This window comes from Intestinimonas butyriciproducens, assembly GCF_004154955.1.
GTDB classification, from domain to species: Bacteria; Bacillota; Clostridia; order Oscillospirales; family Oscillospiraceae; genus Intestinimonas; species Intestinimonas butyriciproducens.
Genome location: NZ_CP011524.1, coordinates 1,581,417 through 1,638,392, shown reverse-complemented (window position 1 = coordinate 1,638,392; position 56,976 = coordinate 1,581,417). Strand labels below are relative to the sequence as shown.

The 56,976-nt window shown below is 56.2% G+C and carries 59 protein-coding genes and 1 other annotated feature (2 of these 60 running past the window's edge); of the genes, 7 read left to right on the top strand and 52 right to left on the bottom strand.

Translation table 11 applies throughout. From position 1 onward, the window contains the following. The 13 genes from glmM to SRB521_RS08150 form a co-directional block, all read right to left on the bottom strand. Positions 1–90, bottom strand: partial view of a phosphoglucosamine mutase gene (gene glmM / locus SRB521_RS08210; RefSeq protein WP_075703872.1) — the 5' portion only. It extends 1,263 nt beyond the left edge of the window; only the first 90 of its 1,353 coding nucleotides appear in the window; the start codon lies at positions 88–90; its stop codon lies beyond the left edge, outside the window. A 20-nt stretch (positions 91–110) separates the two neighbouring features. Then, complete coding sequence (ruvB, locus tag SRB521_RS08205) at positions 111–1,160, bottom strand: Holliday junction branch migration DNA helicase RuvB (protein ID WP_052082488.1); 1,050 nt, start codon at positions 1,158–1,160, stop codon at positions 111–113. A 39-nt stretch (positions 1,161–1,199) separates the two neighbouring features. Beyond that, a complete protein-coding gene (gene ruvA / locus SRB521_RS08200; protein WP_075703873.1) occupies positions 1,200–1,808 on the bottom strand; it encodes a Holliday junction branch migration protein RuvA in 609 nt (202 codons plus the stop codon). Positions 1,809–1,819: 11 nt separating this feature from the next. Next, positions 1,820–2,353: a crossover junction endodeoxyribonuclease RuvC gene (gene ruvC / locus SRB521_RS08195; RefSeq protein WP_058117725.1), complete on the bottom strand. Its 534-nt coding sequence runs from the start codon at positions 2,351–2,353 to the stop codon at positions 1,820–1,822. 138 nt (positions 2,354–2,491) lie between these two features. Next, positions 2,492–3,370: a site-specific tyrosine recombinase XerD gene (gene xerD / locus SRB521_RS08190; protein WP_075703874.1), complete on the bottom strand. Its 879-nt coding sequence runs from the start codon at positions 3,368–3,370 to the stop codon at positions 2,492–2,494. A 29-nt stretch (positions 3,371–3,399) separates the two neighbouring features. After that, complete coding sequence (locus tag SRB521_RS08185; RefSeq protein ID WP_033116675.1) at positions 3,400–4,026, bottom strand: hypothetical protein; 627 nt, start codon at positions 4,024–4,026, stop codon at positions 3,400–3,402. Between the two features lie 52 nt (positions 4,027–4,078). Then, the gene (gene proC, locus SRB521_RS08180; protein WP_083630881.1) at positions 4,079–4,879 is read right to left on the bottom strand and encodes a pyrroline-5-carboxylate reductase; all 801 of its coding nucleotides are present in this window, start codon (positions 4,877–4,879) and stop codon (positions 4,079–4,081) included. Positions 4,880–5,204: 325 nt separating this feature from the next. Then, positions 5,205–5,621: a TIGR04086 family membrane protein gene (locus SRB521_RS08175; protein WP_033116674.1), complete on the bottom strand. Its 417-nt coding sequence runs from the start codon at positions 5,619–5,621 to the stop codon at positions 5,205–5,207. 65 nt (positions 5,622–5,686) lie between these two features. Then, the gene (yajC, locus tag SRB521_RS08170; protein ID WP_272050646.1) at positions 5,687–5,962 is read right to left on the bottom strand and encodes a preprotein translocase subunit YajC; all 276 of its coding nucleotides are present in this window, start codon (positions 5,960–5,962) and stop codon (positions 5,687–5,689) included. Between the two features lie 113 nt (positions 5,963–6,075). After that, positions 6,076–7,209 (bottom strand): tRNA guanosine(34) transglycosylase Tgt, encoded by a 1,134-nt coding sequence (gene tgt, locus SRB521_RS08165; protein WP_075703875.1) that lies wholly within the window; start codon positions 7,207–7,209, stop codon positions 6,076–6,078. A gap of 687 nt (positions 7,210–7,896) precedes the next feature. Further along, positions 7,897–8,109, bottom strand: a complete 213-nt coding sequence (locus SRB521_RS16895; RefSeq protein WP_075703876.1) for an enolase C-terminal domain-like protein — start codon at positions 8,107–8,109, stop codon at positions 7,897–7,899. A 322-nt stretch (positions 8,110–8,431) separates the two neighbouring features. After that, positions 8,432–9,457 carry a tRNA preQ1(34) S-adenosylmethionine ribosyltransferase-isomerase QueA gene (queA, locus tag SRB521_RS08155; RefSeq protein WP_116721660.1) on the bottom strand — a complete coding sequence of 342 codons (1,026 nt, stop codon included), beginning with the start codon at positions 9,455–9,457 and terminating at the stop codon, positions 8,432–8,434. Between the two features lie 27 nt (positions 9,458–9,484). Further along, complete coding sequence (locus SRB521_RS08150) at positions 9,485–11,086, bottom strand: SpoIID/LytB domain-containing protein (protein WP_242976514.1); 1,602 nt, start codon at positions 11,084–11,086, stop codon at positions 9,485–9,487. A 277-nt stretch (positions 11,087–11,363) separates the two neighbouring features. On the opposite strand from SRB521_RS08150, the gene asd reads away from it, so the two are divergent. The 5 genes from asd (at position 11,364) to SRB521_RS16890 (ending at position 15,153) form a co-directional block, all read left to right on the top strand. Then, positions 11,364–12,449, top strand: coding sequence for an aspartate-semialdehyde dehydrogenase (gene asd, locus SRB521_RS08145; RefSeq protein WP_116721659.1), 1,086 nt, complete (start codon positions 11,364–11,366; stop codon positions 12,447–12,449). A gap of 70 nt (positions 12,450–12,519) precedes the next feature. Further along, complete coding sequence (dapA, locus tag SRB521_RS08140; protein ID WP_075703880.1) at positions 12,520–13,434, top strand: 4-hydroxy-tetrahydrodipicolinate synthase; 915 nt, start codon at positions 12,520–12,522, stop codon at positions 13,432–13,434. A 74-nt stretch (positions 13,435–13,508) separates the two neighbouring features. After that, a complete protein-coding gene (locus tag SRB521_RS08135; RefSeq protein WP_075703881.1) occupies positions 13,509–14,126 on the top strand; it encodes a GNAT family N-acetyltransferase in 618 nt (205 codons plus the stop codon). Position 14,127: 1 nt separating this feature from the next. Then, positions 14,128–14,904 carry a 4-hydroxy-tetrahydrodipicolinate reductase gene (gene dapB, locus SRB521_RS08130; RefSeq protein ID WP_033116666.1) on the top strand — a complete coding sequence of 259 codons (777 nt, stop codon included), beginning with the start codon at positions 14,128–14,130 and terminating at the stop codon, positions 14,902–14,904. 36 nt (positions 14,905–14,940) lie between these two features. Then, entirely contained in the window at positions 14,941–15,153 is a 213-nt protein-coding gene (locus tag SRB521_RS16890) for a DUF1848 family protein (RefSeq protein ID WP_116721658.1), read from the top strand. Between the two features lie 52 nt (positions 15,154–15,205). On the opposite strand, the gene SRB521_RS08120 is transcribed toward SRB521_RS16890, so the two are convergent. The 31 genes from SRB521_RS08120 to hprK form a co-directional block, all read right to left on the bottom strand. Next, positions 15,206–16,354 (bottom strand): AI-2E family transporter, encoded by a 1,149-nt coding sequence (locus tag SRB521_RS08120; protein WP_207735794.1) that lies wholly within the window; start codon positions 16,352–16,354, stop codon positions 15,206–15,208. Positions 16,355–16,527: 173 nt separating this feature from the next. Then, on the bottom strand, positions 16,528–17,754 hold the full coding sequence (tyrS, locus tag SRB521_RS08115; RefSeq protein ID WP_075703883.1) for a tyrosine--tRNA ligase: 1,227 nt from the start codon (positions 17,752–17,754) through the stop codon (positions 16,528–16,530). Between the two features lie 248 nt (positions 17,755–18,002). Then, positions 18,003–18,243: a binding site (T-box leader), on the bottom strand. 34 nt (positions 18,244–18,277) lie between these two features. Next, positions 18,278–18,811, bottom strand: coding sequence for a YcxB family protein (locus SRB521_RS08110; RefSeq protein ID WP_075703884.1), 534 nt, complete (start codon positions 18,809–18,811; stop codon positions 18,278–18,280). Continuing rightward, a complete protein-coding gene (recN, locus tag SRB521_RS08105; protein ID WP_075703885.1) occupies positions 18,798–20,501 on the bottom strand; it encodes a DNA repair protein RecN in 1,704 nt (567 codons plus the stop codon). Before recN ends, SRB521_RS08110 begins: the two co-directional genes overlap by 14 nt. A gap of 19 nt (positions 20,502–20,520) precedes the next feature. Further along, the gene (locus SRB521_RS08100) at positions 20,521–20,973 is read right to left on the bottom strand and encodes an arginine repressor (RefSeq protein ID WP_075705443.1); all 453 of its coding nucleotides are present in this window, start codon (positions 20,971–20,973) and stop codon (positions 20,521–20,523) included. A 5-nt stretch (positions 20,974–20,978) separates the two neighbouring features. Next, a complete protein-coding gene (locus tag SRB521_RS08095) occupies positions 20,979–21,704 on the bottom strand; it encodes an NAD(+)/NADH kinase (RefSeq protein WP_242976513.1) in 726 nt (241 codons plus the stop codon). 140 nt (positions 21,705–21,844) lie between these two features. After that, entirely contained in the window at positions 21,845–22,657 is an 813-nt protein-coding gene (locus tag SRB521_RS08090; protein ID WP_033116660.1) for a TlyA family RNA methyltransferase, read from the bottom strand. Next, positions 22,650–24,497: a 1-deoxy-D-xylulose-5-phosphate synthase gene (dxs, locus tag SRB521_RS08085; RefSeq protein WP_075703887.1), complete on the bottom strand. Its 1,848-nt coding sequence runs from the start codon at positions 24,495–24,497 to the stop codon at positions 22,650–22,652. Before dxs ends, SRB521_RS08090 begins: the two co-directional genes overlap by 8 nt. A 70-nt stretch (positions 24,498–24,567) precedes the next feature. Beyond that, on the bottom strand, positions 24,568–25,032 hold the full coding sequence (locus tag SRB521_RS08080; RefSeq protein WP_075703888.1) for a divergent PAP2 family protein: 465 nt from the start codon (positions 25,030–25,032) through the stop codon (positions 24,568–24,570). A gap of 6 nt (positions 25,033–25,038) precedes the next feature. Beyond that, the gene (locus SRB521_RS08075) at positions 25,039–25,920 is read right to left on the bottom strand and encodes a polyprenyl synthetase family protein (protein WP_242976512.1); all 882 of its coding nucleotides are present in this window, start codon (positions 25,918–25,920) and stop codon (positions 25,039–25,041) included. A 5-nt stretch (positions 25,921–25,925) separates the two neighbouring features. Continuing rightward, positions 25,926–26,159 (bottom strand): exodeoxyribonuclease VII small subunit, encoded by a 234-nt coding sequence (xseB, locus tag SRB521_RS08070; protein ID WP_033116656.1) that lies wholly within the window; start codon positions 26,157–26,159, stop codon positions 25,926–25,928. A 2-nt stretch (positions 26,160–26,161) separates the two neighbouring features. Next, positions 26,162–27,376, bottom strand: coding sequence for an exodeoxyribonuclease VII large subunit (gene xseA, locus SRB521_RS08065; RefSeq protein WP_075703889.1), 1,215 nt, complete (start codon positions 27,374–27,376; stop codon positions 26,162–26,164). Then, on the bottom strand, positions 27,373–28,308 hold the full coding sequence (locus tag SRB521_RS08060; protein ID WP_075705447.1) for a Kae1-like domain-containing protein: 936 nt from the start codon (positions 28,306–28,308) through the stop codon (positions 27,373–27,375). The genes xseA and SRB521_RS08060 overlap by 4 nt, the downstream gene beginning before the upstream one ends. Positions 28,309–28,310: 2 nt before the next feature. Continuing rightward, a complete protein-coding gene (gene nusB, locus SRB521_RS08055) occupies positions 28,311–28,811 on the bottom strand; it encodes a transcription antitermination factor NusB (protein WP_075703890.1) in 501 nt (166 codons plus the stop codon). A gap of 152 nt (positions 28,812–28,963) precedes the next feature. Continuing rightward, complete coding sequence (locus SRB521_RS08050; protein ID WP_033116653.1) at positions 28,964–29,350, bottom strand: Asp23/Gls24 family envelope stress response protein; 387 nt, start codon at positions 29,348–29,350, stop codon at positions 28,964–28,966. A 283-nt stretch (positions 29,351–29,633) separates the two neighbouring features. Continuing rightward, on the bottom strand, positions 29,634–30,230 hold the full coding sequence (locus SRB521_RS08045) for a SpoIIIAH-like family protein (protein ID WP_075703891.1): 597 nt from the start codon (positions 30,228–30,230) through the stop codon (positions 29,634–29,636). A gap of 14 nt (positions 30,231–30,244) precedes the next feature. Beyond that, positions 30,245–30,778 (bottom strand): stage III sporulation protein AG, encoded by a 534-nt coding sequence (locus SRB521_RS08040; RefSeq protein ID WP_242943923.1) that lies wholly within the window; start codon positions 30,776–30,778, stop codon positions 30,245–30,247. Further along, positions 30,775–31,269, bottom strand: coding sequence for a stage III sporulation protein AF (locus SRB521_RS08035; protein WP_075703893.1), 495 nt, complete (start codon positions 31,267–31,269; stop codon positions 30,775–30,777). Before SRB521_RS08035 ends, SRB521_RS08040 begins: the two co-directional genes overlap by 4 nt. Further along, positions 31,266–32,351, bottom strand: coding sequence for a stage III sporulation protein AE (locus tag SRB521_RS08030; protein WP_075705449.1), 1,086 nt, complete (start codon positions 32,349–32,351; stop codon positions 31,266–31,268). The genes SRB521_RS08035 and SRB521_RS08030 overlap by 4 nt, the downstream gene beginning before the upstream one ends. A 68-nt stretch (positions 32,352–32,419) precedes the next feature. Beyond that, the gene (locus SRB521_RS08025; RefSeq protein ID WP_075703894.1) at positions 32,420–32,806 is read right to left on the bottom strand and encodes a SpoIIIAC/SpoIIIAD family protein; all 387 of its coding nucleotides are present in this window, start codon (positions 32,804–32,806) and stop codon (positions 32,420–32,422) included. Positions 32,807–32,809: 3 nt separating this feature from the next. Continuing rightward, positions 32,810–33,004 carry a stage III sporulation protein AC gene (spoIIIAC, locus tag SRB521_RS08020; protein ID WP_033116648.1) on the bottom strand — a complete coding sequence of 65 codons (195 nt, stop codon included), beginning with the start codon at positions 33,002–33,004 and terminating at the stop codon, positions 32,810–32,812. 30 nt (positions 33,005–33,034) lie between these two features. Further along, positions 33,035–33,550, bottom strand: coding sequence for a stage III sporulation protein AB (locus SRB521_RS08015; RefSeq protein ID WP_075703895.1), 516 nt, complete (start codon positions 33,548–33,550; stop codon positions 33,035–33,037). After that, positions 33,547–34,488, bottom strand: coding sequence for a stage III sporulation protein AB (locus tag SRB521_RS08010; protein WP_075703896.1), 942 nt, complete (start codon positions 34,486–34,488; stop codon positions 33,547–33,549). Before SRB521_RS08010 ends, SRB521_RS08015 begins: the two co-directional genes overlap by 4 nt. A gap of 475 nt (positions 34,489–34,963) precedes the next feature. Beyond that, the gene (locus SRB521_RS08005; RefSeq protein ID WP_116721656.1) at positions 34,964–35,686 is read right to left on the bottom strand and encodes a hypothetical protein; all 723 of its coding nucleotides are present in this window, start codon (positions 35,684–35,686) and stop codon (positions 34,964–34,966) included. Between the two features lie 13 nt (positions 35,687–35,699). After that, complete coding sequence (locus SRB521_RS08000; RefSeq protein WP_116721655.1) at positions 35,700–39,764, bottom strand: RHS repeat-associated core domain-containing protein; 4,065 nt, start codon at positions 39,762–39,764, stop codon at positions 35,700–35,702. Positions 39,765–39,891: 127 nt separating this feature from the next. After that, complete coding sequence (locus SRB521_RS07995; RefSeq protein ID WP_116721654.1) at positions 39,892–42,129, bottom strand: hypothetical protein; 2,238 nt, start codon at positions 42,127–42,129, stop codon at positions 39,892–39,894. 206 nt (positions 42,130–42,335) lie between these two features. Then, positions 42,336–43,205: an ABC transporter permease gene (locus SRB521_RS07990; protein ID WP_075703900.1), complete on the bottom strand. Its 870-nt coding sequence runs from the start codon at positions 43,203–43,205 to the stop codon at positions 42,336–42,338. Continuing rightward, a complete protein-coding gene (locus SRB521_RS07985) occupies positions 43,192–44,148 on the bottom strand; it encodes an ABC transporter permease (RefSeq protein WP_033116641.1) in 957 nt (318 codons plus the stop codon). The genes SRB521_RS07990 and SRB521_RS07985 overlap by 14 nt, the downstream gene beginning before the upstream one ends. A 79-nt stretch (positions 44,149–44,227) precedes the next feature. Next, positions 44,228–45,826: an ABC transporter substrate-binding protein gene (locus SRB521_RS07980; RefSeq protein ID WP_116721653.1), complete on the bottom strand. Its 1,599-nt coding sequence runs from the start codon at positions 45,824–45,826 to the stop codon at positions 44,228–44,230. Beyond that, positions 45,823–47,658, bottom strand: a complete 1,836-nt coding sequence (glmS, locus tag SRB521_RS07975; protein WP_075703903.1) for a glutamine--fructose-6-phosphate transaminase (isomerizing) — start codon at positions 47,656–47,658, stop codon at positions 45,823–45,825. The genes SRB521_RS07980 and glmS overlap by 4 nt, the downstream gene beginning before the upstream one ends. 146 nt (positions 47,659–47,804) lie before the next feature. Then, positions 47,805–48,752 (bottom strand): HPr(Ser) kinase/phosphatase, encoded by a 948-nt coding sequence (hprK, locus tag SRB521_RS07970; protein ID WP_033116749.1) that lies wholly within the window; start codon positions 48,750–48,752, stop codon positions 47,805–47,807. 200 nt (positions 48,753–48,952) lie between these two features. Between hprK and rpmB the strand changes: the two genes are divergently transcribed. Further along, positions 48,953–49,141 (top strand): 50S ribosomal protein L28, encoded by a 189-nt coding sequence (rpmB, locus tag SRB521_RS07965; protein ID WP_033116638.1) that lies wholly within the window; start codon positions 48,953–48,955, stop codon positions 49,139–49,141. 71 nt (positions 49,142–49,212) lie between these two features. Here the strand turns inward: rpmB and SRB521_RS07960 are convergent, their stop codons facing one another. The 8 genes from SRB521_RS07960 to SRB521_RS07925 all read right to left on the bottom strand — a co-directional run bounded on the left by SRB521_RS07960 (position 49,213) and on the right by SRB521_RS07925 (position 56,310). Further along, entirely contained in the window at positions 49,213–50,256 is a 1,044-nt protein-coding gene (locus tag SRB521_RS07960) for a sulfate/molybdate ABC transporter ATP-binding protein (RefSeq protein ID WP_075703904.1), read from the bottom strand. Beyond that, positions 50,253–50,921: a molybdate ABC transporter permease subunit gene (gene modB, locus SRB521_RS07955; RefSeq protein ID WP_075703905.1), complete on the bottom strand. Its 669-nt coding sequence runs from the start codon at positions 50,919–50,921 to the stop codon at positions 50,253–50,255. Before modB ends, SRB521_RS07960 begins: the two co-directional genes overlap by 4 nt. Positions 50,922–50,925: 4 nt before the next feature. Further along, complete coding sequence (gene modA / locus SRB521_RS07950; protein ID WP_075703906.1) at positions 50,926–51,777, bottom strand: molybdate ABC transporter substrate-binding protein; 852 nt, start codon at positions 51,775–51,777, stop codon at positions 50,926–50,928. A 64-nt stretch (positions 51,778–51,841) separates the two neighbouring features. Further along, the gene (locus SRB521_RS07945; protein WP_116721652.1) at positions 51,842–52,789 is read right to left on the bottom strand and encodes an MOSC domain-containing protein; all 948 of its coding nucleotides are present in this window, start codon (positions 52,787–52,789) and stop codon (positions 51,842–51,844) included. Positions 52,790–52,792: 3 nt separating this feature from the next. Next, entirely contained in the window at positions 52,793–53,764 is a 972-nt protein-coding gene (gene moaA, locus SRB521_RS07940; protein ID WP_116721651.1) for a GTP 3',8-cyclase MoaA, read from the bottom strand. Next, positions 53,761–54,243, bottom strand: a complete 483-nt coding sequence (gene moaC / locus SRB521_RS07935) for a cyclic pyranopterin monophosphate synthase MoaC (RefSeq protein WP_075703909.1) — start codon at positions 54,241–54,243, stop codon at positions 53,761–53,763. Before moaC ends, moaA begins: the two co-directional genes overlap by 4 nt. Before the next feature lie 4 nt (positions 54,244–54,247). Next, positions 54,248–55,273: a molybdopterin-binding protein gene (locus SRB521_RS07930; protein ID WP_116721650.1), complete on the bottom strand. Its 1,026-nt coding sequence runs from the start codon at positions 55,271–55,273 to the stop codon at positions 54,248–54,250. Then, positions 55,270–56,310 carry an XdhC family protein gene (locus tag SRB521_RS07925; protein ID WP_058117756.1) on the bottom strand — a complete coding sequence of 347 codons (1,041 nt, stop codon included), beginning with the start codon at positions 56,308–56,310 and terminating at the stop codon, positions 55,270–55,272. Before SRB521_RS07925 ends, SRB521_RS07930 begins: the two co-directional genes overlap by 4 nt. 142 nt (positions 56,311–56,452) lie before the next feature. Between SRB521_RS07925 and yqeC the strand changes: the two genes are divergently transcribed. Beyond that, positions 56,453–56,976: the 5' portion of a selenium cofactor biosynthesis protein YqeC gene (gene yqeC / locus SRB521_RS07920; protein ID WP_075703912.1), read on the top strand. The gene runs 214 nt beyond the window's last position; the window shows 524 of its 738 coding nt (coding positions 1–524); its start codon is at positions 56,453–56,455; its stop codon lies beyond the right edge, outside the window.

The following is a 56,976-nucleotide window of genomic DNA, read 5'->3' as shown; positions in this document are numbered from 1 at the left end:
CGTGGCCAAGCCCACCTGAAAAGCCAGCGCGGCATCTAACCCGGCATTTACCACGCCCCGAATGCCGTCGGTTCCAAACAGTTTACCCATGGGTCAAAACTCCTTCTGGTTTAAAATTCGAGCTGTTCCTGTCCGAAATAGGACAAGCCCAAATGTTCATACGCCTTTCTGGTCACACAGCGCCCCCTGGGCGTGCGGGTGAGAAAGCCCATCTGCATGAGATAGGGCTCATAGACATCTTCCAAAGTGACGGACTCCTCATTGATGGTGGCCGCCAGAGTGTCCAGCCCTACCGGCCCCCCGCCGTAATTTTCAATGATGCTGTGAAGCATCCGGCGATCCACGGCATCCAATCCCAAATAGTCCACCTCCAGGGCGCTGAGCGCTTCGTCAGCCACCCTTCTGGTGATCACGCCCCCAGCCTTGACCTGAGCGAAATCACGGACACGGCGAAGCATCCGGTTGGCGATCCGAGGAGTACCGCGGGAGCGTTTGGCGATCTCCAGAGCGCCGTCCTCCTCGATAGGTACCCCCAGAATACCGGCAGAACGTGTGACGATCAGGCACAGTTCCTCCGGGGTGTAGAGCTCCAACCGGAGCGTAACGCCGAAACGATCCCGGAGAGGGGCGGAGAGCTGCCCGGCGCGGGTCGTGGCCCCAATCAGCGTAAACTTGGGCAGATCCAACCGGATCGAATTGGCCGAGGGGCCTTTGCCGACGATAATATCAATAGCGTAATCCTCCATCGCCGGATACAGGATCTCCTCCACAGAGCGGTTGAGGCGGTGGATCTCGTCTACAAATAAGATATCATTTTCATTGAGATTGGTGAGCAGAGCGGCCAGATCACCGGGTTTTTCGATCGCCGGTCCAGAGGTGATCCGGATATTGACACCCATCTCGTTGGCAATGATGCCGCTGAGTGTCGTCTTTCCCAGCCCCGGGGGGCCGTGAAGCAAGACATGATCCAGGGGTTCCTTACGCATTTTGGCGGCCTCGATGAAGATGGACAGGTTCCCTTTTGCCTTCTGCTGTCCAATATACTCACTGAGCGTTTGGGGACGCAGGGAATATTCCCCCTCATCTTCCCTCAGCAGCGAAGTCGCGACCAAGGGCTCCTCCGTCTCAAAACCACCGTCACTGGAAAAGTCGATGCTCATTCCGTTCGCCCCTTCCCCTATCTGTCTCCGGCCCCGGCATTATTTGACCATCCTTTTGAGGGCCTGACGAATGATTTCCTCCAACTTTTGGGACTCCATATCGACTCCCTTCAGGGCGACGGCAATTTCAGCCTGACTGTAGCCCAACACAGCCAAGGCGGCGGCGGCCTCAGTAGATTTATTTTCCGGAATGATCGTGACCCCGGTTTCCCCGTACTGTTCGCCGCCCGCTGATGTACCGAGCTGGCCTTTCGCCAGCTTATCCTTGAGCTCCAGAATGATACGCTGGGCAATTTTTTTGCCGATACCCTGAGCGACCGTAAGGGCCTTCTCGTCCCCTGTGATGATGCTCATGGCAAGCCCCTCTGGTGACGTGGCGGACAAAATGGAGAGCGCCGCCTTGGGTCCCACGCCGGATACCCCGATCAAGAGTTCAAAGCAACTGCGCTCCTCTTCTGTGGAAAAACCATAGAGATCAAACAATTCCTCGCGCACGTGGAGATAGGTATACAGCTTTGCCACCTCGCCCTTTTTCAAATAAGAAAGCGTGTTGGCGGTGGTATGGCAGGCATAACCGACCCCGCCGCAATCTATAACGGCCAGGTAGGGCGCAATATGGGCGACAGGGCCCTTCACATAATAAAACATTCGGTTTTCTCCTACTTCTTTCGCACTTCATAGCGTCCGCTGCCGGGTGTGGCTGGGTCTAGGGAGGCAAGCAGAGAGGCGTGCGAGCGGGCGTGACAGAGGGCGATCGCCACAGCGTCTGCGGCATCGTCCGGCTTTGGTACTGTCCTGAGATTCAATATCCGTTTGGTCATATCCATGACCTGACGTTTTTCCGCCTTGCCATAGCCGACCACAGCCTGCTTGACCTGGGAGGGCGTATATTCATAAATAGAGACTCCGGCTCGTTCGGCCGCCGTCAGAATAACACCACGCGCCTGCGCCACACCGATGCCGGTGGTCACATTATTGTTGAAAAAAAGCTCCTCTACAGCCATCGCCTCCGGATGAAATACAGCGATGAGTTCATCCATATCCTGCTCAATCTGGAGCAGTCGCGCCGGCAGCGGGAGCCCTGCCTGGGTAGTGATGGCACCGCATTGGATTAGTCGCTGTTTCCCGTGATTCGCCTCCAAAATGGCAAAACCGACAATGGCAAAGCCGGGATCGATGCCTAAAATGATCATAACGTCCTCCAAATATTCATACATCGTGTATTGTACCACGGCAAAACTGGAGGCGCAACCACAAAATAGGCATAATATACGGGGCGTGCCGTTTTCAAACAGCGCGCCCCGTATCAGCCGAAATGGTCTTCCCTACTCTCAAGCCCGCGGGTGCGCCTTGATGTAGACGTCCTTTAATTTCTGTTTGACCAGTTGTGCATAGATCTGTGTGGAAGAGATGTCCGCATGTCCCAGCATTTCTTGGATCGACCTCAGATCCGCCCCATTTTCCAGCAGATGGGCCGCAAAGGAGTGGCGGAGCGTATGAGGCGTAATCTCCTTTTTGATTCCGGCCTTCTCCTGATAGTGCTTGATGATTTTCCAAAAGCCCTGCCGGGACATACGCCTGCCGTTCATATTGACAAAAAGGGCCGTCTCCGTCTCGTCTTCCACCAATTGAGGGCGTACATCCCGCAGATAGTCGCCCAGCGCCTTAACTGCCGCGGGATAGAGGGGAATGATGCGCTCTTTTCCCTTCCCCACACAGCGCAAGAAACCGCCGGAGAGGCTGAGATGCTCCATATCCAAGTCGATGAGTTCACTCACCCGTATCCCGGTGGCATAGAGCAGCTCCAGCATGGCATGGTCCCGATATCCCTTGGCATCGGTACACTCCGGCTGCTCCAGAAACAACTCGACCTCTTTGCTGGTCAAAATCTGCGGGAGCTTTCGCTCGACCTTGGTGGGAGCCACTCCGCGGGCCGGATTGGCGTCGATATATCCCTCCCGATACAAATACCCAAAAAAGGACTTGAGAGAAGCCACCGCCCTAGTAACGGTGGATACCGACTTTCCGCGGCTCATTAAATATTTGGCGTATCGTTCCACGTCCCCCGTGGTCGTCTCCGTCAACTCCAATGTCTCCCGCTGACAGTATTCGGAAAACTGCCGGACATCTCTCAGATAAGAGCTGAGCGTATTCTCAGACGCCTTTTTTTCAGTTGTGAGATATGCCTCATAACCCTTTAAATAGTCCATCCGCTCAAACCCTTCTTACCGCTCCAAAATCAAAAGAGTCCGGCCACCGAGCACAACAGTGCCGGGACCGCCCAGTATTCCAGCACCGCGCTGAGCGCAACTGCGCCGGCACACAGAGCGCAGCGGACCCAATAAGCCCTCCCAAAGGGAAACACGCCCTTCTTCCCGGACAGGGCCCTGCCCGCAAGTTCCCGCGCACCTGCAAAGCTCTGGACACCCAGGACGAAGAGCGCCGGTACAGCCGCAAGCCCCGTGATCCCAAACGCAAAAAAGGCCAAAATCCCCCCTGTCCCTCCAAACATGCGCACAAAGGAAGAGACTGCAAAAGAGAGAAGAAAACCGCGCACTGCGAACAAAGTGGGGATCCCCAGCACGCCTAAGGCGGTAAACCCCATCAAAAAGGCAAACAGAGGCCATCGGACGCTCTCCCACAAGACGGACAGCAGCCCGGGAGACAGAACAACAGAGCCGGACTTTGCCGCCGCCAGATACCCCTCTATGTATGCCGCCAGGCTGTCATGCCCACCGCCGCCCACTTGGGCGGCCAGCAGCATACCGGCCAGTCCTCCAATACAGAAAGCGGAAGCCACTGTAATCAGCGCGGGCAGCAGCCCGCCCGCAGGCACATCCCAAATCCGTACGATTCGCTTTCTCATGGCTGTCCCCCCTCTGGGACAGCATATGAGACAAGCGTTCCAAATATCAATGTTACTTGCCGAGTTCCTTCGACCGCTTTGTACACCGGTCCATCGCGTCCAGCATGAGCCCGTCAAAGTCCCGCTCTTCGAAAGCAGAGAGGGACGCCAAGGTCGTACCGCCAGGAGAACAGACCTGACGACAAAGCTCTTCCGGCGTCTTTCCGGACTCCGCCAACATACGGGCCGCACCCTCCAACGTCGCCGCCGTCAGCCGCAGCGCCGTATCTGCATCGATTCCCACAGAGACGGCACGTTTTACCATGATGTCTGCAAGGCGAAAAAACCAAGCCGGGGAGGAGCCGTTGACATTGATGATATCGTCCATCTGACTCTCTTCAATCACCGCCACCACCCCGGCCGCCCGAAAGAGCTCAAGTACCGTCTGAAATAGCTCCGGTGCGACGTCCTCCGCGCGGGCCACCGCGGTAGCCCCCACTCCCAGCATCAGCGGAGTATTGGGCATGGCGCGGATGATATGAGCGCCGGGGAGCTCAGCCTTCAAATAAGAGGCTGAAATACCGGCGGCAATAGAGATTACACACTTTTCCGATACAAGATCCTTCAGCTCGGGGAGCACATCGCCGAACATCTGAGGCTTTACGCCCAGGATCAGAATATCCGCGTTCCGGGCAACCGCGCGGTTATCCGTCGTGGTGCAGATTCCCAGTTTGGAGAAAGCAGAGAGCTTTTCGGCATGCCGGTTGGAGAGCCAGATCCGTTCAGGTGGAAACATCTGCTTCCGCAATACGCCGCTCAGAATCGCAGTGTTCATGTTTCCAGCACCAATAAAGCCCAGCACCAAGTCTTTCATTTCCAACAGCTCCCATCCAAGCTGAAAAGTTAACGTAAAAATACTATAAGCCACCCTGCCGGATTATGCAATGTTTTGCCGCAAACTTTTTCATTTTTGTTTATTACGCCCACTGATTATGTAAATATAATTATGTAAACTTAACTCAACTTGGCTCAGTCCGCTCCCTGCACAGTTATGTATTTTGCGTTTTCGACATAAAATCATCTACATATTGTGTGTTTTCTCTTTTTGCAAACGGTATACATTTTGTATTATTACATTCCGTATTGTGTGCCCGCTTCTAACCCGTCCTCTTGGCGCATGCCAGCAGCGGAACCCCGATTTATTTTCTACGCTTCTTCTTTTTGGGCCTGGTCCCTAAAATCCCTGCCGCCGCGCCGCCGCAGAGCGCTCCGGACAAGAGGCCCAGTCCCCCGGCTTCTATCGACATGTCCTCAAACAGCAATACCCCCGCAGTAAGAATCAATAGGAAAAAGACTCCCCCCGAGGCAAGCCCTACAATCAGAGCCCGTGCGCCGCTGTGTCGCACGGCAAAAATTCCGCCGGAAAATCCCCCTATGACGCAACCTACGACTGAGAGCTGGTACATGAGGTCCTCCTCCACCCAGCCTCCAGAAATCCCCACAGAGCAAATCAGCAGGAATACCAGGCATACTACCAGCGCAAGGCCGCCGCCCAGCAGCACGCCGGTCATAGCCCGTACCAGCTTCGCCCCCTGGTCCTCCTCTGTCTTACGCATAAAAACACCCTCCTCACAACAGCTTTGTACAGCCTATGCGAAGAGGGTGTTGGTCATGCTTTTATTTACTTTGTAGTTTCAGTGGTCTGAGCACCCTTCGTGGAGATGGCCCACTTGGCAAATTCGATGCGCACACGGTCCGCGCTGGTCTCGATCACAATGCTCTCTTCCTTTACTGCGCAGATCGTACCGATGATTCCGCCGATAGTGGTGATCTCATCCCCTACCGCCAGTTCGCTGCGCATTTTTGCCAGCTCTTTCTTCTTCTTGTTTTCGGGCCGGATCAACATGAAGTAGAAGATAGCCAGCATGACAACCAGCATACCAACCGTGCCTAACATATTAGCGTCCAAATTTGTCCCCTCCAATGAAAATATCCGTTTTTCCACGGCATTAGAACATATTATACAGGGAAAGTGCTCGATTGACAAGACCTTTTCCAAAAAACATTATACTAAATCCGGGTCTCCAATTTTCGGGAATATGCTTCGCGGAATGCGGAAAAACACCCTTCATCCAGTGCGGCGCGGATGCGGGCGGCCAACTCATTATAAAACCAGAGATTATGCAGGACAGCCAGTCTCATCCCCAGCATCTCACCCGCGGCAAAAAGATGACGGATGTAAGAACGAGAAAAAGAACGGCAGGCTGGACACTGACAATTTGGATCGATGGGCCGCTCGTCGAGTTTGTATTTCTCATTTTTGATGTTGAGCGCGCCTTCCCATGTAAAGAGCTTCGCATGTCGGGCATTTCTGGCCGGCATAACGCAGTCGAAGAAGTCTACGCCCCGCGCCACGCCCTCAATGATATTGGAGGGCGTACCGACTCCCATCAGATAACGCGGCTTGTCCGCGGGCATGAAGGGTTCCACTGCCTCGATCATGTCGTACATGGTCTGGGTGGGCTCCCCCACCGCCAATCCCCCGACGGCATACCCGTCGCAGCCAAGCTTGGCGATTTCTTTCATATGCCAGATGCGCAGGTCGGCATAAGTTCCGCCCTGATTGATGCCGAAGAGCATCTGGTGGGGATTGACCGTGCCGGGCAGTGCATTCAGGCGATCGTGCTCCGCTTTGCACCGCTCCAGCCATCGCAGCGTGCGCTCACAGGAGGGCTTCACATACTCATAGGTGGCCGGATTTTCCACGCACTCATCAAAGGCCATGGCAATATCAGAACCCAGATTGGACTGGATCCGCATGGATTCCTCCGGCCCCATAAAAATGCGCCTGCCATCGATATGAGAGGCAAATGTAACGCCTTCTTCGGTAATTTTTCTGAGCCCTGCAAGAGAAAACACCTGAAATCCACCGGAATCCGTGAGGATCGGCCCGTCCCAGTCCATAAATTTATGGAGACCACCCATCTGCCGTACCACATCGTCTCCCGGCCGTAGATGCAGGTGGTACGTATTGGACAACTCGATCTGGCACCCGATCTCTTTCAGATCGTGGGCGGACACCGCACCCTTGATGGCGCCCTGTGTACCGACATTCATAAAAACCGGGGTCTGGACCACACCGCCGTGGGCACAGGAAAATTCGCCGCGCCGCGCACAGCCTTCCGTCTTGATGACCTTGAACACAGAAAAACTCCTTTATGCTAAGCTGGTGTAAATTTTTGAGGGTTCCCCAATAAAAAGGGGCTCCGAAAATTATGACCATCCTTATCAGAACAATAGTATTATACCTTTACCAGCCTCTTTTTTCAAGGCAATAAAAGCGGCGCACAGAATTGCAGCCCCCCAACTATGCATACCCAAAATTCAGCTTTGCGCAAAAACTTTTATAGATTGTTACAAGTGAGGACCAAACCTTCATTTCTGCTAAACAAACTGTGCCGCCGCCCATTTTCAATGCTGGCGGTGGTACAGTTCAAACCCAATGAAACTTAAATCAATTCCGGCGGCGAAGCGTACCGGAGCAACGCCTGCAGCGGCTTTGGGGTCCTGAATCTTTGCGTAGAGCGCAATCCCCTCTATTTACGGAGCACCGTATAGTGGTCCAAGAACTCATGGTTCACCTCGACTCCAAGTCCAGGCCCCGCCGGTGCACGGATGTAGCCGTCGCTCTCTACCTCCAGCGGTTCCGTTAACATGAGATCCCGTACCTTACCTTATAGTCCCAGTGCGGAGGATCGTAGTAGTACTCAATTAAATGGACAGTTGTTCACCGCGCCGGCCATGTGCAAAGCCGCAGCGAGTCCCATGCCATGAATCTATGTATGCGGCGTACAGATCTTGTTCTCAGCTTCGACCATCGCCGCGCCCTTCCTATTTTGCGCAAAGCCACCCGACAGAACCACATCCATCGAAACATTGATGCTTGAGCATATCCCTATATTCGTGTACCTGTGCATTCAGTTCTCCGCCGGCAATGTTGAGAGTTGTACTTCTTCGCAGCTCCGCTAGGCCCTCAAAATCATAACCGTACAGGGGCTCCTCCAGCCACTCTATACCGAATTTCCTTAAAGGCCCTGCATACATTGATCGCCTTTTTGACATCCCTTTTCGCCACCACTCGCTTTCCGATGAAAAACCACCCTTGATTGGTGTCTACGGCAATCTTAATCCTATCCCCTACCCGTTCCTTTCCCTATCCGCAGGGGTCCTCTGTCCTCTGTTTTCTGCAATTATGTCAAATCCTGCTGTTCGAAACAAACGCAACTCTCTGCCCGCCCCTGCTCACTGGGACCGGGACGGGAAAAGCCGCGGCCCTATAGACAGAGCCTGCGGCTTTTCCTTGTTTTTCCACATGGGAGGAACATGCTCCACCGTTCTGACGGAATCAGCACGGCTCCAGCTTTCCCTAGCCGATAAACATTGCATCCCCAAAGGAAAAAAAGCGATATTTCTCTCGCACCGCCTCCTCATAGGCAGCCAGGATATGCTCCCGCCCCGCCAGTGCAGAGACCAACATGACCAGTGTGGATTCCGGCAAATGGAAATTGGTGATCAGGCCGTCCAGCACCTTGAAGCGGTATCCGGGATAAATATAAATGCTCGTCCACCCCGCAGCTTCCCTCAGGGTACCGTCCTCTGCCGCCCAGGACTCTATGGTGCGGCAGGACGTGGTTCCCACACAGATGATCCTACCCCCATTTTTCTTTGTACGATTGATGAGGTCTGCCGTCTCACGGGAGATTGCACAGTACTCCGCATGCATCTCATGGTCGGTGATCTCCTCTTCCTTGACCGGACGGAAGGTCCCCAATCCCACGTGGAGCGTTACATAGGCCAGATTTACGCCCATGGTCTGTATCTGCTCCAGCAGTTCCCGCGTAAAGTGAAGTCCTGCGGTAGGGGCTGCAGCCGAACCCACCTCTTTGGAATAGACAGTCTGATACCGCTCGGGATCACTGAGTTCTTCCTTGATATAGGGCGGCAAGGGCATCTTGCCGAGCCGCTCCAAGATCTCCAGAAAGATCCCGTCATAATCAAAGCGGATCAGACGGTTCCCCCCCTCCAATGTCTCCACGACTTCAGCGGTGAGCAGTCCATCCCCAAATGACAGACGCGCCCCGGGCCGCACCTTTTTACCGGGCCGCACCAGGCACTCCCAAACCTTATCCCCCCTGTCAGTGAGCAGGAGGACCTCCACCGCTCCCCCTGTGGGCTCACGGTGGCCCAAAAGCCGCGCGGGCAGAACTCTGGAGTCGTTGAGCACCAAACAGTCTCCCGGCCTCAGCAACGTGGGGATGTCATAAAAGTGACGATGCGCTGTCGCGCCAGTCTTTTTGTCCAGTACCATCAGCCGGGAGCCATCCCGCCGTTCAAGCGGCGTCTGAGCAACGAGCTCCTGAGGCAGATCATAATAGAAATCCGATGTTTTCAAAATATTGTTCCAGCTTTCTTCGAGTTCTCACCGGACATCTACGCCGGTAAAATAGAATTTCAAAATCTCATCGTAGGTTTTCCCCTGTTCCGCCATAGCGTAGGCCCCCCACTGGCTCATACCCACGTTATGCCCCCAGCCTGACCCTGTAATGGTAAAGGAATTCCCAGCGGACGAGGAGACGAGCTGCTCCGTGCCGCTGCCAGTGATCACATAGGGCGTGCCTGTAATCGCAGTGATGTTCCCGGCGCCGTCAACGGCGTAAGCGCCGGATGCGGAGGCTATCGTGGTGCTGCTGTCATTGACAAAGAATTTACCGCCCCCGCTGGAAATGGTATATCGGATAGAATTCAGCCCCAAAAGTGTACGGGCATACTCTTTGGTCGTGTTGACGAAAGACCAGCTTTTTCCCGCTGCATCTAGAAATGTGATTTTATAGACATTGCCTGTGGGCGTATACTCCGCCACATAGAAGTCCACGATATCGTCGCAAAGGTACCCTTTCTTATGTAAGATATCTTTGAGTTCCTGCTTGGTAAAAGTGACCGTCCAATTATACTTTCCCGTCTTATCGGCTACAGAGGGCTCATAGATGTCCACGACTCCGGCCAGGTAGGGCAAGTTTTGTCCGCTGCTCCCCCACACGTTCTTTACATCCTCGGTGGCTCCGCCGTCGCAGGAAAAATAATACGTCTGTGCCAGCTCGCCGGCATACCAGACATATTTTCCATAGGTCTCAGCAGCCGCTTGGTCCGTACGTGTGTTGGAGAGTCCGGCCCCTTGATAAACCTGACAATCTGTCGTATTGCAGATATCAAATCCACTCTTCTGATGTTTGCCGAGATTCATGTAAGCATAGGTCCTGGCACACACCGCCTGTGCCTTCAGGGCCTCGAGCGGCCAATCGTTGCTCATCTCATAGGGCAGGACACCACGGACATAATCCTCCAGCGGAACCACATTGATGACGCTCAGATTTCCCCCACTCTCACGGACATACCGGAAGGAGCCATAATAGCGGTAGCCTTTGAACCAGGTGACCATTTCTGTCGCATCATCCAATCCAGGCTTGACCCCCAGCGTATAGGATGCGCCTCCGTCAAACTGGAACAGAGGTCGGCCCGTCTTAGTGGCCACCACAGTGACCCCATAGCTGCTGGTCCCCGTCACCGACGCGTCAGACAGCCCAAGGGTGTTCTGGGCGGCCGTCGCGGCCTCCTTTGTGGCGTATGCGCCGACACGCACGAAATAAGCGCCCTCTATCCAGGCCGGAAAAGCGCCTTGGAGGGCCGCCGCAGCCGCGGCTGCGCTCTCAAAATCAGGATAGCTCCCCGGCATCTGCAAATGATAGCAGCCTACGGTCACAGAGCCGGTCCCATCCACATAATTTCCGTTGGACAGAGATACGTTCTGGGTCTTTACCATAGAGATCTGAGTCTCTGGCGTATGCCCAAGCGTGACAAAGTGCAAGTCCTCGTCAAAATACCCCAGGCGGTACCCGCTGCCTGTATAGTTTTCCAGGTTTGCCCCCGGGAGGGCGTTCTGACCATAGAAGAGCCCCACCTGGATGGTCGGGTTGATCTCAGCGTCCACAGCCGATACCATACTGGTAAGACATATGGCCGCCACAAAAAATATTATCACAAATTTACCCATTTTCCCAGCCATAGTAACCTCCATTTCTACAAATTAGCGGTTTACACTGGAAAAGAAGTGTGCTACTATAACAAAAATACCTGCCTCTGCTTTCGTAGGCAAGGCAGATTCCTTGTGCGCCATACGCTCAGTTTAGATATTATAGTACAAAACCTGACTCTATTGCAACCGCCGTTTTTCTGGTGGACTAGCAATTTATAGGCGGATACAGTATAGAATGGATAGAGTAACAGGCATGGAGGTCTGCGGAATGGAAAAGTATCAGGTAGGCGTGATCGGCGGAACCGGTATGGTGGGACAGCGTTTCATCACCCTCTTGGAGCATCACCCCTGGTTTGAATTGAAGGTCATCGCGGCCAGTCCTCGTTCTGCAGGGAAATCTTATGCGGAGGCCGTCGGCAGCCGGTGGGCTATGGATACGCCGATCCCTGAGCAGGCCAAAGACATCGTGGTCTTAAACGCCGAGGAGGATGTGGCGGAGATTGCCGATCAGGTGGATTTTGTCTTTTCCGCCGTGGATATGAAAAAAGAGGATATTAAGAGTCTGGAGGAGCGCTACGCCCGACACGAGTGCCCCGTGGTCTCCAACAATTCCGCCCACCGCTGGACGCCTGATGTCCCTATGGTGGTGCCGGAGCTGAACCCTGAGCACATCAAAGTGATAGAGGCACAGCGAAAGCGATTGGGGATGAAGCGCGGGCTCATTGCGGTCAAGTCCAACTGCTCCATCCAGAGCTATGTGCCCGCCCTCCATCCCCTGCGCGGCTTCGGCCTGGAGCGGGTCCTGGTATGTACATATCAGGCCATTTCCGGTGCCGGCAAGACCTTCGCCACCTGGCCGGAGATGGTGGATAACCTGATCCCCTATATCGGCGGCGAAGAGGAAAAGTCCGAGCAGGAGCCATTGAAGGTCTGGGGACGGATAGAAAACGGCGTCATTGTAAATGCGGAAAAGCCCGCCATCACTGCGCAATGTCTCCGCGTTCCCGTGTCGAACGGCCACACTGCTGCGGTCTTCGTGGATTTTGAGAAAAAGCCCTCGATGGATGAGATGAAGGCCATCTGGGCGGAATACAAGGGCCGTCCTCAGGAGCTGAAACTCCCCACGGCCCCGGAACAGTTCCTGCGATATTTCGAAGAGCCCGACCGGCCCCAGTCCAAGCTGGATCGGGATTTGGGCGGTGGCATGACCGTCTCTATCGGTCGCCTCCGTCCTGACACCCAGTACGATTATAAGTTCGTATGTCTGTCCCATAACACGCTCCGCGGCGCGGCCGGCGGCGCGGTGGAACTTGCCGAGTTGCTGTGCGCCGAAGGCTATATTACCAAGGCGTAACAATTACATCATTCATGGATTCTTGCGCCTCCGGGACAGCATACCTGTCTTTTTTGGAGGTATGATTCAGATGAGAGAACCTGTTTTTACCGGCGCCTGTCCTGCTATCGTCACTCCGTTCGATCAGAGCGGAGCCATCCACTACGACCGATTTGCCCAACTGATCGATGAACAAATCGCCGCCGGCGTGGATGCCATCTGTGTGGTCGGGACCACCGGCGAGTGCTCTACCCTCAGTCTGCGGGAGCATATTTCGGCCGTTAATTTCTGTGTCAAGTATGTCAACCATCGGGTCAAAGTCATTGCCGGGGCGGGAAGCAACGATACCTCCGCCGCCGTATATCTGTCCCAGCACGCGGAGGACTCCGGCGCCGACGCGCTTCTGCATGTAACCCCCTATTACAATAAGTGTTCCCAAGAAGGACTGATCCGGCACTATGAGTACATCGCAGACCGAACGGAGTTACCCATCATTCTCTACAATGTTCCCTCCCGCACGGGCGTCTCTTTTACCGCCGATACCTACCGTACGCTTTCTCAAAACCCCAAAATCAACGGTGTCAAGGAGGCCAGCGGAAATCTTTCCCTGATTACCCATACCCGATACCTCTGTAGAGATGATTTTTACATCTGGTCCGGCAATGATGATCAGGTGGTCCCTATGATGTCCTTGGGCGCCAAAGGCGTCATCTCTGTTGTGGCCAATATCGCCCCCCAACTGATGGTGAATATGACACACCTGTGTCTGGACGGATGCTTCGAGGAGGCTTCCAAGCTTCAGATTACATATATGGATCTGATCGACGCGCTTTTTCTGGAGGTCAACCCCATCCCCGTAAAGGCCGCGCTTGGCCTGATGGGGCGGGATGTCGGCGGCCTCCGGCTCCCCCTGTGTGAAATCTCTGCCAGTAACCTGGAAAAGCTCAGAGCTGCCATGGAGCGTGCCGGTTTGCTGGATGCGTCCAAGAATAGCGTCGCGTCCTGAAGATTTGTTGTTCACCGCAGGCGGCCATACAAAATGTGTGGCCGCCTGCACGTCTATCAGGGAGGAAGTTCACGATGTCCCACACAGTCCTTAGACGGGCCGATATCTCTGATGCAGCCCGTATCTTGGAGATATATACTCCATATATCACCGATACCAATATTACTTTTGAATATGATATCCCTACCTTAGAAGAGTTTTCAGCGCGTATCCGGACGATCTCTGCCGACTATCCCTATTTAGTCTGTACAGTGGATGACCTTGTCGCAGGTTACGCCTATGCCCACCGCCATATGGAGCGGGCGGCTTATCAATGGAATGCGGAGCTTTCCATCTATCTCGCGCCCCGTTTCCGGGGAGCCGGGCTCGGAACCGCCCTCTATACCGCATTGATCGAGATCCTTCGTCAGATGCATGTACGCAACGCCTATGGGTGTGTGACGCTCCCCAATGAGGGCAGTGCGGGCCTCCATAAGAGCATGGGCTTCTCCCTCCTCGGCATCTTTCACCATACCGGCTACAAACTTGGCGCTTGGCACGATGTGGGGTGGTTTGAGCGCCCCGTCTGCCAGGGAAGCGAGGCGCCGCTCCCTCTGCTTTCTGTTCAGGATATCTCGGACGGACAGATCCGGGATATCCTTGCCCATTGTAAGCGGTTGATTCAAACCGACGTGCTGGAAGGACGTGTTTAAAATGCTGGATATCATTCTCTCAGGATGCAACGGTCGGATGGGCCATGCGCTGGAAGCGCAGTGCAGCACGGACACAGAGCTGAATATCGTTGCCGGGTTCGACATCCTTGGCACCTCCGAGCGCAACTTTCCTATATTCGCAGTTCCTTCGGAATTCTCCGGTTCTGCCGACGTTGTCGTGGATTTTTCTCACCCCGCCGCCCTTTCTTCCCTGCTGTCCTTCTGCCTTCAGCGCCGTCTCCCCATCGTATTGGCGACTACCGGGTATTCCCAAGCCCAGCTTGCGGAAATTGAGGACGCCTCCCAAAGTATCCCCATCTTCCGATCCGGAAATTTTTCTTTGGGCGTCAATGTCCTTTTGGAACTGGTGCGTCAAGCCGGCGCCATGCTGGGAGAGGACTTCGACGTGGAGATCATAGAGCGGCATCATAGTAAAAAGGTGGATGCGCCCAGCGGCACCGCACTGATGCTGGTGGAAGCCCTCGCTGTGTCTCTCCCCTACGAACCTGAATACGTCTATGACCGGCACATGGTTCGCAGACCCCGCGAACACCGTGAAATCGGAATCTCCTCTGTGCGGGGCGGTACCATTGCCGGAGATCACGAGGTGCTCTTTGCCGGAAAGGATGAGATCATCGAACTGCGGCACTGTGCCCAATCCAGGGAGGTCTTTGCCGCCGGAGCACTGAAAGCCGCCAGGTATCTGGCAGGACGTGATGCTCCGGGCTTATACGGCATGCGGGATTTGACCAACAGCCTGCTGGAGGCACAGTCCTGATCCTCTCCGTCTCGCGCCGGACAGACATTCCCTGCTGTGGGCTGTATCGTGTTCTGGGCCAAGGACCCGTCTCCCATTCTCCCTCACCTGGCGGAGATAGACCGTATGGGCTGCCGCCATTATTTCCAGTTCACATTGATGCCGAGCCTTTTTGCCAATCCCAGCTTCTTCCATAGCTCTCCCTCTTTTAAAAACATGTCCCGGACGACGGGAAGAGGCCATAAAACAGCAAAGCATCCTGTCCGGTGATTGGGCAGGATGCTTTGCTGTGAGTGGGCCGCGCAACAAAATGTGACGTTTTTTATCTTTTTATGTCAGCGCGCGGCAAAGGGTTTCCCTCTCCGTCAATTCCCTTTCCCTTCAAACGATGGTAAGTCCACTCGCGGACCAACGCATACAGAACCGCAAAGGTGGGAACGCCCAGCAGCATTCCCGCAAAGCCGAAAAGTCCGCCGCCCACCACGATGGCCACCAATACCCAGATTGCCGACAAGCCTGTACTGTTTCCCAGTATCTTGGGTCCGAGTATATTGCCGTCGAACTGCTGCAGTGCGATGACCAGGACTCCAAAGCGCAGCGCAGCCCACGGGTCCACGATCAGCAGAATCATCACGCAGGGTACAGCGCCGATGATAGGGCCAAAAAAGGGGATCACATTGGTCACGCCGATGACTACGGCGATGAGGATGTTATATGGAATTTGCAGAATCAGGTTAAGAACAAAGCAAAGTACGCCAATGATCGCACTGTCGATGAGCTTACCGTTGATAAAACCCACAAATACATTGTTTGCCTGGCTGCACACACTTAAAAACCAGCTTGCTTTCTCCGTGGGGAAAATTGCGTAAATCAGCTTCTTCAGCTGCGGCACCAGCCGCTCCTTGCCCGAGAGCATATAGATAGAGGCAATGAGCGCTGTCACACCGGTGATTACGCCGTTGCCGACGGCGACCCCAAAATTCAGGATTTGCGGTAAGGCCTCCGAAACGGCAGTGATTGTTTTTTTCGTCAGGCCGGCCATGAGCTCCTGATAAGAGACCAGCAGTTCATTGATCCCCTCACCCTCCAGGTCGAACCGCGTGATCAGTTCCTGCACCAGAACATCCAGACCCTTCATATATTCCGGCATCTTATTGACCAACTCTACAGCACTGCTCCAGACTTGAGGTAGAATGAGATTGAGCAGAACCACCAGCAACAAGACAGCCAGCAGATAGACAGAGATGATGGACCATGTGCGTCTATGACGGCAGTGCGCAAAAAGCTCGCGCTCCAAAAACTTGGCGGGCGTGTTCAGCAGATAGGCGACGGCAAAACCCACGATAAACGGCGCCACCACGCTGAGAAACATATCCAGCTTTTCTCTTACCAAGTCGAAGTGGGACAGCCCCAGATAAAAAGTAATCCCAATGAGCACAACAATAAGGTTTGACAATGTTCTCGGCTCCAAAGGCCATATTTTTCGTCCCCGCTCTATGCCGCACACACCCTTTCTGTTACGCTCATCATACCATGCTCAGGAGGCTTTGTCTAATCATTATCACGTAAAATTCTTTTACAATTTTATGAAGGGGAACGCCCCGCAGGCGTCCCCCTTCTCCACAAAGCAACGGCAACAATCTCTCAGGCCAGTAAAACACGGTGGAATACCTTTTTCCCCTTCTTCACCGTCAATCCTTCGCCGCGCATCGCCGCGGCCTTACAGACAGCGGCGGTATCGATCACCTTTTCTCCGTTGATTTCCACCCCTCCCTGCTGAATCAGGCGGCGTGCCTCGCCTTTAGAAGGCGCAAGGCCGCATTTCACCATCAGATCCACCACGCTCAGCTTTCCGTCGCTGAGGTCTGCGTCGGTCAGCGTGGTGGTGGGCATGTTGGAACGGTCTCCTCCCTGGGCGAAGAGAGCCCGGGCGGCATCCTGTGCCTTCTGTGCCTCCACCTCGTCATGGACCAATTTTGTAAGCTCAAAAGCCAGAATCTCTTTGGCACGATTGAGTTGGGCCCCCTCCCACTTATCCATCTCATCGATCTGCTCTAGAGGAAGGAAAGTCAGCATTCGCAGACATTTGAGCACGTCGGCGTCGTCAATATTTCGCCAGTACTGATAAAACTCGTAAGGCGAAGTCTTTTCCGGGTCCAGCCACACCGCCCCCGCCTGGGTCTTGCCCATCTTTTTCCCCTCGGAGGTAAGCAGCAGTGTAATCGTCATGGCATAAGCGTCCTTGCCAAGTTTCCGGCGAATGAGTTCGGTGCCGCCCAGCATATTGGACCATTGGTCATCGCCGCCGCACTGCATATTGCAGCCCACGGTCTGGAACATATGATAAAAATCATAGCTCTGCATAATCATGTAATTGAACTCCAAGAAGCTGAGCCCTTTCTCCATCCGCTGCTTGTAGCACTCCGCACGAAGCATATTATTGACGGAGAAACATGCGCCCACTTCCCGGAGAAGTTCCACATAATTGAGCTTCAGCAGCCAGTCGGCATTATTGAGCATCAGCGCCTTCCCTTCGCTGAAATCGATGAATTTGCTCATCTGCTTCTTAAAGCAGTCGCAATTGTGCTGGATGGTCTCCACCGTCATCATAGAACGCATATCAGAGCGTCCGGAAGGATCTCCGATCATGCCTGTGCCGCCGCCTACCAGAGCGATGGGGCGGTTGCCCGCCATCTGAAGCCGCTTCATTAAGCACAACGCCATAAAATGACCCACGTGCAGGGAGTCGGCGGTGGGATCAAAGCCAATGTAAAAGGTTGCTTTTCCGTTGTTGATCAGCTCTTTGATCTCCTCTTCGTCGGTCACCTGTGCGATAAGCCCTCTGGCCTTCAGTTCATCATAAATGGTCATATTTCTTTCTCCTCTCGCTTTTTTGGGGGAGGGCCTTTTGAGCAAAATAGCCTTGCAGCTTTCGCTCCATCTATATATGCTCTCATACGGCCCCGCCCACCGTAGCACACTCTGTTCCAGCCCGCTGTTTTGGGGCCGTTCATCCGAGATGCCTCTTGATCATAGGACCGAAACGCCTTTTCTGCATAAAAGCCCCTTCCATTCGTGTCGGTTCCGCTTCAAATAAAAAACACCCCCTGTCCCATTGGACAGAGGGCGTCGAAACGCGGTACCACCTCTGGTTGCCCCACCCTCACAGGCGCGGGCCTCACGGGGTGCCGACACACCCCTGCGCGATAACGGGCGCACCCGACTCTCTCTACTGCGCTGTAAGACGGTTCAAGAGGCCGCTCCGAGGGGTATTCACAGCCGCGCTCTCTCCCCTTTTCACCAGACAGGGGCTCTCTGTGCAGACGGGCGGCTGCTACTGTTCCTCATCCTCGCGTTGTACGTGACAGCATTTTAGCACATGCCGGACGGATTGTCAACCAAAATGCCGGAAGATCATATCCGGATTTGCCTCTTGCGCCAGAGACTCAAAGCGCAGCCGTGCCTCCTCATCCTGGAATGCGCGCAGCGGAAGCAGCGTATAACCCTCACTGGAACCGAAGAGGTAATAGAATTCCGGTCCTCGCCAGAGCTTTTTGATATCCCAGTCCAAAAGCGCCGCCGCCGTCTCATCCTGCCGGGCCACGTCCTCCTGGGCAAACAAAAAGGTCACAGGCTCTGCCAGCTCCGCCTCCCGGTCAAAAATGCGCCCCGGCTTGATCCAATACAACCACAGACTATACAGCGCAGCCATCGCCAGCAGGACCAGCACCAAGGTGTTCAGGAAGTTGAGTCTCCCCATCATAAGCGTGACCGTGACCGTCGCGGCCAGCGCAAACAGCATGACCAGGACCTGGACCCAGCTTACTAGGTGACTTTTTCTCAAATAGTACCGGACTCCACGGATATATTCCCCACGTTCCAGTTGAAAGGTGACCCGGATCTGGTCCGGGAGCTCATTTTTCCCCATTATAGCCTCTCTTATACGTCTCTGCTGCCTCCAGAAGCTCTCCTGCGCTCTCCAGCATGGCGGATGTGATATGGGCCCCTCCGGTAAGGCGGGCCAACTCCTCACGGCGGCGCGTTTTGTCCAGCCGCTCCACCGCCGTATAGGTGCGTCCGTCCCGCTCCCCCTTCTCCACTGAGAAATGGGTATCCGCCATCGCCGCAATCTGGGGCAGGTGTGTAACGCACAGAACCTGTTTGTGTCTGGCCACGTCGGCCATTTTCTCCGCTACCTTCTGGGCCGCACGGCCGCTAACGCCAGTATCCACTTCATCAAAGACCAAGGTGGACACGTCGTCATTTTCCGCCAGGACATTCTTGAGCGCCAGCATGATGCGGGCCAATTCACCGCCGGAGGCGATTTTCTGGATGGGCTTGAGCGCCTCGCCCACATTCGCGGACATCAGGAACTGGACCTCATCCATTCCTGTTGCATCCATGCCGTATTCTGCGGCGTTAGGCGCAAACTCCACATGAAAGCGGACTTTGGGCATATCCAACTGTTCCAGCTCCTTCTGGATACGCGCTTCCAATGCATCCGCCGATTCCCTGCGGACCGTGGACAGTGCACTGCCCAGCATTTGCGCCTCCTTCAAGGTCACAGCCTGCTTTTTCTCCAATCGTGCCAAGATATCGCTGGAGTACTGGATTTGGTCCAGTTCTTTTTTACAGGACTCCAGATAGGCGAGCATATCGGCCTCCGTGGCACCATATTTCTTTTTCAGACGATAGATCACGTCCAGGCGGCTTTCCAACTCATCCAGCTCTCCCGGCTCAAACTCCAAGCTGTCCCTCAAGTCACGGACCAGCTCGGCGGCGTCATCCGCCGCACATCGCAGCTCCGTGAGCTTTTCCGCAAGGGCAGACACCTCATCGCTCACGGTACGGGCCGAAAAGAGGCTCTGTTCTGCCTCCATAACAAGGGACGCCGCACCCGCACTGTCGTCATCGCCGGAAAGCGCCCGATGGGCATCCTCCACCGCCTCGATCAGCTTTCCGGCGTTGCGCAGCACCTTTCTCCGGGCGGCCAGTTTGTCCTCCTCGCCCACTCGCAGCCCGGCCCGTTCCAACTCGCTGATCTGGTAGCTCAGACTGTCCATGCGGCGGGACTTCTCCGCTTCGTCCATCTGCAAGGCCGATATCTCATGCCTCACCTGACTCAGAGCCGCATAGGCCTCCTGAAATGCCAGAAGCTCCGCTTGGTCGCCTCCAAAACGGTCCAGATAGGAGAGATGGCAGGCGGAGTCCAGGAGCTGCTGTCCGTCGTGCTGGCCGTGGATATTCAAAAGCTGCTGTCCTAGGGTACGAAGCTGTGACACCGTCAAAGGCCGCCCATTCAGGCGGCAGACATTTTTGCCGTCGGCCTGGATTTCCCTTTGCAGCAGAAGGGTTCCATCTTCATCCGGCCCCATCCCGTTTTCTGAAAACCAGGAGAGCGCCGGAAGCTCCAAAAAAAGCGCACTCACCAAGGCCGACCGGGCCCCTGTGCGGATCAGATCGCGGGAGGTCCGGTTCCCGATCACCGCTCCAATGGCATCTACTACAATCGACTTGCCCGCACCGGTCTCGCCCGTCAGGGCATTGAAACCCCGGTCGAATTGGATATCCGCCGACTCGATCACCGCAATGTTTTCAATGTGGAGCAGAGACAGCATGCCTCATCCCTCCCTGTGCTCACTGGAGCATCTTATGGATTTCGTCACAAAAGGCCTCTGCTTTCTCACTGTCCCGCATGATGAGAAGGGCCGTGTCATCCCCGGCGAGACTTCCGACCAGATTTCCGATTTCCATACCGTCAATCGCGGCACAGGCTGCAGAAGCGAGGCCCGGCATGGTTTTGATCACAACAATATTCTGGGCGCGGTCAAAGGACGTGACCCCCTCCTTGAAAATGGTCCGCAGACGTCCTGCGAAGTTCAGGCTGGCCCTGCGGCCGGATACCACATATTTGTAGGTCCCGTAACTGGTAAGTTCCTTCACCAGATGCAGCTCCTTGATGTCTCTTGAGATCGTTGCCTGGGTAGAGGTGACGCCCCGCAGCTTCAACTCAGCCAACAACTGATCCTGGGTCTCAACATCAACCTCCTCAATGATTCGCAAAATTTCTGCCTGCCGTTTGGACTTCATATCCGTCATGCCCTCCCCAACTTCTGATTGATGATTTCATAAAAGCTGTGATCCGTCAGTCGGACCAACCTGGTCACACTTTTGGAGCGGCGGACTTCAACAGTGTCCCCGCCACAGAGCTTAAAGGCTCTTCCTCCGTCCACAGACAAGTAAGCCGTTTTCCTTGACAGCTTTCCAATCCGGACAGAGACAATCCTGTCCCTTCCCATTACCAGCGGCTTTGCATGGAGGGAATGGGCGCAAATGGGAGTCACAAGGATATTCTCAGAGGTGGGCTCCACAATGGGGCCCCCCGCAGACATAGAATAGGCCGTGGAGCCTGTGGGCGTGGCAAGGATCACTCCGTCTCCGGAGTAGTCATAAATGTGAACACCGTCTCCCCGCACGATCAAGTCAATTACTCTCGCCACCGCACCCTTGGTGATGACAGCATCGTTCAGCGCCAAGTCTCGGTAAAGGGTCTCTCGACCTCTTCGCACCGACACGTCCAGCATCATTCGCGGCTCGATTGTATATTTGCGCTTGGAGAGCTGGGAGAGCATATCCAGTTCGCTGTGCTCCAGTTCTGCCATAAAGCCGACACTGCCCATATTGACCCCCAAAATAGGGACGTTGTGAGCATTGGCGTCCCGCGCGGCATGAAGGATGGTGCCATCCCCGCCAAAGCAGAGGAGAATATCCGCCCTCTCCAGCTCATTCTGCATGTTGCGATAGTCCAGATCCCTGGGCAATTCAGCATGACCGCTCCCTTGCTCTAAGTCGAAAGGAAGGCACAATGAGGTGTCGACCCCGCCCGACTTTAAGATATCACGGGCCTTCAATGCCGCTTTCAATCCCCGATCCCGGTATGGGTTCGGGCTGAGCACTACTTTCACGGGTGAACCGCCCCCTCGAGTTCAGCATGGGACCTCTCAACCAGTGCGGCGAGGTTCCCCACATAGGGCTCACTGACACCGACGCACAAAAAACCTAGGTATTCAATGTTGCCCTCCGGTCCCTTTATAGGTGAAAAGTCCATATCCTTTACAGAAAATCCGGCATCAGATGCGTGAATCAAAAATTGCTCCAACACCTCCAGATGTACTTCCGGGTCGCGTACGACCCCTTTCTTTCCCACCTTTTCCCTGCCCGCCTCGAATTGCGGTTTGACCAAGCACACCACCTGCCCCTGCGGCTTCAGCAGACCGCGTAGGGCCGGCAAAATCAGCTTCAAAGAAATGAAGGATACATCCACGCTTCCAAAGTCCAGCGGTTCAGCAATCTGCTCCGCAGTCAGATATCTCACGTTCGTCCGCTCCATGCATATCACCCTTGGGTCCTGGCGCAGGCTCCAGGCCAATTGTCCGTAGCCGACATCCACGGCGTATACCTTGGCCGCCCCATTTTGCAACATGCAATCCGTAAAGCCTCCGGTGGAGGCGCCGCAATCAATGCAGATTTTTCCCTTGAGGTCCAGCGGGAAGCGCTGGAGCGCCTTTTCTAGTTTCAGGCCTCCCCGGCTCACATAGGCCAAAGCCTTGCCGTGCAGCTCGATCTCCGCACTCTCTTCCACTGCAAATCCAGCCTTGTCGATCTTCTGCCCGCCCACAAAAATCTGCCCCGCCATAATCAGGGCCTGCGCTTTTTGTCGGCTCTCCGCCAGTCCCCTCTCACACACCAGTACATCCAGACGTTTTTTACTCACGCTTTAAAACCTCCACTGCCGCCTGGTAAAGCGATTCCGCATCCAGCCCGCACAGGCGGCGCAGCTCCGCCGTGGTTCCATGGGTGATAAACCCACTTCCCGTATTGCAGAGCGCCATCGCTTTGGGCACGACCCCCTGTGCCGCCATGTGGGCAGCGATTTGCTGCCCCATACCTCCCATTGCGGCGCACTCCTCGGCAATCAGGACCCGCTCCGTTTTCTTTACGGAAACAAGGATTTCTTCGTCATCCAACGGCATAAGGCGATTCAGCTTTATGATTTCCGGGACGTATCCAGCCGCCTCCAACATAGCGCCGGCCTCCAGTACACTCCCCGTAGTGATCCCATAAGTGACAAGTGTTATTGCTTTCCCCACTTTCAGGCACACAGTCGGCTCCACACCTGCATCTCCCCGATAGCCGCTCTCTCCGCCTCTTGGATAGCGGAGAGCCACTGGCCCCGATACCTTCCGCACGGCGTGGCGCAGCATGCTCCGCACTTCAGCAAAGCTGGCCGGCGCGAAGAGCGTCATCCCCGGGACCGAGGAGAGATACGCCACATCAAACAGACCGTGGTGGGTCTCGCCGTCTTCTCCCACCAATCCGGCACGGTCTACGCCGAAGACCACATGGAGGCCAAGGATCGCCACATCGTGGAGCAGCATATCATACCCGCGCTGCAGAAACGAGGAGTACACGGCAAAGATCGGCAGACTTCCCTGCTTGGCCATTCCAGCCGCCATCGCCACGGCGTGCCCCTCCGCAATCCCCACATCGAAAAATCGTTCCGGGAATTGAGCCTCAAAGGAGCCCAGTCCGGTACCGTCCCGCATGGCAGCAGTCACCGCACAGATTCTCCCATCCTCCGCCGCCAGCTCGCAGACAGCCTGTCCAAACGCGCTGGAAAAGGAGGGCCTGGAGGGCTGCAGCGGCTCACCTGTCTGGACACAAAACCGTGATACGCCATGGTAGGCATCCGGATTCTTTTCAGCTGGCGGATAGCCTTTCCCCTTTACAGTCCTTACATGAAGCAATACAGGGCCTTTCAACTCCTTGGCGTAGCGCATCAGGCGAGTGAGCCCTCTCACATCATGCCCGTCCACCGGTCCCAGGTAAATGAACCCCATATCCTCGAACATACTGCAGGGGAGCAGGGTCTCCTTTATCGCCGTTTTGATTTTATGGGTCACACGGTAGATCTGGGGACCGCCTGGCAGCACCGACATCATTTTTCGGTATCCCTTTTTGAACTGAAGATACTGTGGCTTGAGCCGCTGATGTGCTAGGTGCTGGGCCACGCCCCCCACATTTTTGGTAATGGACATGCCATTGTCATTTAGGATGACCAGAAGGGGCTCTCCGCTCAACCCTGCGTTGGAAAGCCCTTCATAGGCAAGTCCGCCTGTCAGGGCCCCGTCTCCAATGAGGGCGATCACGTGGTAGTCCTCCCCTCTCTGGCTCCTGGCTCTGGCCATTCCCAGCGCCACAGAAACAGAGTTGGAGGCATGTCCCGCGATAAAGGCATCATCCTGGCTTTCCTGTGGCTTGGGGTAGCCCGCCATCCCTCCAAACGTGCGGAGGGTGTCCATGGCCGTGTCCCGCCCCGTTAGGATCTTGTGGGAATAGCATTGGTGTCCCACGTCAAAAACCACTCTGTCCCGCCCGGTATCAAATACCCGGTGGAGCGCTACGGTGATCTCCACCGTACCAAGATTGGAGGCCAAATGTCCTCCCGTGCGTGAGACCGCGTCGATAATGCGGGCCCGCAGCCGCGCACAGAGGCCCTCCGCCTCGCTGTCGCTAATCTCTTTTAGATTTGGAATCTCATCGAGCTGTATCAAAAACGCACCCCCAAGGATGGGATCTATGAAGCTGGGCGCTCCGGCGCCGTTTGTAGCCCTTCCCGCCTGATCAGCGGAACAGCCAGGTCCCCGCAAGACCAATGACGATCCCCAGCACCGCGCCGGCAATGACCTGGACCGGAGTATGTCCCAAAAACTCCTTGAGCTCTTTGCCGAAAAGTTCCGGCTTCATCTCCATCCAGTGTTCCATCATGTAATTTAAAATCTTGGCCTGCTCTCCGGCTGCCTTGCGGACATTTGCCGCATCATACATGACCACGATGGCTAGAACAGCAGCCAGAGCGAAAATGGGCGAGGACCAGCCGTATAGATTTCCGGTCGCACTTGCGCAGGCACAGACAAAGGCGGAATGAGAGCTCGGCATTCCCCCGCTTCCCGTGATCCGTCGGAAATCCAGCCTGTGGTTTTGGATCAGGACGATCACAACCTTTAGCACCTGAGCGATTGCCCAAGCGACGACCGCGAGGGCCAGGATCAGATTTCCCAAATGGCCGTTCAGAAGATTATTCTCCATATCCGGTCAGCTCTCCCGCCCGGCCAAGGCCCGGGCAAGCCAGCGCAGAAAATCCGCCCGTCCCCCGAAGGGCTCTAAGGCGGCTACCGCCGCATCAGTCAGGGTATCCACCAGCTCACGGCAGCCATCCATACCCAGCAGGGTAACAAAAGTTGTTTTTTCGTTGGCCTGGTCTGAGCCGATGGGTTTTCCCAGCGTCCTCTCATCCCCCTCTACATCCAACATATCATCCCGGACCTGGAAGGCCAATCCCAGCTTCTGGGCGTAGCGGCGAACGGCAGCCCGGTCATCCGTGCCGCCGCCGGCGATCACACACCCCACCTCAGCCGCCGCACTGAGCAGCGCGCCGGTTTTCAGCTTTTGGAGGTCTTCCACATCCCGCCGGGTCACCGCCCGTCCCTCGGCCGCCATATCCAGCGACTGACCACCCACCATGCCGCGCGCACCGGCGGCATGCGCCAGACAGGCAGCAGCGGCTACCACGCGGTCCGCCGGGAGCCCGGAGCTCTGCTCCAGTGCGGTTTCAAAGGCGGCGGTGAGCAGCGCATCGCCAGCCAGTACCGCCGTGGCCTCCCCATAGATCTTGTGGTTGGTAGGCTTTCCCCGGCGCAGATCATCGTCATCCATGCAGGGCAGGTCGTCATGGATCAGGGAATACGTGTGGATCATCTCCACCGCGCAGGCGAATGGCAGGGCTTGTGCAACATCTCCCCCACACATCCGGCAGACCTCCAGTGTGAGGAGGGGACGGATGCGCTTTCCGCCGGCCATCAGACTGTACTCCATGGCGTCATAGATATTGGCCATAGGCTCCCTGCCCGCAAAGCACGACTGCAGCGCACGTTCAATCAGGGCCTGTCCGTCACGTAACTGCCGCTCATATTCCATACCCATCATCCCTCCCCGTGGAACGGCGTTTCTACCGGTCCTCCGTCTGTCCCGACGGTGAGCTTGGACACCTTCTGCTCCGCCTTGTCCAGCAGTGCGGAACACTGCTTCATCAGCGTCATTCCCTCCTCAAAGAGCTTCAGCGACTCCTCCAGAGGGGCTTCGCCCTTTTCCAGCTGCGTGACGATCTCCTCCAGACGTATCATGGCCTGTTCGAAGGTCTTTTTCTTTTCCGCCATATTTATAACAGCCTCCTCTTATCGTCCACACGACAGTCCAGCACACCGTCGGAGAGACGAACCGACAGCTTACCACCTGGCTCCACCTCATCCACAGAAGTTGCCACCTTTCCGTTGGCGGTCTGAGCCAGCGCATACCCTCGCCCCAGTACCTTGAGCGGGCTCATCGCATCCAGGGCCGCCGCCAGACGGGCGAACCGTTCCCGTTCCCCCGCCATCACGCCGCCGAGACCGTGAACCAGCCGCCGCCGCAGATCCTCCAAAAGTGCCCGCCGATCCAAAATGTAATTTATGGGGTCCTGGAGCACACGATTTTTCTCCAGGCGCGCCAGCTCCCGGCGCGCCCGGTCCAGCCGGACCTCCATGGTCCCCATCAGCTTGTCCTCATAGTAAGCGAGATTGGCATAGATCTCATTCTGATCCGGCACCGCCAGTTCCGCCGCATTAGAGGGCGTAGCCGCCCGCAGGTCTGCCACAAAATCTGCGATCGTCACGTCAGGTTCATGCCCTACCGCGGAAATCACGGGGATTGTGCAGTCGTAAATCGCACGGGCCACCCGTTCGTCGTTGAAGCACCAGAGGTCCTCCATCGAGCCGCCGCCTCTGCCCGTAATCAGAAGATCCGCCAAAGCATGGGCACTGGCATACCGGATAGCGGAGGCAATCTCTCCCGCCGCCTCTTCCCCTTGTACGCGGACCGGGAGGAGAAGGACCTTCGCCAGCGGATACCGCGCCCCCAGGATGCGCAGCATATCTCTCACCGCTGCGCCGGCCGAAGAGGTGACCAGCGCGATCCGCCCTGGATATCTCGGAATGTTTTTTTTATGCGCCGGGTCAAATAGCCCCTCCCGGAAGAGCTTTTCCTTGAGCTGCTCAAAGGCCACATGGAGGTCTCCGACCCCGTCCGGCGTGAGGTCCGAGCAGTAGAGCTGATACTGGCCATCCCGAGGGAATACCGCCACACGTCCAAAGGCAATAACCTTCATACCATTTTCCGGACGAAAGCGGAGGCGGGATGCCTCCCGCCGGAACATCACGCAGCGGAGCGCCCCGCCCTCATCCTTCATGGAAAAATAATGGTGTCCAGAGGGGTAACTTTTGTAATTAGAAATTTCGCCTCGAACAAATACGCCGCTTAAAAGTCCATCCCGATCCAACAGATTTTTAATATAGCCGTTGACTTGGGTGACAGTATAGACAGGCTGACCCTCTCTCATAGCCGGCTCCCCCCCGTCAGGGCCCGCCGGGCCAGGATCGCCACACCAAGAGCGTTATCTGTGGAGTATTGCGGTGGTGCAAACACCGCGTCCCGCAGAGCCGCCCGCAAAGCGGAATTGGAGGCCACCCCTCCGGAACACAGTACTGGGAGGCCCGGATATTGCTCCAATGCCTTGTCCGTGGTCCGCAGCACCGCTTTCACAACGGTGTCCACGACAAACCTAGCTACGTTGGCCGGAGGTGCCCCGCGCTCCACCAGTTCTCTCACCTTGTTCTCCATTCCGGAGAGAGAAAATGTAAGGTCATTTATCTTTACAGTGTAATTTTGACAAACATCTGCCTGACCATACAGTCCATCCAACGCCTTTCCCGCGGGGAATGGCAGCCCCAAGAGCTGTCCGGTCCGGTCAATAAGCTGTCCCGCAGAAATATCACTGGTCCCCCCCAGTTTCTGCGCCCAGACGCTCACCCCGTCCGGCTGCACATACAAAAGCTCCGTCGTCCCGCCGGACAGATGCCAAGCCAGATGGGGACGGTCTAAAAGATCGGGACGTCCGGCGGACCAGGCGGCCGCCGCAATGTGTCCCTGCTGGTGAGCACAGGGGAAAAAGGGGACGCCCAGTGTATCCGCTATCCCGCGCCCCTGAGACTCTCCCGCCAGAAAACAGGGCATATAAGAGCCCTCTACCCAGCGCGGTTTGGTGCTGGCACCCACCGCTGCGATACATCCGTCCAACCGCCCTTCCGCCCGCAGCGCGGCAAAAATCTCAGGCAGATGTTTGACATGCTGGAACAGCGCGTCGCTCTGCCGAAGCCCCAACGCTCCCTCAGGTACATCCAAAAGCCTGCCAAGATTGTATCCGGACACCCCGTCAAACAGAGCCACAGAGGTGGTGTAATTGCTGGTGTCAATTCCCAGACAGAGCGCCATGGTCACGCTCCGTCCTTCTTGTCCTCGGCCTGTGTGTCCACTGCATCGGCCCGCTCCGGAGGCAGTTCTCCCCGGACAAACGCACCCAAGATGCCATTGGCGAAGGACGCGGCCTCAGGCGCGTCATAGCGTCTGGCCAGTTCCACCGCCTCATTGATGGCGGCGGCGGCGGGGATATCCGGCATATACAGGATCTCATACATCGCCACCCGCATGACGGCCGCCGTCATGCGGGAAATACGGGAGAAGGACCAGCCGATGGCATACTTTGAGATATAGCCGTCCAGTTCGGCGCCGTGGTCGTATACCCCTTTCACCAGCGCGGTTATGTACTGCCGCTGCTTCTCGTTGGGATATTCTCCATACAGGGGCTCCTCGTCCTTGAGCTGCGCAAAGTTTTCACGGCTCAGGGAGTCCTCCAGCAATTCTTCCGCGGTCTGATCTGAAAAGCCGAGGGCAAAGGATAAATGGACGGCAATTTCCCTGGCATTGCTCCTGGTCATAATCGGTTCCTCCCGTTGTCTCTCTTTTGTGAATATTCATAGACTATTATATACAGTTTGCGGTGGAAAATAAACCCCCAATTTCCCCTCACAGACGGCAAAAGAGCACTGAGCGCATCATATCGCCCAATGCTCTTTGAGGGTACGCCGATTTACTGAGCCTTCTTCGGCTCTTTCTCAAAGACCACACCGCCCACGCTTACGTTGACGGCGGCGACAGTGAGACCGCTGGTGGCCTCGATGCTGCCAGCCACAGCTTCCTGCACGGCGTGGCCCACATCCGGAATGGTGTAGCCATACTTTACAAGGATGGCCACCTCTACCGTAACATTCTCCTCCTCCACCTGGAGGCGAATCCCGCGGCTCAGGTTCTTTTTCCCCAGCAGTTCCGCAAGGTCGGTGCCCAGATTGGCCGCCAATCCTCCAACGCCCTCAACTTCCAGCGCAGCGGCAGCGGCAATCACCGCCAGAACTTCCTCTGATATATGGATATTTCCCAACTCATCGGACCGGGAAACATACTCTCTGCCTTCACCCACAGTGGTCACGCTCCTTTTATCATGTTCAGGGATTACAACACGATGGCCTCGGCGACATGGCCACCGCCGTGGAAACCGGCGACGCCGGTTTGGGGCATCACATGGCCCCTGGGCAGTTGTAGCCCCATGTGGGGCTAGGCTGCCCCGCTGCGGCGGGACGACGCACACAATACACCGATTGTTGCTATTCTACCACAAAGGCCGGCCATTTACAATCCAATTTTTGAAATTTGAAGGGGCGGACCGGCGCACACCTTGTGCCGCGCCGGTCCGCCCCTTTCATTCAGCTCGCCTCGATGATTTTGATTTGACTTGCTTTGAGCCCTGTCTCCTCCATCACGATCTCGCTGATTTTTGCCGTGTCTGCGTCGGCGAGCGGCGTTCCGTTGTTGGACACCACCACGCTGATGCTGTTATCGTTGAGAAACGCCACACAGTCGCTGTATCCCTTTGCCGTGACCAAATTTTCAATATTGGCTTCGGCCAGTGTATAGGTGGCCATCGCCTGGATCGTAACGTTGGCCTGGTCTACCGAGGCTTGATCCGCCTTCTCGTCGGCTGCGGCCTCCTGGAGGAGAGAGAGGGCGCTGTCCCTGGCCTGCTGACGGTTCAAACGCGCACTGGCAAAATAGCCGCTGGAGTTGCTCTGTCCCTCTTCTCCCGCCGCAGGACTCTCGGAAGGCGCGGGTGATGATGCGTTCTCTCCCTTGAGCAGCGGATCCGTGGCTTTGCCGCCCACCAGGGCCGCCTCTCCCAACACCTTCCCCGTATCCGCGGTCTCTCCGGCTCCATCCTGGCTGTAGGACCAGTTGAGATATACCGCCACACACACAAACAGCACGATGGCGGCCACCACCGCGTTCCGCTTCCAAAGTTTCATCTCAAGTCTCCTCCTTACTTTCCTTTACAAATTGAAATTTTATCGCTTCCCAGGCCGGTCAGGGCAGAGACCGCCTCCACTAGCTTGAGCCGTACCTCCGGGTCGCTTCCCCCGGGGCAGACCACCAGAGCGCCTTGAAACTGCGGATATATCTGCTGAAGCGGCACAGCCTCCTCCCTGCCGGAACCCTTGGAGACCACTACGGTGGTCCTCCCCTCATCCACCGCCCCTTCCTTTTGAGAGGAGGTGATGTCCTGGGCCAGCACTTGGCGCGTGCTGGCCTTCACAGTAAGGACCACTGAGACCTCTCCCGCTCCCTCTACTTCCGAGAGTGTATCGGACAGTTTTTTTTCCAGACCCTCCAGGTCGAAGGCCAACTCCGACGGAGGATCAGTTCTTCCTGAGCCTCCTGTTCCATCTCCCCCTTCAAAGGTGGGTAGCAGGAGCAGGAGAATACCAGCCAGCAGGACCAGCAGCACGAATTTATATTTTTCCAGCAGCTCCATCAGCCGCCTGCCGCCCTTGGCGGCCATATCCGTTCCCCTCATGATGCTCCATCCCCGCTTTCGTAAGTTTGACATTCCTCGGGAATCGCCAAGTCCGCCTCTATGATACGTGCCAGGAGGCGTCTCTCCTCCCCGCCAGGCGCTCCCGTGATGGACACTGCGGAGGGATAGGGCACGCCGTCCTCTCCTACTGTGCATGTTACGGTCACCCTCTTGCAGGGGACCCCCAGTGCTTCCGCCTTGTCCAGAATATATGCGCCCGTCTTCTCTCCTATGATGGTTTTCATCAGTTCCAAATCAGTTTTTTCCAGCTCATTCTGCGTACTCTCCAGCTCTATCTGGACGGCGGACGCTGCCAGAACGCTGAAATCCACATGCAGGACCGGCTGGACCACAGCAACCAGGAGCAATAAGCCTCCCGCCATCCTCCCGATCTTCCTCACGGTACCAGACGGTGTAAGACTGTCCGCCAGCGCCACGATCATAGCTGCGCAGGTGATCCCAACCAGCCACTGCCGCAACAATTCCATCATGGCGTCACCATAGACACTGCCGATACCATGGATACCAAGAGCAGCATTGCGGAAGCTCCCGTCATACCCAGGATGAGTCCGAATGCACCGCCAAGACCGTCGATCAGTCCGGAGGTCCTCCCATCCGCCACCGTGGCCGCCAGGGCGGCGGTCAGCTTATAGGCCAGGTAATGTATCCCCAGTTGCAGGAAAGGGACCACACACATGGAGAGAATCACCAGCATGCCGAACACCCCCACCGCATTTTTCAAAATTCCTGCGCCGGCCAGAACGGTCTCCGCCGCGTCGGAAAGGATACCGCCCACCACAGGCACCATGCTTGAGACCGTAAATTTGGCCGCCTTGACCGCCACTGCATCCGCCGTCCCTGCAATGACCCCGCTGACTGTGAGATAGCCCACAAATACCAACAGCAATACTGTAAGGATCGAGGTGACCGTCCACTTGAGCACCCCGGCAATGCGCTTGAGCCCCTCGTTCCCCACCGCCGCATGGGCCACACAAGCGGCAATATACCCATACACAAGGGGTAGGAGCAGCTTGGTGATCAGGCTCATCAGCACCGTGGAGAAGAGCATGGTAGCCATCTGTCTGGCCGCCGCCCCGCCGGGCGCCCCGCTGGCAGCCGTGGCCACCGCCATGGTAGGCAGCAGTATCTTGGAAAAAGCGGTCATATTGTCCAGCGCCTCTCTCCCCATTCCAATCAGGGAATGGACATCTGCGACGGAAATGGCCGTGATGGCCAGCGCCTCCACCAGCGGAACTACCTGAAGTCCCCCGGGATCTCCAATGGCCTCGCACGTTCCCTGCGCGAGAGAACACAAGAGCACCACGGTCAAAAGCAGCACACCGCTCCGCACCGCCTTGCGGAGGACACCCGCCAATTGGTCGCTGCCGGTATCCAACAAATCCTGAAGCCCGGCATCCAGATCCACCCCAGTCACAGTATCTCCGGGGCTGTACTCGCCCGCCGCCTCTGCCAGTTTGTCCAGCCCCAGCACCTTGGACTGCTCGTCCAATACGTCCTCAGATGAGGATGCCGCCGCCGGAAGAACAAAAAGGCAGGTGAAAAGGATCAGCATCAGAATTTTTTTAATTTTCCTATGTATTCCCGTCATCCGTCGCCCCTCTTCCCTCCGGCCGGACGCCGCTATAGGAGCCCTGTCACCATACTCAACACCGTCTTCAATAGAGGAAGAGACACAAGCAGCGCCGCCGCCGCGCCCGCCGTCTCTACGAACGCGGCAATCCCCCCCTCTTTCGCGTCCCGGCAGAGCTCTGCCGAGACTCTGGTCAGCACTGCGATCCCTACTGTTTTGACAACGGGCGCCAATACCGCAGGCGAGAGTCCCGCCGTATCCGCCAGGGTGTCCATCAGCTCCTTGACTCCCTCCAGCGCTCCCAGCGAGCAGCTCAGGATGATCGCTCCGGCGCACAGCGCCAGCACCATCCCCAGCTCGGCCACATTCTTTTTGACCACCACTGCGCACAGTGCGGCGGCCACCGCAATGGCCGCGATCTTTACCATATCCGGCATAGACTACAGCCCAAACAGGTTCTTTACCAGGTTGAAGAGATCGCTGATCTCCTGGACCACCATCATGAGAACCACCACAAGACCCGCCAGTGTGGTCATGGTGGCCTGCTCGTCCCGCCCGGACCGAGTGAGCACCTGGTTGAGCACCGACACCAGTATCCCGATCGCCGCAATTTTGAATATGAGGTCTACGTTCATGCCTTCTCCACATCCCCGCATTGATATCAGTCATAACAACAGAATAACCAGCATGGCCCCGGAGCCCAGTCCCAGCGTGGTGTAGACCCTTCCCAGCCTCCGCTGCTCTTCTTCCGCCCCGGCGAGACATCGCCCCAGCTCCAGCACCGAATTCCGCAGGGCCCCGCTCTGTCCTTCCACGTCATATCTCCCCAATACTTCGCCCAACTCGAGCAGGATCTGACTTTCCCGTTCGTCCAGTAGGAGGTCAGGTTCGCCGTCCAGCGCCTCTCTCCATAGCTGGCCAAAGCTCTTTTCGCCCAGCTCCCAGAGGTGGTCCCTGCAGTGTGCGAACAGATAGGCCGCCGGCCCCTGTGACTGCCGTGCCAGCCGCTCCATCAGCTCCGGCATCGGCGTAAGGCGAAACGTAAGCTCCCTCTCCAGTTGACCCAGGGCCCCCACCAGGGAGCGCAGACTGGCCACTCTTGTCCGAAGCTGTGCCGCCGCGCCTAAGCCCAGACCTGCCGCGCCCGCCATCAGGAGGAGCGCTCCAATCCACCGGATCATCTCAACCCCTCCTCCAGCGGCACTACTCGGTAGTTCCGCCTGCCCCCGCGCAGCTCGATGAGAACCGCCTGGCGAAAGATACCGCCTGCCAGAAGCCGGCGGTACAGAGGACGCCGCCGCAGGTCGTCCGGCGTCCCCCCGTGCGCGCTGCACAAGAGGGCGACTCCACAGCCGGCTGCCTGCTCCAGCGCCTCCACATCCTCCGGCGCCGTGATCTCATCCGCCGCCAGGACCTGAGGGTTCATCCCGCGCAGCAGCATCATCAGACCTGCCGCCTTGGGGCACCCGTCCATCACATCCGTTCTTATCCCCACTTGTGTCATTGGGACGCCGTTATACATGGCGGCAAGCTCCCCACGCTCGTCGACCACCCCCACTCGAAGGGGCGGCCCTCCAACACCGTCGGAAATGCGGCGAATCAAATCCCGCAGGAGAGTCGTCTTCCCTCCGCCGGGCGGCGAGAGAAGGAGCGTACTCTGCAGGGTGCCTGCCTCCCACAACTGCGGCAAGACCTCAGCTCCCGCCCCCGGGACCTCCCGGGCGATCCGGATGGCAAGCGAAGAGATCTGTTTTACATTGCATACTTCTCCATCCTTCATCACCGCACTTCCACATAGACCCACCCGATATCCGCCCCGGACAGTAACAAAGCCGCTTTTTACCCGGTCCAATACCGTATGTGTCGACGCCTGACTGGCAACCTCCAGTACTCCCGTCAGATCGGCGGCGGTGATCGGGCATTGACCGCAGCCCGGTACCGTCCGTTCCCCCGTCGGATCTGCAACCATCGGCGGTCTGCCCGCCCGAAGCCGAAACTCTTCTGCTCTGGCCTTCTCTGCTGTCGAAAGCCTCTGCACCCCTTGTCTGAGTTCATGCGGTAGCAGCGCCGCCGCCTGTTCAAACCGCTCGACCGCATATGCCTCTTCCGGAGCCCGCACCTTTTCCAGCTCCCTTCTTCTGTGTGATGCTCCATTCTATGTGGGGTTGTCCATGTCTATGACGGCCGGAGAAAAATTTCCCTCACTAAATGGCATAGCCGCCGGAATCACAATGATTCCGGCGGCTATGCCAAGGCAGTAAATCTATCTATGTTCGTTGTATTCCCGCACCCACCGTACTAATGATGCAAACTATCTGCGTCGTTTAAATTGCCATTCACATATGCTCGACTCAAGCATACCAACAGGCTGTATCACAGCAATATGAATCAATACTAGCTTCGATAACAGACTGGTTGGGATCATTGGAAATCATGGCTATCGTTTCTGGCGGCGCTACGTTTGCTCTCTGACTCTCAGTGAGCATATTGCCGTTGTTATTGTAGGTGTAAATCTACTGGCGAGGCAGTTGGTCGGATTTTAATTTAATGCTCAACTTCTTGCACTGTATCTGGGCAAACGTTCCTGACTGTCCTCATGAAATAGACCACTCCTTTCCCCTGAAGTGAATCCAGTTCGTCTTATTTGCCTCTTTTTTTATCTGGCTGAGATAATTCAATATTTTATCCATATTTGCGTACTCTCCAATAGTATATAGTCTTACATCAATGCCATTGTTTTTGCAAACAGCTTCATTCAAATCAATTAGTATCCCCTCTCTCGCCTTATACAGCAACTGTTCATGTATCATTTGAGTATTATCCGGCAAAGGTAACTCTATGCATTTTGCCAGTCGACCGCATAGGATGTAGAGAAAGTCATCAATATTTTGTGCATATAGCTTCCAGTACCAACTATCATCATGGGATAAATATGCAAATCGATTTTGTAGTTGTGGAAAGAACGGTGAATGAAGCGGCTCAAACATATGGCCTAAGTAGAGCAGTTCCGAAATTTCCTGTGCCGTTAATTGATCCACTTGTTCTGAAGAACAATAGTCCACAAAACAAAAGTTCCCAAAACAATATGACTCTTGTTCCGCAATTTTTTTTATTGCAGCCTTTCCCTCAAATAGTGGAAAGCCTTTTTTATAGTTTGTTTCAGAAACTTCTACACAGGTATCTATTGCGATGTTTATTAAATTTTCTATTGGTTCAGGCAAATAACAAATAAAATCATCAAAGCTAAGTCCGGAACAGACAATTTCATTTTTTTCGGGCACTATTTTTACATATAATTCTTTTTTCCCATTTTTCATTTTTCTCTCCTCTTTATGGCACAGGGATGGGTACCGGAACCACTCCTGGAATAACTCCCGTTGTAGGACTTACAAACGGCAGAACAATCATTGTATTTGTAGGCATAGACGCTATTTCTGTATACGTTGCTTCATAGTAATAACCTTTTAAGTCTCGATTACTTGGATACGCCGATATAGAAATAGGGTTAGTACCCTCGTAAATCGTTACCTGCCTCCCATTAGGATACGTAATAAAATAATATCCGCTATCTGCCGCTATAATTTCAATTTTACTAATCCAATCTGCCTCTTTCTGCTCCCAATCCCAATTCTTTTGTTTCTTGAGTTCTTTAAGGACTCCTCGGGGTGGAGAACCCGGAGGATTTTTATGATGATCGTGTGGAGACCCATCTTCGTTTTGTATCCATTCCTTTCCGTCTTTTAAGATATGAACATGTCTCATGTATTCTTTTCCTGCTCCGCCCCTATCTATGCGTCCAGACCATCCCTTCCCTAGACTGAAACTAGAACCCAATGACAAAAATAGCATCTCGTCATCGGTATACATTACTCCATTGTCAATATATGTTCCTATAAAATCTCCTCCATGCAAAAAAACCGAATTCCCATCTAAAGTTACAGTTGCATATTTATATTCATTATTCCAAGATACGTTTCCACCTAACCCTTCAATTGTTGCTCGAACTGCAATTGGTTCAAGGCCATAAGTATCACAAAATGTCACCGGGTTATTATTACAATAAATATACCAATTTTCTCCATTTCTTACAATATCTTTGTTTACAAATCTCCCAATTTCCGGGTCATAATATCTGGCCCTGAGGTAGTAATTTTGAGTTTCCCTGTCCTGATATTCTCCGCAATAGCCAAAACCGCTCTTTACGATGCTGGAGTCCCTCACGCCAAATGCGTCATACCACTCCTGACCGCTAAATATGTACTCAAATTCGCTTGGGTCGGGTTTCCGCTGTACCGCCCCCTGATCCTCCCCTTCCAGTGCAGAATTAGCGGTATAATTGATCGCCCGGTGTGACGTCGTGACTACATTTCCGTGCGCATCATGAAAATAATATACCTCATCAAATTCATAATCAGTTAATTCTGCGATCAAATCCAGGCCATAGAAATACCGGGTATTTCCCTCCAGTACAAGCTCCCCGCCGCTCCACACATAAGAGACTGATCCCTTCCCGGTACGCAGTCCGTCGGGACCATAGGTGTAGCTGGTGCTCACCCCGTTCACAGTAGCGGAGGTCTGCCGGTTAAAGCCATCGTATCCATAGACGATACTGTTTGTCCCCTGACTCTCAGTAAGCGTATTGCCGTTGTTATCATAGGTGTACGCAGTCGTCTTTGTACTCCCGCCCGTGCTGTCCGTCATGCTCAGAAGTCGGTTGCCCGCGTCGTAGGTATAGCTCACGCTCCTAGTCCCCGTCGTAAGAGACGTGCGGTTGCCCCGCCGGTCGTATCCATACGCCTTCGAATACACCGTGCTGCTTCCTCGTGTTCTCGTCTCTTCTGTCAGACGCCCCATCCCGTCATAAGTATACTGGATCGTGTTCCCGCCGGACGACAGTGACGACTGATTTCCATCCAGCAGATAGGTATAATCGTATGTATACCCACCCACTATGGTGGTATTTGTGACTAGATTTGCGTTATTATAGCTATACGTCTGATATCCTTCATCCGGAATAATATCGGGATAACATACGCTGGTACAATTTCCATTCGCATCATAGCTGTACGTCGCCGACACAGAAGTGGCTGCCGTCCCTGTCGACGTCTTTCCAGTCATGGACAGCAGCTGGCCCAGCGCGTTGTATTCGTATGTCGCGTAATACTTGCTCGTTCCATTTTGCTTGATCGAAACGCCGGTGCACAGGTCCTGATAGTTGTATGTATACGTTTTGACCGTCGTCCCCGCCGTCTCCTGAATCATCCGGCCGCCTGAGTCGTATTTATATTGAATCGTCTGGCTCCCGCTGCTGGTGCTCGCCAACTGGCCCGTCTTGGAGAATGTATTTGTCAGTGTGCCCAGCGTCTGACCGCCGGACGTCTTTACTGTGATCCCCGTCGTATTCCCGCGCTCGTCATACGTATAGCTTGTGATGTTGCCATTGCGGTCCGTCCTGCTCCGCAACTGGCCGTTCTGATCGTAGCTTGACGTCTCCAGGCGATTCAGGGGATCCGTCATGGAGATCAGGTTTCCATAGCCGTCATACGAATACTTTGTTACACTGACCGGGGTCCCGCTTACTTGATCCAGGCCGCTGACCGTCAGAGGCGCGCTCTGTCCGGTATACACCCGCGCCAAATTCCCCGCCGCGTCGTAATAGTACTGCGTGTAGACCGATGTGGACCCGCTGGGATGCCTCGTCACCCGTACCAGATTCCCGCTGGAATCATATGCGTACTCCGTCGTCGACCAGCTCGCCGACGCGTTCAACTCTGCCGCGCCGTTCGACACCGCCCGCGTTGTGATATTCCCGCCTGCGTCATAGGTATACCGGGTCGAGGCATAGAGGGTCGTCCCGTCTATTACGGTGAACGGCGTTTTCTCCTCCAAAAGCCGCCCCAGCACGTCATAGCTGTACTGCGTCCTGCTGTTCTTCGGGTCCGTGCCGGAGCTCTGCCGCCCCAGCCAGTCATATTGATAGGCATATACCTTCCCGCCCGCATTTGTCACCGATGTTGGCTGGCCCGCATAATTATAGGCCGCCTGCTCCACCACTACGCCGCTGCTCCCCGTCGTAATATCCCGCTTCGTCTGAATGCGATTCCCCAGGTAATCATACAGGTATGTTTCCAGCGTTTCCGTGCTTCCGATGTACCTTCCCCGCTTGACTGTGTTGCCCATATTGTCGGTGTAGAACGTGTTTGTCATTGCCGGCGCAGACGAATCGCCCACTATCCTTTGCTCCGTCTTGCCCGCGCCGTCGGTATACGTGTAGCTCTCCTCGTAGGTTGCGGCTCCGCTTGCGTTCACCTTCCGGAGGGTTATAACACGGTCCAGCGTATCATAACGATATTTGGTGTGTGCGGAAGGGCCATATGTGCTGTATATGATCTCACTGATGGGGCGGTTGGACGAGTCATATTCCAGCTTTTTCAGCGCACGGTTCCCTGTCTCGTCATATACCTCTATCAGGTTCCCTGCTTTGTCGTATCGATACCGGAACGCCGTCCCCGCACGGTTCGTATAGGTAACTGTATTGGGCGTATCTGTACTGGTATGGGTATGAACGCTGTAATCATAGCTTTCCGTCGACCCGTTCGGGTAGGTGACGCAGGTGATCCGACCAAGCGGATCATAGTCGATCTCTATGCTGCTCCATTTACCATTTTTAACCAGTGTAAGCCGTCCCCGCCCGTCATACTGGAACGCCTCTGCAATCGTGCCGGCAGCGTAGCCAGGAGATCCCGCAGCCGTACCGCCTGTCACAGTTTTTACACCGGTGACCTTATGTTCCGTCAGATTCGCCGCGTTTCCATAGGCGTACAGATGATCCACATACCGCGTCGCGTCGATGTAGGTCCGCACGCGGCTCACTCGTCCATCCGTACCATAGGTATACCCCGTCTTTGACACCACCGTGCCGTTGGATTTTACTTCGCTGGAGGCAATGTTTTTTCCATCTGACGTAAGGGTATTTGTCTCTACGATCGTGGTCGAGCTGTTTTGCTGATATGTTTTCGTCAACGGTATGCTATAGGATGCATTATACGTGTAGGTTGTTGTTTGACCGTTCGGATATTTTTCTGTCAGTACATTGCCCTTATCATCATATGTGAAGTTATATTCCCTCAGCATATAAGACGTTGAACCACGTGTGTAGATCCGGTCGGACAGCTGGGTTGGCAAATTATCGTCATTATAGGTATATGCTGTCGTTTGCACCAGCGACGCCACGTCTGTCGGGAGGTCTGTATCTGTATTTACATCTTCAAACTGCGTATCCTGGTACGCTTTTCGTTCGTAATTTGTTTGAAGATGGTCCTTATCAAACGTATATGTTTCACAATTCTTCTTCCAAATACAAATCAGTTCATCGGGCGACGGATGGCGGTACATATTTGTGTAGACTACAGTTTGATACGTATAATTGGTGGTATACGGCGTTTCTATATTGCTGTAGTCGCCGTATTCGTACTGCTTAAAATTCCGCCTGACAGCAGTCTCATCGGCCTCTTCCCAGCCTTCATAGTAACTGGAAATTGCGCGTGTTTCGACATAACCAGCTATGCCGATTCTGGCATTTTTGGTTTCCGACGTAAAACTTTTTCTGCATCCGTTGGGGGTAATCTATATAGCTGATGCTCGCCTTTTTCCCTATTCCGTCATTGGTTGCACTCTGATCAATGAAACAGTTGTAATCGTAAGAGCCGATCCCACTGCTATAATACGTGTATTGTCCAAGCTCATCCTGTACGCCGACAAGATATCTGCCAGAGGAGATCTCGTAGCTGTAATAGTTGCGCACTATGTCCCCGTTTAGGCTCAGCGTCCAGCGCTTGTTGTATCTATGTTTCGTATCCTTAATTCCATCTACATAGCTTACAGACGCCACATTCTCCTCTTTAACTATAACAATATTCCCAAGCGTATCCGTAATCTTGATTTGCGATACAGCACTTTTACTTGCCGCGTTTTTATAAGTATACTCCAAGGTAATTGCATTCCCAAAACGGTCCACGATTGCGATGTTGCGTCCTTGGGCGTCAAAATATTCTACTGTTCCGTCCTTGTAAAACAGGGTGTATACTGCGCCGGAATACCCGTTGCTCTTTTTCTCAAGGCGAATATCTTTCAGGGTATAATTTTCAAAGTCTACTGTCGTCCCAACAACCGATTCTATATTGTGACGGGTTCCATCCCGCATGATGAGTCTTTGCTTTTGCTCCTCATACCCAGCGCTGTAGGTTTCAATGGTTGAAAAGCCGAGTCTCCATCCGTGCCCCATGCCAAATTCATTGATCAGATAATTATAGGTAAGTCCATAGTTAAAAAATGCAGCGCTAAAGGCAGGTTCAACCGGCCTGATCTCCGGTTCAATTACAATTATACAGCTGTCACCATAACGATCTCTTGCTGCGGCAACCCATGTTTCCTCGCTGTCCAACTGCATTTTATATGCGGCGGCAAGCTCGTAATCACACGCTATGAAACCTCTCTCACTGAGCACCAGGGAATTCAGACTCGAATCCGTAAATGTATATCGTGTTATATCAGATATTTCGGAATATATTGCTTCCTCATCCGCTCCATAATTCTCCCATAAATAACACCGGTAGCCCACTTCCACCGCAGTGCTGGTGCTGTCTGTGTCGAATTCGCCCATAGGAAGATACGCCCATGCGCTGTCGGGGTCAAATATTCTGTTGATTTCCAGGCTCAAGCCGTTTTTCCTGGGAAGTATCAAATCATTTTCTGAATATTTGAAGGAGCCTGTGTTAAGATTGATCGACACCTCGCCAATTGAGTCATAGCTAAACGGTTCGTCCAATATTTCTTCCGGCGTGTACCCTCCCCCTGCGTCCTGCACAGCGTTGGCAGGCAGTACTTTTTGTTCGTTCGTACTTCTGTAAAAATTGTTGCGCGCCTGTATATATGCGGTTCTCAACGATTCGACACTTTCGGTAGAACCCTCCAAAAATGTATCCAGCGTGATATAGGGGACCCCCATCAGCGCCGCAAGCGCTTTCCGGTCTTCTTCCTGACCGTCTTCAACAAATACTTCCTCTGTCTGTTCGCGATCCTCCACGATCTCAGTTTGCTTGTCACTAATAAGCTGCTGTATTGGCTTGTTCAAAATACCGCTCGATATATATGCCGCGAAAGCCTGGCTATTGGTATACCCACCGAATATTAGGTCTAGAATGTCGGATTTTTCCTCTGGCTTCAGGCTGTAATATTTTTGCGCAGTTAAGAACCCCTTTAATGACTTCTGGAGCGCTCCGAGATCTCCATGATAAAAAATGGCGCTGTCGATTTCTTCATATGTGTATCCAAATCCATCCTGGATCATCTGAATCTCTGGACGAATCTCATATATCTGCATGATTTCTGCCTGAAGCTCATACACAGGGTCAAGCTCTAGCGTGTTCGCTTTTGCATATGTGATCTGGCCAAAAAGACTTTTTACTTCGCCTGGCGTCAAACCGGTATTCTGCTCCAGATGGACAGACGCCGTTCGGCCTTTGTCGTCCAGAGAAATATCTGTACAGGCCAACAGCTCCTCAATATCCCTGTCTGCGGGAGCATCGATTCCAGTGTGAAAATAATCGGCGTTTGTTTCTGCATACGGTTCAATGAATACATCGTCTTGCAAAACTTCAGAATTGGAATAAGAGGGAACAACCGCCTCCACATACGGAAGCAACATGGATATTATGAGTGTACAGGATATTACGGTCTTGAACATTCTTTTTCTTGACATATTATCCTCTCCTTATCTTTTCTTGTACGCATACTAATTCCAACGCTGTGTTAAGGCTTTCTGAGGTCGGCATACATTGAGGAGATGCACTCTATGACACATCCATTATACCGCTGTTTTTTTGTTTATATCAACAATATTTTCCGGATTTCATTCGTATAATTTGTCATATATACACTTCAACTTTGCAAAAAGCCGTGTGCAGATTAATCTGCACACGGCCTGTTTGTAGGAATAAACTTGGGGTCCAACGCATCCCGCAGGCCGTCCCCCACCAGTTGAAGGCAGATAACGGACAAGACGATGAACAGCCCCGGTGGGAGCCATACCCAGGGTCTTCCGGTGAGGACCGCCAGGTTGGATGCGTGCTGCATCAGATTTCCCCAACTGGCCTGGGGGGGCCGGATACCCACGCCCAAAAAGCTCAGGCTGGACTCGGAGAGGATCGCCCTCCCCACCCGCTGGGCCAGGGCCGCCCAGACCGGGGCCACCGCATTGGGCAGCACGTTCCGGAACATGATAGTACGGCTCCTGGCCCCCAGTGCCTGTACCGCGATGATATACTCCTTTTCCCGGATCGCCAGCGCGTTCCCATACACCAGCCGGGCGATGGAAGTCCATCCCAAAAGTCCAATGACCAGAATGATATTGCACACGGACGGCCCTACGAGCGTCACCAGGCACAGGATCAGTACAATACTGGGAAAGGATTGGAACACATCTGCGCAGCGCATGATCCAGAACTCGCATTTCCCTCTGCAATAGCCCGCCAAGAGCCCCAAAGACACCCCCACCGCCATACTGATAGCTGCGGCGGAGAAGCCCACCAGCAGGGAAATGCGCCCGCCGCAAAGAAGCCTTGCGAAGACATCCCGCCCCACGTCGTCGGTCCCCAGCCAATGTTCCGCGGAAGGGGGCGCCCAGAAACCGGCGGCGCGGTCCGTCAAGTTGGGCTCCAGGCCCAGCAGGGGCGGCAGTAAAAGAACGCACAGGACCTCCGCTCCCAAAATGCACAGCGCTGCAACGGAGCGCCGGTCCCGGCACAGGCGCCCCAGCGCGCGTTTAAATTCCCTCATAGCGCACCCTCGGGTCTACCATACCATATACCAAATCCAGCAACAGATTGGTACACAGCACCGCCAGCGCAATGACCACGGTGACGCCCATGATCACATTATAGTCCCGACCGCTGATGGCGGAGAACATCAGACTTCCCATTCCGGGCCAGCCGAAGACCCGCTCCACTACCACGGAACCTCCAATGATGTGGGGGATATGGGTGAGAACGGTGGTGAGGACGGGAATGAGCGCCGTTCGAAATCCGTGGCGGAGCACCACCGCCGCTTCCTTCAGCCCCTTAGCCCTGGCGGTGGTAACATAATCCTCTCCCAGGACCTCCAGGCAGGCGCTGCGGGTCTGTTTCAGGATGCCTCCCACATTGCTCAGCCCGACAACGCCCGCCGGCAACAGCAGGTGCCGCAGCAAATCCGTAAGTGGGCCGGAGGAGCCGGAGGCGTACATACCGGAGGCCGGCAGCCATCTGAGCTTTACAGCAAAGAGGTAGATCGACACCAGTGCCAGGAAAAAGCCCGGGACGGCGGACCCTGCCACGGTGAAGAGATTGGAAAGGCGGTCCCAATGGGAACGCGGCTTCCAGGCCGACAGAATCCCCAACGGAATGGCCACCGCCACCGCCACCGCCACTCCGGTCCCTGTGAGAAGCAGTGATGGCCCAATGCGCTGCCCGATCAGGTGGGATACACTCTGCCCCAGATGGTAGGACTCTCCCAAATCCCCGCGGAAAAGCCCCGCCAGCCACAGTACATAACGGGCCAGCAGGGGCTTGTCCAGTCCAAGGGCGGCTTCCAGCGCGGCCTGTTCCTCTGCACTGGAAGCCCCCTCCCCCATCAGGTCGGTGACCGAGCCTGGGGCCAGATTCATAAAGAAAAAAACAACAAGGGTAATGCCAAAAAAGACGGGGACCGCGGTGATCAGCCGTCTGCGGATATAGTGCGCCATTCTGCTTCCTCCTGCACTTCCGGCCCCGCGCGGGGCACAGGCGGCCCCATAACAGGGGCCGCCCTACAGAGGTTATTTTTTATTCTTGTTTTTCCCACTCCCAGACATTCTCGTTGGAGAAGCTGGAGGAGGCGTAATCAATGCCGGACACCGTGGGCGACTGGGCATGAAGCGCTGTGCCGAACCACAGAGGTACAAAGGGCCGCTCTTGGGCCAGATAGTCCTCCAGAGCCTGCACCAGATCCTGCTTGGCATCCGGATCGGTCTCCATTTGAATGCGTTGGATATAGACGCCGTACTCAGACAGGTCGGACACATGAAAGATATTATTGTTTTCCGTCAGGCGGGTCCCCACAAACCACAGAGGGAGCGGGCCGGGCGTATGGCTTGCGATCCCCATGTCGTAGGTGCCGTCCGACATGCCGGCGAACATGGTGGCCGAATCCACCGTCTCAATGGAAATCGAAATCCCGGCATCGGCCAGATTCTGCTGCATCAGGGCGGCCAATCCGGCCCGGTTGGAGGTACAGGCCAGACGGTAGGTCCTCCCGTCATAGCCCGCCTCTTCCAGCAGCGCTTTGGCCGTCTCCACATCCCGACCGGCGGCGCTTCCCTCTCCCGCGTAGGGGCTGGTGGGCGGGATGCTGGAGTCCGTCACAGTACCCAGTCCGTTTGTGGAGTGCTGACACAACAGTTCCTTATCCAGCGCCAGCTCAACCGCACGGCGGATGCGGGCATCCGGAAGCGACGCCCCGTTGAGCATCAGCTCAAAAAAGGTGTTGGGTACCGTGCCGCGGAGTACGGTCAGCCCATTCTGCTCCGCCACCTGGGCGTCGTCTGCGGAGACGCTGCCGCCGAAAGCGTAGTAGTCCAAGTCTCCGGAAATCAGCGCCGTGAGAAGATTGGATTTATCCATCACGGTGATGACCAGGCGGTCAAACCCCGGCGTACCCAACGGATACTCCTTGTTTGCCTCCAGGATGAGCTGGCTGCCCGCCAGCTCAGAGACAAATTTACAGGGCCCGGAGCCCACCGGAGCCTTCCACAGGTCCAGGTCCATGAGGTCGGCGGAGGCGCCCCCCTCCAGGAGGTGGGTAGGCAAAACATAAAACTCCCGGTTTTTATCCAGCAAAAAGTCCTCCGGAGATGTGGGATTCTTGAAGGTGAGCTTCAGCGTATACGCATCCACAGCCTCCGCCGCCACAGAATGTTCCGAAAGCGCATAGCCGTTCTCGTCTGTGCCGGCAAGGACGGAAAAGTTATCCCGCCCCAGCATGGGACAATCCGGATCGGTCATCAGGCGGAAGGTCTCCACCCAGTTTTGCGCCGTCACAGGGGTCCCGTCATGGAAGGAAAACCGCTCATCCAGCGCGAACTCTATCCCGTATCCGTCGTCCACACTCTTCCAGCTCCTGGCTGCACGCGGGGACAGCGTGCCGTCGGCATGGACATAGGCCAGACGGTCATAGATCTTATCATAAATGATTCTGGCATAGTTGCTCCCCGACACACTGTTATAGGGCATCAGGGCATCCCAGGCGTTTGAGATCCCGTAGCGCACCACCACAGGATCGGCCGTGACCGTCCCAGTATCCTGCGGCGCCCCGTCGCTCCCGGCGGCACATCCCGCCAACAGCAGGGTAAAGGCCGCCGCCCATACAACAAACCGCTTTCTCATTCCACCGTCACCGACTTTGCTAGATTTCTGGGCTTATCGATATCACAGCCGCGCATCAGCGCCACATAGTAGGCAAAAAGCTGCATGGGCAGCACGTCCAGTGACGGGAGCAGCATAGGATGGGTGTCCGGCACCAAGATAGCGTGATCCACCGTCTTTTTCATCGCCTCTGCCCTGGACTCCACTGTAAGGCCCAGCACATCCGCCCCCCGGGATTTTACCTCCACCACATTGCTCATGAGTTTGTCAAAAAGCTGGGTACAACTGGCCAGAGCCACCACCAGCGTCCCCTGCTCAATAAGGGAGATGGTGCCGTGCTTCAGCTCGCCGGCCGCATAGGCCTCGGAGTGAATATAGGAGATCTCTTTGAGCTTCAAAGAGCCCTCCAGGCCGATGGCATAGTCGATGTTCCTGCCGATAAAGAAAATGGATTCGTGGTTAAAATAGATGGAGGCATAGTACTGGATGGCCTCCCGGTTTTCCAGGATGTGCTCCATCTTGGTGGGAATAGTCAGGAGTTCGGATACGATATGATCGTATATCTCCCCGCTGATGGTACCCAGCAACTCGGCAAAGCGGAGTGCAATCAGATAGATGACCGCCAACTGTGTGGAGTATGCCTTTGTGGTAGCTACGGCGATCTCCGGCCCCGCCCAGGTATAGAGCACATCGTCGGACTCGCGGGCAATGGAAGAACCGACCACGTTGACGATGGAAAGTATCCGGGCGCCCAGACGTTTGGCCTCCCGGAGCGCGGCCAGCGTATCGATGGTCTCACCGGACTGACTGATGACAATGCAGAGCGTCTTCTCCGTCACCAACGGATCACAGTAGCGGAACTCGGAGGCCAGGCTCACCTCCACCGGTTTGCGGAGCAGCTTTTCCAGGATATACTTGGCCACCATGCCGACATGATAGGAGGACCCGCAGGCGATAATGTAGATCTTATCCGTCTCCCTCAGATAGTCTCCGTCCAGGTTCAGGTCGTCCAGCACCACTCTGCCGTCCTGGATGCGCGGAAATACCGTATCTCGAAAGGCCTTTGGCTGCTCCATAATCTCCTTTGCCATGAAGTGCTCGTATCCGCCCTTTTCCGCGGCGGACACCTCCCAGTCCACATGGTATTTCTCTTTTTCCACCGGCTGAAGATAAGGGTGGTTAAAAACCCGGATACCGTCTCTGGTGAGAACGGCGATCTCGCCGTCCTCCAGATAGCACACCTCCCGGGTATACTTGATGACAGCGGTCACATCGGAGGCCAAAAAGTTGAACCCCTCGCCGTACCCTAGGATCAGCGGACTGTCCTTTCGGGCGGCGATCAGTTGATCCGGGCAGTCGGCGCAGATGATCCCCAGCGCATAAGCCCCCTCAATCCGGTGGAGGACCTTTGTGACCGCCTCCATGATGTTCCCACGGTAATAGTACTCCAGGAGCTGGGCCACTACCTCGGTATCGGTCTGGGAGACGAAGCCCACGCCTTTCGACTCCAGGAATTCCTTAATCTGTACATAGTTTTCAATGATGCCGTTGTGGACCACGGCGATGCGTCCTGAAGCACTGACCTGGGGATGGGAATTTACGTCTGAGGGCTCCCCGTGGGTAGCCCAGCGGGTATGTCCCAGCCCCACGGTCCCATGGATGTTCTTACCGCCCTCCACCAAGTCCGCCAGTACCCGGAGACGCCCCTTTGCCTTTACCACGCGGAGGCCGTCATCCTGTGAATAGACTGCCAGTCCCGCGGAATCATACCCCCGGTACTCCAACCGCTCCAGGCCGTCAAGCAGGATCGGCGCCGCCTCTTCCGCGCCGATATATCCGACAATACCACACATAGCTTTATTCCCTCCGTTTTTCAGAGTCAACGGGTGATGTTGTGAACTGATGTATTATATCATTCCAGAACGGCCCCCACAACAAAAAATTTGAGAGGGGCGGCCTCAAACCAAGCCGCCCTCTCCCACGCATATACCGGCGTTCTTCACATCTGGCCGCTCAGGGCCTGGTCGAAATGCTCGTTGATCTGCTGAGTAAACGCCTGCGCCGCATTATACCCCATTTTTTTGTGGCGGTTGTTCATCGCCGCCACCTCCACGATAATCGCCAGATTTCTTCCCGGCTTGACAGGCACCGTAAGGGCAGGCACCTTTACATCCAGGATCACCGTATAGAGCTCCTCCAGACCAAGGCGGTCATACATCGTGTTGTCGTTCCACTGCTCCAGATTGACCACCAGATCGATATCCTGGTCCTCACGCACGGCAGACATACCGAAGAGCTGCTGCACATCCACAACGCCGATGCCTCGCAGCTCGATGTAATGGCGAATCAGTTCAGGCGCCGAGCCCACCAGCCGCTTGACGCCCACCCGCTTGATCTCCACCGCATCGTCCGCCACCAAGCGGTGGCCGCGCTTTACCAGCTCGATTGCCGTCTCGCTTTTCCCCACGCCCGATTCGCCCAGCAGTAGGACTCCCTCGCCGTAGACCTCCACCAGCACACCGTGGCGTGTGATGCGCGGAGCCAGGTAGTTGCGCAGCGCCGCGATCAGCGCGCCCATAAAGGCCGTGGTCGTCTCCTGCGTGCGGAGAATAGTACGGTTATACTTCTCAGCCATCTCCATGCACTCCGGAAAAGGCTCCATCCCGCGGGTGATGACCAGAGCGGGGATGTCATGGGCCAGGAGTTCGTCAAAGCTCTTGAGGCGCTCTTCCGGAGAGAGCTGGGCCAGATAAGTACTCTCCACTCTGCCCAAAAGCTGCATCCGTTTGGCGTCGAAGTAGTCAAAAAAACCCACCAATTGAAGGCCCGGCCTGTTCACGTCCTCCCGCTGGATCAGGACCTCCCGGTATCCCTCTGCACCCCGCAGCACATCCAGCTCAAAGTCCTCAATCAGTTTTCCCAGTTTGACGGAATAGTGGCTGTCCACATCCATCACCCCTCACACATTCAATGTCACGCTTAAGTATAACCGAATCTCCCAGATTTCGCAACTTCAATTCAAGCCATCCTATAAAAATAGAAAAAGAATGAAAATACTACTTGCATTTTTTCGCTCAATCTGGTATTATATCATTCGATGCTTTGTGATAAGCTGATACTTTGACCAGCGAGGAGGTTGAAGGAAATATGGCCAAATGCGAGTTTTGCGACAAGGGTGTTGTATTCGGCATTCAGGTGTCCCACTCCCACCGTCGTTCCAACCGTCCCTGGAAGCCCAATGTGAAGCGCGTCAAGGCGATCGTCAACGGCACGCCCAAGCACGTGTACGTTTGCACCCGCTGCCTCCGTTCGGGTAAGGTCACCCGCGCTGTGTGAGTGATACTTGAAAAACTCCGCACCAGTTGGTGCGGAGTTTTTTTATGTCTGCCGGGAAGTAGCTTTAATTGTTAGTAAAGGAGCAGGACATCTTCACGGGGCACGCCCAACTCCTGCGGGAATCCCTTTTTCCCATCCCATCCGGGCCGGCTCCACCAGAGCTCCCCTTCCGTTTCCGCCTGACCCTCATACCGAAAACACATTTGCGTCTCAAACGGCAGCTCCATATGTCCGGTAAAGCTCACCGGGAAGCGATTCTCCGGGCATGTGTGGGAAAAAGCGCCGGCCCGCACCCCGACGGCCCGCACCCCCTCTTTCACCGGTCGCGCTGTGGCCAGGCGGATCCCCCACCCTGGGATTTCCACTTCATAGGCCCCCACCCTTCGGGCGGCCGAGGATATGTTCCGGCATCCGGTCAGGCGGGCTGCCGGGACGCTCCCCGGGTCCAGAAAAAGCAGCTCGGTTTCCCGGACGCCCAGGATGCGCCCCCCATCCACCACCGCCGCTTTTTCACATATATGATAGGCCTCATCCTGGTTGTGCGTCACCAGCAGAATATCTCCATCAAAGGCGTCCAGCAGTTTCTTCATCTGGATTTGCAGTTGATCCCGCAGATGTTCATCCAGGGCGGAGAAGGGCTCGTCCAGCATCAGAAGCTCCGGCCTGCTCACCAGTATGCGGGCCAGCGCCGTCCGCTGCTGCTGCCCACCCGAGAGCTGGTCAGGCCGCTGCTCCTCGAGCCCTTGCAGGTGCAACAACTCCACCACCCGGCGGAACTCCGCCGCGCGGCGGGCACGATCCCGCTCCCAGCGTATTCCGCACAGAATATTTTGCCGCACAGTCATATTGGGGAAGAGCGCATAGTTTTGAAAGAGATATCCGACCCGTCGTTTCTGCGGCGGCAGGTTGATCCGCCGCTCTGAGTCGAAAAGCGTAACGCCGTTGAGCAGGATCTTTCCCCGGTCCGGCCGCTCGATCCCCGCGATACATTTCAGGGTAAGGCTCTTCCCGCTTCCGGAGGCGCCAAGCAGTCCCAGTGTTCCGCCGTCAGCGCGGAAGGCGGCATCCAGGGAAAAACGCCCCAGTTGCTTGTGAATGTCCACCGTAAGGCTCATGGCGCCGTCCCCCTTCTGTTTCTCCGCTCCAGCAGATTGACCGCGAGCAACACAACCGCGCTGATAGTCAGATTCACCATCACCCATCGAAAAGCGCCGCTCTCGTCATTGGTGCGCCAGAGCTGATAGACCGTGGTGGATATGGTGGCCGTCTTTCCGGGCGTATAGCCGACGAGCATGCTCGTCGCTCCATACTCTCCCAGCGCTCTCGCGAAGGCCAGCACAGCCCCCGCCAGGATGCCCTGACGGCACACCGGCATGCGGATGCGCCAAAAAATATAGGAATTGCTGAGCCCCAGGGTCTTCCCCGCGTAAGCCAGCGTCTCGTCGAAGCTCTCAAAGGCGCCCCGGGCGGTGCGGTACATGAGAGGAAACGCCACCACCGCAGCGGCCAGCACGCCGCCGTACCAGGTCATGACAAACTTGAAGCCGAATTGCGCCAGAAAAATCCCGAGGGGCCGTCGGTTTCCAAAGAGCAGCAACAGAAAGTAGCCGCACACCGTCGGCGGCAGTACCAGCGGCAGGGTGAGGACTACGTCCAGCAGCCCTTTCAGCGCCCGGGGAAGCCGGGCCACGTAATAGGCTGCGGCGATCCCCGCAAAAAAGACGATCACGCTGCTGATGGCCGCAATGCGCAGCGAGTTCCAAAGGGGATACCAGTCCATGCTGTCAGGGGGCCGAGAAGCCCACGCTCTCAAAGACCGCCATGGCCTCACTTCCCGTCAGATAGTCCAGGAATGCCTGGGCTGCCTCGGCATGGGCGCTGCCTTTGAGAACGGCCGCCGGATAAATGACCTGTCCGCACATCTCCGCCGTGGCCCAATCCACTACGGTGAGTCCGGCGCTGAAGGCGTCTGTACAATAGACCACACCGCAGTCCACGCTCTGCTCAGAGACCTGTGTGGTGACCTCTTTCACATTGGTGCCGTAGCTGAGAACGCCGGAGGGGGCCAGTGCGTCCTCGTCCAGACCGTAGTAGCGCAGGATCTTTTGGGTGTACTGGCCCACAGGCACATCGCTGTTCCCCATCGCCATCAGGATCGATCCGTCGGAGAGCCCGGCGGCCATATCGTCAAAGCTCTGAATATCCTTGGGATTCCCATCAGGGACCACCAGGACTACGCGGTTCTCCAGCAGATCCACACGGCTGTCCGTGTCCACAAAGTCCAGCCCCTCGGTGTTCACCTCGGGGGAGGACGCGATATCCATCTGATCCATCTGTTTCTGACCCGCTGAGATGAAGAGATCACAGTCCGCCCCTTCCTGTATCTGTGTCTTCAGAGTGCCGGATGAGTCAAAGTTGAAGGTCAGGGTCACATTGGGGGCTGCCTCTGCATAGAGCTCTGCAATCTCCTGGAGCGTCTCCGTCATGGAGGCTGCGGCATACACAATGAGTTCGATAGAGGCGTCTGAGGGGTCCGCCGGCGCAGGCGTATCCGCCTGGGACCCGGAGGTGCCTCCGCAGGCGGCAAGGGATAGGGTCAGCATCAGCGCCAGGGCAAGGGAGCACAGCTTTTTCATGAGTAACGCCTCTTTTCTCTTGATTTCATGGATCACGCGCCTGCTGCGCGTCGGTCGATCTGGTTCAGACCTCCGACCGGTTCACGCCACAGTCCCCGGCCTCTCCCCGGAGTACCTCCAGACCATGGGGCAGCACCTCCAGAAAACAGTCCAGGCTCTCTTCCACGGCCTTGACGCTCCCCGGCAGATTGACGATCAGCGTCCCGCCCCGCAGTACAGACACGCCGCGGGACAGCATAGCCCTGGGCGTAATGGAAAGGGAGTGGGCGCGGATGGCCTCTGCTATGCCGGGCGCCTGCCGCTCGGCCACAGCCAGGGTGGCCTCCGGCGTCACATCCCGGGGGCTGAAGCCCGTTCCGCCGGTGGTGAGGATGAGGTACGGCTGCCGCTGATCGCAGAGCCGGATGAGCTGACTTCGCAGCGGTTCCAACCCATCCGGGAGAAGCAGCCGCTCGACGATCTCATAGCCGGATGCCTCCAGGCGGGCGGCTATAGCCGGGCCGGAGCGATCCTCCCGTCTCCCCGCCGCTCCCTGGTCCGAAAGGGTGATCACCGCCGCCCGATAGGGCCGGCCGCCGACGCGCGGCTCCACCGTCAGCACATCTCCCTCTGCGAGGTCGCCGCCTTCCACCACGCGGGCAAATACCCCTTCCCTGGGCATGATGCACGCCCCCATCCGCTGGTAAACGGCGCAGTGGCTGTGGCATTCCTTTCCAATCTGTGTGAGCTCCAGCAGAACCTGGCCGCAGCGCAGCCGAGTTCCCACCGGAAGGGCCCGCAGATCCACCCCTTCCACCACTAAGTTCTCGCCAAAGGCGCCGTATTCCACTCCGGCCCCCCGCTCGTTAAACGCCTTGATTTTCTCCGCGCTCAGCAGACTGACCTGCCGGTGCCAGTCTCCGCCGTGGGCGTCGCCCACAAGCCCCCACTCCGGGGTGAACCGGCCGGAACCAACGCGTCTTTTCTCCGTGCCCCTGGCGGGGCTGGAGCAGACCGCAAGAATCCTTCCCATCCGTCATCCTCCAATTTCATGCATACCCCGTGCCTCAGTCACGGCGCCAGCCCTGCCGAAGCCGTGGGAAACCGGCTTTTGCAGGATACAGCAGGCCATCGCTTCCCGGAGCGCCCGGTCCGTCCCGCCGTTGCGCAGCAAGGTCCGGAGATCCGTCCCGCCGCCGTAGCAGAGGCAGGGCTTGAGTTCCCCCGTGCTGGTGAGCCTCACTCGATTGCAGCTGCTGCAAAAGGCCCGGCTCACCGCGCTGATCAGCCCCACCCGCGCCCGGAGGCCGGTGCTGCCGTAATACCGGGCGGGGCCGTTCCCTCTACGCTCCCCCGTGGGCTCCAAGTCAGACCAGCGCGTCCGCAGACGCTCCAGCGCCTCAGAGGCGGTGAGACCTTCCCGGCCCTTCCCCGCGCCAATCGGCATGAGCTCAATAAAGCGAATATCGGCAGGTATCGTATCCGCCGCCGCCGTCAATTCCACAATTCCCTCTACCGTTTCCGGAAGCAGGACCGCATTGAGCTTTGTATGGATCCCTATCGCGGCGGAGGCCTCCGCCGCGCGCCATACCAGGGCGGCGGTGCCGGGTGGCGCACCGGTGAGACTGCTGTAAAGGCCGTCGTCCAGCGTATCCAGGCTTACATTGATCCCGTCCACCCCCGCCGTCCTGAGCGCCTCCATATGGTCAGACAACAGGATTCCGTTGGTCGTCAGCGTGACCTGCTCCACGCCCCGCAGTTTTTTGAGTTCGGACAAAAAGTCCACACAGTCCCGGCGGACCAGCGGCTCGCCTCCGGTCACCTTGAACGCATGGATACCCAGCCCCACGGCCAGGCTGCACAGGCGCAAAAGCTCCTCATACCGCAGCACCTCGGTATGCTCCACACTGGGGACTCCGCTGGGCATGCAATACCGGCACCGCAGGTTGCAGCGGTCCGTAACAGAGACCCGAAGGTAATCGATCTCCCTCCCCAGCCGATCCCTCATGGCGCGCTGCTGAAGAGAAAGCGCCCGCTCTTGCCGCCCTCCTTCTCCACAAGATGGATGTCCCCCAGTACCATGCGCTTATCAATAGCCTTACACATATCGTAGATGGTGAGCAGGGCCACCGTTACCCCGGTCAGCGCCTCCATCTCCACCCCCGTCTTTCCGTCGCACTGTACGGTACAGACCGCCTCGATCTCGCTGCTTTCCGGGTGGAGGAAAAATTTCAGGCCGCTTGCAGTCAGTCCCAGGCCGTGGCACAGCGGGATGAGTCTGGAGGTCTCCTTCGTGGCCATGATGCCGGCCACCTGCGCCACCCCCAGCACATCTCCCTTGCGGGCCGTCTTGTCCCGCACCGCGGCGAAAGCCTCCTCGTTCATGCGGATGGATCCGGCGGCCACAGCCCGGCGATGGGTGGCCGCTTTCTCCGTCACATCCACCATCACGGCGTTCCCGTCGGCGTCAATATGGGAAAAACACATGGGTCTATCCCCCTTTTCCAAAGCCGCAGTTGGGGAAATGGCACACAGGACAGTCCAGGCACAGTCCCCCCTGCCCCAGCCCGGCCAACCAGTCTGCCGTGATCGGCACATCCGCCAGAAGCCGGGGCAGCGCCAGATCGAAGATGGTGCGCTTGGCGTACATCACACAGCCGGGCAGGCCGCAGATGGGCCGGCCGTCCCCCGTGTAAGCCACCAGAAACATGGCGCCCGGCAGTACGGGAGCGCCGTAAGAGATCACGTCCGCCCCGGTGTTCCTGATGGCCAGTGGGGTGTGGTCGTCCGGGTCCACGCTCATACCGCCGGTACACAGCACCAGCTCCGCCCCCCGGTCCAGCATGTCGGTGATAGCGGCGGTGATGGCGGCGGGGTTGTCGTCCAACACCGTATGGAACGCCATTTCGCACCCATACTCCCCCAGCTTTTCCAGTATCACGCCGGTAAAGGTATCCCGGATACGCCCGTGGAACACCTCGCTCCCCGTGACGACGAGCCCATACCGCTTGGGACGCATGGGCAGCAGCTTCAAAAGCGGCTCCGTTCCCACCACCGCCTTGGCCCGCTCCATCCTTTCCCGCGCGATGACCAGCGGGATCACACGGGTGCCGCAGAGCTTATCTCCCGTTTTGACGGGGAAACCCGCAAAACGGGTAGCGATCATCATATCCCCCAGTGCATTTACCGCCCGCAGACGCTCGGTGTCCACCAGAAACAGGCCGTCACAGCCGGCGGTGAGTTCAATCTTTCCCTCCTTGGGGGCGGAGGCCTTCATATTCGGTCCCTGGCAGAGCCCCCGCAGGATCTCCGCCGCCTCGTCCTCATGGAGAATCGTCTCATCGTTTTCCCATATGTACAGATGCTCTTTGCCCACACTGAGGAGGATGGGGATATCCTCCTCAGTGACGATATGCCCTTTGCGGAAAACAGGCCCTTTCGAAATGTCCCGGATGATCTGTGTAATGTCGTGGCACAGGACCTGCCCCACGGCCTCCTCGGTTCTGACCAGTTTCATCTCATGTTCTCCCCCTCTTCTCTCTTCCATACCCGGCCTTTCCTCTCGGCCCTGAGCTGTACAAGCTGGGCGGCCACGCTCAAGGCGATCTCCGCCGGCGTCTCGCCACCCAGCGGGAGGCCAACAGGCGTTACGATACGGGAGAGCGCCCGGTCTGAGAATCCCGCCTCTCTCAGCCTTTCAAAAACAAATTCCTTTTTCTTGCGGCTGCCCATGACTCCGATATAGCCAACGGGGGTGGTAAGCAGTTGTTTCTGCACCTCCAGGTCAAAGAGGTGGCCTCGGGTCATCACAACGGCATAATCCCCCGAGCCTGGGGCAACCGCATCAAGAATATGTCCGAAATCAGCACAGAGGACCCCCTTCGCACCCGGAAAATCTGCAGGTACCGCAAATTCCGCCCGGTCATCCAACACCATAAAGCAAAAATCCAGGCGAGCCAAGAGCGGGGCCAGCTCACGGGCCACGTGGCCGCCGCCGAACAGATATACCGCGCCGGACCTTATCAGGCGCTGCGCAAACCATGGTTTCCCTTCCGCCTCAAACAGAACCTCGTCTGCCGCCTGCTGCCTCAAGGCCGAAAACCGTATCTCCGCCGCCTCTTTCTCCAGAAAAGAGAGGTCTCCCGCCTCTGCCGTGGACAGCCGGGAGACCAGCCAGCCGTCTCCACCGGCCCGGAGGCATCTCAGTGCGGCGTCCGTCGCTGCCAGCGGTCCCGCAGCACCGCCTGGGAGATACTGCACCGCCAGCGTCACGTCTCCGCCGCAGACCATTCCAATGCGCTCCAGCCCCTCCGCCCGTAGGCAGAACTCCCGCAAAGCCGACGTCCCCGAGCGCAGCGTCTCCATCGCCAGAAGCTCCGCCTCGTGCTCCACCAGCCCGCCGCCCACTGTTCCCCAGAGACGCCCCGAGCGCCCGACCAGCATTCGCGCGCCGGCGTCCCGGGGCGCGGAGCCAGAGCGCGCCACCACCGTGGCCAAGGCCACCCCATCTCCATCGGCAAGCAGGCCCCGAAGCGCCTCCAGAAACTTTTCCATTCGGTCTCCCTTCCCCGTTGGCTCTGCACTCAGTCGGCTTCCCCCTGAAAATATTTTATGTTTCCATTATATTTGTTTGACTTTGGAAAGTCAATATGTTATTCTCAAATGAGAATAATGATTGCGTGAGGAGGTCTGGAACATGCGCCTCTGCGAGGCACTTGGTCTCCCTGAAAGCGGTGTTCTTTCCCTGGTGGGCGGCGGCGGAAAGAGCTCACTTCTCCTCCGCCTGACAAAGGAGTGGTCGGTGGACCGGCGGGTCGTGGCCGTCACCACCACTCACATCACTCGCGCGCAGGGTGAGGCTCTTGGATTGCTCCTGCTGGGAGGATCGCCCGACGCCCTGCACGCCGCTCTGCGGGAGCACAGCGCAGTCTGCGCCGCCTTATCTGCGGAGGGCGACAAGCTCTCTCCTCCCCCGCCCGCCCTGCTGCGCGCCGCGCCCACTTTAGCGGATTGGGTCCTGGCGGAGGCCGACGGCGCCCACGGATTCCCCGTCAAGGCGCCCGCCTGTCACGAGCCGGTCCTGCTGCCGGGCGGATATGTTGTCGGCGTGGCCGGGCTCTCCGCCCTGGGCCGCCCCTTGTCAGAGGTGTGCCACAGGCCGTCGCTTGCCGCGGCACTCCTTGGCGTCCCCCCGGGTGCGGCGCTGACGCCATCGCTGCT

Excerpts from the sequence above, each read along its gene's own strand:
- SRB521_RS08110 (WP_075703884.1), bottom strand. The coding sequence starts at position 18,811 with ATGGGGAAAAATGAGCTCCCGGACCAGATCCGGGTCACCTTTCAACTG.
- SRB521_RS16895 (WP_075703876.1), bottom strand. The coding sequence starts at position 8,109 with ATGTATGCAGGGCCTTTAAGGAAATTCGGTATAGAGTGGCTGGAGGAG.
- SRB521_RS07995 (WP_116721654.1), bottom strand. The coding sequence starts at position 42,129 with ATGTCAAGAAAAAGAATGTTCAAGACCGTAATATCCTGTACACTCATA.
- dapA (WP_075703880.1), top strand. The coding sequence starts at position 12,520 with ATGAGAGAACCTGTTTTTACCGGCGCCTGTCCTGCTATCGTCACTCCG.
- nusB (WP_075703890.1), bottom strand. The coding sequence starts at position 28,811 with ATGACCAGGAGCAATGCCAGGGAAATTGCCGTCCATTTATCCTTTGCC.
- tyrS (WP_075703883.1), bottom strand. The coding sequence starts at position 17,754 with ATGACCATTTATGATGAACTGAAGGCCAGAGGGCTTATCGCACAGGTG.
- rpmB (WP_033116638.1), top strand. The coding sequence starts at position 48,953 with ATGGCCAAATGCGAGTTTTGCGACAAGGGTGTTGTATTCGGCATTCAG.
- SRB521_RS08005 (WP_116721656.1), bottom strand. The coding sequence starts at position 35,686 with ATGAAAAATGGGAAAAAAGAATTATATGTAAAAATAGTGCCCGAAAAA.
- dapB (WP_033116666.1), top strand. The coding sequence starts at position 14,128 with ATGCTGGATATCATTCTCTCAGGATGCAACGGTCGGATGGGCCATGCG.
- SRB521_RS07960 (WP_075703904.1), bottom strand. The coding sequence starts at position 50,256 with ATGAGCCTTACGGTGGACATTCACAAGCAACTGGGGCGTTTTTCCCTG.
- ruvA (WP_075703873.1), bottom strand. The coding sequence starts at position 1,808 with ATGTTTTATTATGTGAAGGGCCCTGTCGCCCATATTGCGCCCTACCTG.
- yajC (WP_272050646.1), bottom strand. The coding sequence starts at position 5,962 with ATGTTAGGCACGGTTGGTATGCTGGTTGTCATGCTGGCTATCTTCTAC.
- xerD (WP_075703874.1), bottom strand. The coding sequence starts at position 3,370 with ATGGACTATTTAAAGGGTTATGAGGCATATCTCACAACTGAAAAAAAG.
- SRB521_RS08040 (WP_242943923.1), bottom strand. The coding sequence starts at position 30,778 with ATGAGGGGAACGGATATGGCCGCCAAGGGCGGCAGGCGGCTGATGGAG.
- xseB (WP_033116656.1), bottom strand. The coding sequence starts at position 26,159 with ATGGCGGAAAAGAAAAAGACCTTCGAACAGGCCATGATACGTCTGGAG.
- moaA (WP_116721651.1), bottom strand. The coding sequence starts at position 53,764 with ATGAGGGATCGGCTGGGGAGGGAGATCGATTACCTTCGGGTCTCTGTT.
- SRB521_RS08135 (WP_075703881.1), top strand. The coding sequence starts at position 13,509 with ATGTCCCACACAGTCCTTAGACGGGCCGATATCTCTGATGCAGCCCGT.
- SRB521_RS08035 (WP_075703893.1), bottom strand. The coding sequence starts at position 31,269 with ATGATGGAATTGTTGCGGCAGTGGCTGGTTGGGATCACCTGCGCAGCT.
- SRB521_RS08060 (WP_075705447.1), bottom strand. The coding sequence starts at position 28,308 with ATGGCGCTCTGTCTGGGAATTGACACCAGCAATTACACCACCTCTGTG.
- SRB521_RS08045 (WP_075703891.1), bottom strand. The coding sequence starts at position 30,230 with ATGAAACTTTGGAAGCGGAACGCGGTGGTGGCCGCCATCGTGCTGTTT.
- ruvB (WP_052082488.1), bottom strand. The coding sequence starts at position 1,160 with ATGAGCATCGACTTTTCCAGTGACGGTGGTTTTGAGACGGAGGAGCCC.
- moaC (WP_075703909.1), bottom strand. The coding sequence starts at position 54,243 with ATGTGTTTTTCCCATATTGACGCCGACGGGAACGCCGTGATGGTGGAT.
- SRB521_RS07945 (WP_116721652.1), bottom strand. The coding sequence starts at position 52,789 with ATGGGAAGGATTCTTGCGGTCTGCTCCAGCCCCGCCAGGGGCACGGAG.
- modA (WP_075703906.1), bottom strand. The coding sequence starts at position 51,777 with ATGAAAAAGCTGTGCTCCCTTGCCCTGGCGCTGATGCTGACCCTATCC.
- modB (WP_075703905.1), bottom strand. The coding sequence starts at position 50,921 with ATGGACTGGTATCCCCTTTGGAACTCGCTGCGCATTGCGGCCATCAGC.
- SRB521_RS08030 (WP_075705449.1), bottom strand. The coding sequence starts at position 32,351 with ATGCTGATCCTTTTCACCTGCCTTTTTGTTCTTCCGGCGGCGGCATCC.
- SRB521_RS07990 (WP_075703900.1), bottom strand. The coding sequence starts at position 43,205 with ATGAGGGAATTTAAACGCGCGCTGGGGCGCCTGTGCCGGGACCGGCGC.
- SRB521_RS07980 (WP_116721653.1), bottom strand. The coding sequence starts at position 45,826 with ATGAGAAAGCGGTTTGTTGTATGGGCGGCGGCCTTTACCCTGCTGTTG.
- proC (WP_083630881.1), bottom strand. The coding sequence starts at position 4,879 with ATGAAAGACTTGGTGCTGGGCTTTATTGGTGCTGGAAACATGAACACT.
- SRB521_RS08015 (WP_075703895.1), bottom strand. The coding sequence starts at position 33,550 with ATGATCCGGTGGATTGGAGCGCTCCTCCTGATGGCGGGCGCGGCAGGT.
- xseA (WP_075703889.1), bottom strand. The coding sequence starts at position 27,376 with ATGAGAGAGGGTCAGCCTGTCTATACTGTCACCCAAGTCAACGGCTAT.
- SRB521_RS08080 (WP_075703888.1), bottom strand. The coding sequence starts at position 25,032 with ATGGAGAATAATCTTCTGAACGGCCATTTGGGAAATCTGATCCTGGCC.
- SRB521_RS08025 (WP_075703894.1), bottom strand. The coding sequence starts at position 32,806 with ATGCCGGATATGGTAAAGATCGCGGCCATTGCGGTGGCCGCCGCACTG.
- SRB521_RS08000 (WP_116721655.1), bottom strand. The coding sequence starts at position 39,764 with ATGTACCGCCATCCGTCGCCCGATGAACTGATTTGTATTTGGAAGAAG.
- recN (WP_075703885.1), bottom strand. The coding sequence starts at position 20,501 with ATGCTGTCTCTGCTCCACATTGAAAACATTGCGGTGATCGAGTCGGCG.
- ruvC (WP_058117725.1), bottom strand. The coding sequence starts at position 2,353 with ATGATCATTTTAGGCATCGATCCCGGCTTTGCCATTGTCGGTTTTGCC.
- SRB521_RS08175 (WP_033116674.1), bottom strand. The coding sequence starts at position 5,621 with ATGCGTAAGACAGAGGAGGACCAGGGGGCGAAGCTGGTACGGGCTATG.
- SRB521_RS08100 (WP_075705443.1), bottom strand. The coding sequence starts at position 20,973 with ATGAAGTCCAAACGGCAGGCAGAAATTTTGCGAATCATTGAGGAGGTT.
- SRB521_RS08075 (WP_242976512.1), bottom strand. The coding sequence starts at position 25,920 with ATGGAATATGAGCGGCAGTTACGTGACGGACAGGCCCTGATTGAACGT.
- SRB521_RS07925 (WP_058117756.1), bottom strand. The coding sequence starts at position 56,310 with ATGGAAAAGTTTCTGGAGGCGCTTCGGGGCCTGCTTGCCGATGGAGAT.
- SRB521_RS07985 (WP_033116641.1), bottom strand. The coding sequence starts at position 44,148 with ATGGCGCACTATATCCGCAGACGGCTGATCACCGCGGTCCCCGTCTTT.
- glmS (WP_075703903.1), bottom strand. The coding sequence starts at position 47,658 with ATGTGTGGTATTGTCGGATATATCGGCGCGGAAGAGGCGGCGCCGATC.
- asd (WP_116721659.1), top strand. The coding sequence starts at position 11,364 with ATGGAAAAGTATCAGGTAGGCGTGATCGGCGGAACCGGTATGGTGGGA.
- SRB521_RS08185 (WP_033116675.1), bottom strand. The coding sequence starts at position 4,026 with ATGAGAAAGCGAATCGTACGGATTTGGGATGTGCCTGCGGGCGGGCTG.
- spoIIIAC (WP_033116648.1), bottom strand. The coding sequence starts at position 33,004 with ATGAACGTAGACCTCATATTCAAAATTGCGGCGATCGGGATACTGGTG.
- SRB521_RS07930 (WP_116721650.1), bottom strand. The coding sequence starts at position 55,273 with ATGAAACTGGTCAGAACCGAGGAGGCCGTGGGGCAGGTCCTGTGCCAC.